We start from the raw sequence: 57,671 nt of genomic DNA on the forward strand, positions 1-57,671 counted from the left end.
CGTGAGGCGTGCAGTTCGCTTCGCTCCCCGCCAGGGAGCCGCTGCGCGGCTCGCAGTGGGTCTATTCCCGTTGCCGTCGATCGAGTCGCTTCGCTCCTCTGAGTTTCCGAGATTAGTTTCTCGCCTGCATTTTTCATCGACAATTTCGATTCGGTTCCCCACGCCCCAACGAGGCTGGGAAAGTAGGCGGATGCACCCGTCTGCCTACCCACTCGCCTTCCCGTGCCTCTCCATGTCACATCCCCCATCCTACCACTCGACCCTTTCACAAACTAACACAGTTCGAAAATCTCCAACACTCCAGCTTTGTTGTTCTACAGTATATTACGATTCTCAGAATCCAATAACTGTGCATAAATCATGAAAATCTTTGTTTATCAGACAATTACTCAATACTACTGTTAAACAACAACTTTCAAAAACGCTCCCCAATGGCGGTGCAGACACCCGTACGCCCGCCGACACGTCGCCGGCACCCCCACATCACAAACCGAGGACATGTCATCACACCAGGTCACAACACCATTACGCCCCCACTCAGCACACGGTCCGCCCTGGAAGTCGGGCGCGGGCCGCCGGGTCCAGCCAGGGTGTTCGTCAGCGGACGATCGGCCCGGGCCCGAAGGTGGTGCTCATCGAGTCGGCAGATAGTATTCGGCATGCCCCGTGCCCTTCGTCCGTCAGACGTCGACCTTCACCTCGAGTTCAACCCTGCTGCTCCCGAACAGCTTCACGAGCTCGGCACTGCCTACTGGGAGCTCGCTGGCCTCGACCCGGATACTGGCTCGCCCGTATGGGTGCAACGAACCGGTGAGCTCGATTTCACACCATGGGCTCAGCCGGCACATATCGCGGCCGCCGCAGCCGTCACGGCAACAGCTCTCGCATACTCCTCCGCGTCGTGCGAGGGAAAGTTGACATTGACCTCACGCAACGCGCTTAAAGAAGCGATCGAGGGTCGAGACATCCAGTGTCGGGCGTGCAACACCACCGTGGAGCAGCGAGTGGCGAGTACCTTGCACCCAAAGGCTCTCGAATACCGAGCCAAACGTATCGCCGAGCAGCAAGTACATGCGGCTGCAATGGAGACCAAGCGGGAACTTGAGCAGTCCCAGCGCGACGCGATCAGCGAAAGGTACCCAGTCGACGACGAAGACCCGATCTCTCGGATCAGCGAGGCGCCGATCGTCGCGAGGGTGGGTGCCCTTGCCGTGCTGCACGCTGTCGGCGATCGGGCGGGCCTGATATATCCAATCGAGTTTCATAACAGCACTATCGCTCCGAGTAACACGTTCAGCGAACAGCTGTTCGTCGACGCCTGGCACTTCAACCTGCTCCACGTCCACCCCACTTCGCCGACCGACGCGTTCGTCTGGGACGACGGAACCACGCTCGGAACCACGCTCGGAACCAGCATCTATCCGGAACAGACTCGGTTTTTCGTTCCTGGTATGGGAACGCTCGAGAACCGCCTCGAAACCTTCGTTCATTGCCTTCGTGATGGGCTCGATCTGTCCGCAATGTGGTCCTACGACCGCCCCGAGCTGTCCGACCTCGTTCATAAGGTCATCGCAGAGGAAGCTGGCCGCTATCTCGCATACCAGTTGCGTCAGCACAACCTCCCCGACCGCACAGACCGACACAACGAAGTACTACGAACGGTGACCACCCGTGGTGCCTCCCTGTTCTCGCTCGGTCACCTGTACCGGATGGCGTGGTCATCAGCACGCGACGCCTCCAGCGCCAAACAACGCCACCCAAGCATGTCCACAGAGAATGCGATCACACACGGCCTCAACCAGTTCGAACAGAGGATCCAAAAGGCATCCTACGATCGAGGATCGCTGAATGAACCGTTCAGCGAAGACAACAACCTTCCACTCACCTCGGTCACCGATATCGTATTCCGCATCATCTTGGGTATGGACCCGATGAGTTCCGAACCCGCGCACATCGCGGACATGTTGTCAGCCGCACCCGACGACGAACTCCGCGCACTGTGCGAAGCCGGCATCCCAAGCCACCGCGAACTCATGGAACGGATACGCACGTCGACCGACGAATGGGATGGCTACGAGTTCCGTAGAATTCTGGCCCGCCTCGAACAGCAACCCCCGGACGCCTGCGCGCCACGGTGCGCACACGACCGTCTCACCGATGTCGCCTCAGAAGGTGGCCAAGTCTACGACCGCATAGTGTCCCGCGTCGGCGAAGCCGACGCCGCCATCGTGACCGCAGAAGCAACATCTCTCGCGAATGCCGGGCACAACGGCTTGCGCGCCGACGACGCTCTGCTCTCCGCCGTTGTCCACCTACTCCTTCCGCTGACAGACCTCGAACCCGCCATACTTGCCGAACAGGAATGACCACCGCGCCCCAACCTCGCGCCCATGCTGCTCTACCTGTCGGCGTCGAAAACGGCTGATTGCTGTGGGCGTACCGAGTAGTGACTCACCTTGCTCGAACCGCGTCGGCCGGGTCCTGGTGCCATCCGGGCCCGGGTGTCGGGAGCGGTCATTTTGCGAGATCTCCTCAATCTGCGCTGCGGGCCGCCGACGCTTCACCTGCGCTATCGGGTGCGCCGTTGGGGGTTCCCCCTTGAGTGTGGACATCGTGAACACTGGGCCGTGAGGGCCCAGAGGAAGAGATGTCACTGATGATGAAGGCGTACTCGGCGGAGTTCAAGGCCGATGCGGTCGCGTTGTACTTGTCAGATCCGAGCAACACATTCGAGGGCATCGGCAACGACCTGGGAGTCAGCCGCGAAACCCTACGCAACTGGGTGCGTGCCGAACGCAAACGTACGGGTGTGGCCGGCGGCGTCGCCGGCCCGTCCCACAGGGCTTCGCCGGTGGGCGATATCGTCCGAGTCCGTGTTGGAGGAAGAAAACAAGCAGCTCAAGGCCCAGATACGGAAGCTTGAGACCGAGCGGGAGATCCTGCGCAGGGCCGCGAAGTATTTCGCGGGCGAGACGAATTGGTGAGCCGCTTCCAGTTCGTCGACGACCACCGTGACACCGTTCCGGTGAAGTGGCTGTGCCAGATCCTCGAAGTCTCCCGGTCGGGGTTCTACCGGTGGCGGGCCGCCGCACCGGCCCGCGCCGAACGCGCCCGCGCCGACGAGGAGCTGGCCGAGTGGATCCGCGGGATTCACGACGACTCCGACGGCACCTACGGGGCTCCGCGGGTGACCGCCGAGCTGCGGGACGCCGGGATAGAGGTGAACCACAAACGGGTCGAACGGGTGATGCGCGAGAACGGGATCGTCGGCGTGCACCTGCGCAAATCGGTGCGCACCACCGTCCCGGACCCGGACGCGGCCGCGGTGCCAGACCTGATCCGGCGGGACTTCACCGCGAGCGCGCCGAACACCAAGTACGTCGGGGACATCACCTACCTCCCCGTCGGGGACGGTCAGTTCCTCTACCTGGCAACGGTATTGGACCTGAACTCGAAACTCCTGGCGGGGTGGTCGATCGCTCCACACATGCGCACCGAGCTGGTCAGCGATGCGCTGCGGGCGGCCGTCGCCGTCCGGGGTGTAGCCGGCCTGGATGGCGCAATCTTCCACTCCGACAACGGGGCCCAATATGCATCGACTGAATTCTCCGACCTGTGCCGGGAGTTGGGTGTCACCAGATCGCGGGGTGCAGTCGGAACGTCGGCGGACAATGCCGCGGCGGAGTCGTTCAATGCGACGCTGAAACGGGAGACACTGCAGGGCAGAAAGCGCTGGAACAGCGCAGGTGAGGCGCGCGCTGAAGTGTTCCGCTGGGTCACCCGATACAACACACGAAGGAGGCACTCCACCCTCGGCCAGATCTGTCCGATCGACTTCGAGCAGCGATCGGTTACGCTGGCCACCGCAGCATAGGAATTGGTGTCCACATCTCAGGGGGAAGCCCCGTTGACCGATCCGAGCGGGTACCCGAAGAAGTCCACTGCCAGACGCGGGCCGACCACGACCGGGCCGAGCTCATCCTGCCGGTAGAGCGTTGGCAGGTCAGGGCAGCCGAAGATAGCCTCAGGCACGTCGAGGTCTTCCAGATGGACCGCGCAGGAACCTCCATCCTCGGAAGACCCCGCCACCTACCCCGAGACCGTCGCGCCAGCCACCATCCAACCAGCGACTACACCCCCGACGTGAAGAGCCACATATGCGGAGGCTCAGAAGAGGTCCAGAGCATTGGCGATCATCCGGTGCCCCTCATTCTCAAACGGTTCATCGCCGACCTGGTACGCCCAGACCGCGGTGCCGATCGCTTCGTGCAACGCAATAAGGCGCCATTGCTCCGGGTCTCTGGGTTCGCTGCCATATCCGGCAAGAAACGCGTGCTCGAGTGCGGCATTGCCCTTCCACTGCCTCGCCGCGAGACGGCAGAAGTCACTCATCGCAGGCCTCCAATCGAAGCGCCCGAAATCGATGACCTTCACCGTCCCCTGATCGACAAGCCAGTTCCGCGGCTGCCAGTCACCATGAGTAGGAACCACCACCACCGGCTGCGGACGGTGCAAGACCAAGATCTCCTGCACGCTGGCGAGCACAGATTCCGATATCCTGTTCGGCTTACCCAGCCATGCAAGCGATTTCGCCACCGCGGCGGCCTCCCACCCGGTATCAACGCGATGGGCTTGATCATGAAGCCTACGCAGAAGCACTCCCGCCTGCCGATAGGTCTCACAGTCGAATTCAGCTTCGCTCCCCATCACCAGGGATCCATCCAGATATCGAGTGACCAGCAGGTTCGCTGACCGGTCGTACTCGACCAACGCAGCGGCATGCCCAGTCCGTACCAGGCATTCGGTGACGGTGTGGTGGGCCGTGATCTCGCGCCCGATGTGATGATTGGCGCGGCCAGCGGCTTTGATCACACACCGTCCGCGTTCGGACTCGACGTCGAGAACCACCGTGTCGACCAAGTTCCAACTCATGTCAGCGCACAGGCGGGCGCCGGGAAGCCAACGAGTGATGTGATCTGCTTACCCGGTACTCAAACGTCCCGAATACCATGACTGCACAGTTCCCGACATCATCCGACGCACTTCGCCGCGGCTCGATCGAGCGAGCCGTCCTTGCCTCAGAGCAACGGGACGACCTTCAGGAGTGGGACTTGCTCGACCACAGGGGTCGCGGAGGTCCGGTTCGGAGCTCGAGTGGTCTCGTATAGGCGCCGCGACGCGGTCAGTTCGTCGTCAGGACCCGTTCGAGGGTGGCGAAGCCTGCTGGTTCCCAGGTCGGTTTGCCCCAAGGCACGCAGCACCGCCCAACCACGGGCCCGGGTGATCATCGCGTTGTCGGCCCGCCCATAGGCGTCGAAGAACCGACGCGCCGCACTTGCCGGCAACAGGATCCAGGCGGCGGAAAGATCCGTCGCGGGATCACCCGCACACATCTCGCCGAAATCGATCACCCCCGTAAGCATCCCCTCCCGGACCACAACGTTCGCCGGATGCAAGTCACCATGCAGCCACAACGGCGCCCCCGCCACACCGGCGCCGCGACCGCCTCCTCCCACACCTCCCAAACAGCCTTCGCGCTCGGATGGCCGGCAATGACCTCGAACGCGGCATCGGCCCCTTCCAGCAATCCGGCCAACGGGATGCCGCGGGTAGGGTTGGCCGGCGCGTCGGCGGGCGCCGGCACACGCAGCGCACCAAGAAACCCGGCGAGGACCTCGGCCGCATCGACCCGTGTGATTGGCGCGTGATCGGCCGGCTCCCCCTCGACGAGATCGCCCGGTCCCTCGCCTGCCCCGTGTTATGGCACGACGGATACACAGTCGGCGTCGAGGACATAGCCCAACACCCCGACTACCGAGGGCCGCACATCGTCGACCTCGCCCGCGACATCGCACACAATGGCGAGCTCACCCCCGCCATCCTCGGCCTGGCACGGAATGCATCCTTCGATCCGCAGGACCTGAAAAAGGTATGGCACTGTGTCGCCCGATACGGCACCCGAGCATAGCTATCGGCACGCCCGAGGAAACGCGGACCCTCGATCCGCTGAACCGAGCCGCCTCACTGGAACAGCTGTCGGTCCGATTTGATACAAGTTACTTGCTGCACCGCAGCAAATCTCCGCCTATTCAAAGGTCGGGGATCGCAACTCACAAGAGAGACGTTGCATGCGCCCATTCCCTATGACAATTGCGTCGCCCACCACAATTCTCACGCGCACGATCACCGCACAACACCTCGTACACCCGGAAAAGGCGAATCAGGTCTTCATCATCGAGATTGACACGATCGACGACTACGGCCAAGAGGTGACGCGGAGCGCACTGGTAACCAAGTGCTCCGCTCTCTACTCTCGGGACTCGGATCCGCAGGACGTGATCGTGGTCGAGTTCGCACATCCTCGAATCGAGAAGCGGACCTACAACCCGGACGATGAGATCGTCCTCCATGAATTCACTTACGAACACCTCGAAGAGATGGACCTCAGCCAGATGTCCGGATGACAGGCCCGAAAGGCCCTCAACTCCAGGGAGTTGAGGGCTCTTTCTTACACCGGTGAAAGCAGCATGGACTGGCACGACGCCGGCAGCGCATCACAACCTAGAGATAGTCAGGACGGAAGGTCACAACCCCCTTATAACTGACCGTGCCGACAGGCACCCATCCCCGAAGAGGAATGCCAGGCCACCGGTAACGGGCGGTTAGCTAGACGGGTAGTCTCATCGAATGCCACTTGATGATCAGCTGGGTCGATGGGTCCAGCGCACCGCCCACGTTCGCGACACTCTCAACCAGATCCTGAGTGCATTACCTGAACATGACCGAGTACTGTTCGACTCCACCCTGGGCACGGTCCAGGGGCTCCTTGAGGACCACCTTCACGCCGGCGACGGAGACGCCCCTTCCGAGGGCAGCGCGCTGGCGGAGGTAACCGACCCGTTCCTCACCGCACTGCGAGAGTTTCAGGCCCTCACGGCCGCACCGGACACGACCGCCGGGCTCAGAGCACTGCTGTCCAGTCTGCGCGATTCCGCACAGACTGCCCATCTCACTCTAACCACGGACGACCGGCTGACCATTCAGTCCGTCGACGAAGTCATCGCGGACTTCGCCCAGGAGTACAGGATCTCGCTGATCCTTGCTCTGACGGCCAACCACGCGCTCTCCCAAACTGTGGTCCGCTGGCAAAGAGCAAAGGACTCCGATGCCGCCACCGGCGATCACCTGGACCTGACCACGATGAACTTCGCATCGGCCGTCAGCGATCGCACCGTCCCCATGTCCACCCTTACTAGTGCCAGTGCCGCCGACCCTGTCGTCATGACCCCCTCCAACTTCTCGCGGGCCATGAACACCCTGATGACCGGCGGAACACCTCCTCCGATTTATCAAATGGCCTACACACAGTGGTTTACAAATATCAACGCGGCCTGGGAGGACACCTACCGCGGCCGGCTCGCCACCGCGCATGGCCCCGACGACGACGGCAAGCCTTGGGCGAAGAACGACATCCGGTCCGAGTTCTTCAACGAAATCCGCTTGATCCGAAACGACATCTCACACAAGAGAGGCGTGTGCGTCGACAGCGGCAACAACACACTGATCGACTGGGTGGAACCTGGAAAGCCGATCGCCCCGACACCGCGCCAAATGCTCGGCTTGCTCGACCTGTTCCCCCACGACGAACTCCGTCGCTTCCCAACCAAAGCTGAGAGCAACACCACAGGTCAGCTGCCTTATCCCTTCGCGAGTGACTGGATCAACGAGGTCAGAGCGCACATCGAGGCGATCGAACCCACCAAAAAGAAGCGAGCCGCCGTGCTCAAGCAGCTGATCGACGAGTGGATGGACCGCACCAGGTAGATGTGGTCTCGGCGGCGGGTGGTGGCTGCGACATCCTTCGAGTTTCTGTGGCCACCACCGCCATTGTTAGGCGATAAGCCACCAGCCTACGGAATGTTGCTACGTTTCCCGACTTTCACAGTTTCAAAACACCTTCCTTAAGGAATTGTTCACTCGCGGAAACGTCGAATGCAGGCGGTACCGGTGTCGCTCTCCTCGCCGGCCTCCCATGTGCACCCCACTCAACTACTCATGCGTCCAGATCCGTATGCGGACGTGCAGCTCGCCACCGTCGTGCGTCCGGTCCTGTGAAGTGCCAGACCATGTTCCCGCCGGACCGATCAGTCGTCCCGTCGATCGCAACCTGCGAGCAACGTGCTCTCGTTTCCACTGATGATCCGTCCAGTCTCGGAGGCGTCGGTGCCCCATACTTCTGACAGTGACTGGCACGCAATCGCAACGTCCCAGGGCTGCAGGGCAGCACGGCGGAGTTGCGCAAACGGCCCATCAGTCTCCAGTAGCACTCGCTCGCGCGGCATCGCAGCTACAAGAGCTCGCCCTTTGGCACCTGCCAGCATCGCCGGGCCGACGCTGAACCAACAATCGCGTTCGACCGCCCGTCGAAGCTCCGTGCGGCTGCCTGAGAACCAGTGGAGGATCGGCATGCGGACGCGTTCGAACCTGTCGAGCAGGTCGAGCACGGGTGTTGCGGCTCGGCGGCTATGAACCGACACGACCTTGTCTCCAGCCTCGCTACAGGCATGAAGAATGTGCTCGAATACCCGGGTCTGTTGCGACCAGAACGATCTGCACTCAGGAGCCCCGTCGAGCCCAACCTCGCCGATAAATCGGGTGTCGGCGACGTATCGATCAAAAGCCTTCAACTCATGTATGCGCTCGCCCGCCAGCTGCGGATGGAGACCCAGCGCCGTCCTAATGACGGTTCGGTCTCGGGCCAGCCGCGAGGTGCCGGCCCACGCCGAGGGCGTTGTGGTAACGGACAGCACGCCGACCTTCCTGCGTTGAACTTCATCGGCCATCTCGCTCGGGTTTGGGTATAGGTCCAGGTGGCAATGGAAATCGATCATGGGAGATCGAACTTCGCGTGAAGGAGACCCAGTTCGTCGAGTCCTCGCTGAAGCAGCTCGCGAAGTGCCGCTTTGTTCGTTATCCGAGCGGAGCTTAGTGCCGGGCCAAGCCACCGGTCGAGTCCGTCTTCGGCCACGACCAGACGCGCCATGGCAACGGAACGGACGTCGTCGAATGCTGCATGATCGTCATCGGGGCGACCGAGATCGTCGTAGACATACTCCGTGGGATCGTGTCCGCCCCACGCTAGGAACGCTGCCCGCCGGATCTGGCAGGGAACGCACCGGCCGCAATGGGTGTAGTTGAATCGCTGGAAGCGGCCACAACTGGTCGAAACGGCGGCTTCGTCAGAGAGAAGATCTTGGTCAAGGCAGTCGCGAAGCATCTCACCTTTCGTTCTCTCTGCGTACGGGTTCGTGATTGCAACCCGCAGTCCTGTCCCGTCGAGGATCTCCTGCATCCGACCAAGAAAGTCCGGATGAGCGGTACGAGTGCTGAGGCTTCCGATTCGAGCAGGAGTCAGCGGAGGGTTGATTGCAATGAACCCGTTCTCACAGACAAAGACAGGAATGCACTCACCGTCGCGGTAGCGCTGGGTCGCCGTCGCCGCCAGTACTGCGAACGCAAGGAAGATGAGGGACCGCGAACGCTGAGAGGTTTCCTTGAGGCCGCGACGAGTACTCGCATTGTGATTCACCTGTAGATGATCTAGTCCGCTGCCAATGAGCCGCGCGAACCGCGCCTGCTTCTCGGCGTCTCCGCGAACGGTATGACTCACCGCAAAAAGTTTGTGCCCTTGCGCAGTGAGGTCGATGGCACCGACTAATGAATCGAGTCCCCCTGATAGAAGGGCGACCGCATCAGCGGACGGGTACCGTGGCGTCTTTGGAGCATCGGGAAGGTCACCGCCGCCGCGGAACGTCAGGCTCCATCGATCCGTGGTGAGGAACGCGAGCGCCGACGAGATCGAGTCGGCGAACGGTGCCCAGCGTGACGGTTCGTGGAGAGCAACGTCGAGCTCAAGTTCTCGGGTCCACCCGTCGGGGCTCGCGTTCCGTTTCGCTACACCATCGGCAACTACGACAGACAGAGCGATCGCGAGCAGATCCCACGCGCCCGGGTCTGGCGAAAGACTTTGGCGCCGTATGGACTGCGCAGCGGACCCGCCCGCACTCACCGTCTCACCGGACGAGTCGTGCCCGAAGAGGACGATGGGGGTGGCCTGCGGATCGGCGGGTTTGAGGGCCGCGGACGAACTGCTTACGAATCTCAACTTGTGTACTCCTCGAATACGGTGAGCGTCTCGCGAAGCGCCAAGCTGGTGAGGCGTGCCACATTCGCGGTTGTAGCGGGCGTGCCTCCTTTGCGGATCATTCTGAATGCGGCAGAGACATGCTCGCTGATGAACTCGCGGACCTGCTTCAGGCGGCGTAGTCCTGTCGCCGGGTCGTGCGCCTTGGCCATGATCGTCTTCTGAAGGTCGAGACAGAAGCGACCGTAGACGTCCAGCGCGGCGTACCGCTCGATGACATACTCTCGCTGTGTCTCGGTGAGTGCGAGCAGGTCGGCCTCCGGGAATCGGCCCAGGAGGTCGGTCAAAGCGTCGCGAACGGCGCGGCGGGACGACTCTCTGTCCTGTGTACCGTCGATTGGGGTTGCGGCATCCACGATGGCATCCAGCACGACATTGACGTCGCTCCCGCTCGCGAGTGCTATGTCCGTAAGTGACTTTCCGTCAGGTCCGCGCCCGGATTGCATTACCCCGTTGAGGCGTCCGGCGGTCACGGCGGTGCCACTGAGGCGGCGGCTCATCGTTCCGCTGCCGCCGTAACCGGTCCTCACGTAATGGCCGAGCCCTCGGCGCAAGTCGCGGCTGTCTCCAGATCGCGCGAACCCGCCGAGGCTCCGTCGGGCGTCGCGGAACCGCCCCGTTGGGGACAGCAGATCGGGCTTCTTGGCCGGCTGCTCCTCGGGAGGCGTCTCTCCGTCCAACGATGGCGGAGGAACGATTTCGTCGGCCCACGGCGGGACCAGCAGAACTCCCGGACCGGGACCGCTACTGCTTTGTGAGGTTCCCACTCTAGCCCTGTCGCTCGATAACTGTCTTCACCGGGCCATCGACATCGGATGAGTTTTTCCAGTGAGCAAAAACATCAGAGACCCATGGCAGCGACGCGATCCTGGGCACGATGCTCGGTTGAATTTGATGACCTGGACGCTCGACCAGGAATCCTGCGATCGTACCCCCCAGCGTCGGGTCCGCGTTGGCAACGGCGATGCATGCGTGCAGGATAGGCGGAACGCCCCAGGATTGTTCTTGACGCGCACGGGCTAGTAAGCGATCCATGACGATGGTGAGTTCAGCCCGCTGGATTGTCTGCAGATCACCCTCCAGCGCCGCTGCTTCCTCGGGATTCTCCAGCAGCGCCGTCAGCAAGGCCGCTGCTTCAGAGGAGAGCCGGTCTGCTGCCGTGATCAGTGGAGCATGCTCACGGCCCACGTAGAGGGCACCCCGAAGATCCTCATCCGCAAGCGCTGGGGGAAGCGCGAGCCACTCGCGGATGAACTGGTCATCCCACACGCCCGTCGCGTCAAATTCCTGTCCCGCAACTGCCGCTTCCTCCCATTCGGCGAGAAGCAAGGGCTTTCCAAATGGATCGGTGTTGACCGCAGATGTCAGTGCCGAATAGGCGGTCGTCGGAGCGAGCCGCTCGAAGAGAAGGAGTTTCGTCAGTACGGCTTCGTCCACACCGACACCTTGTGCGCTCGAGATCGCCATTCGAATCGAAAGCGCGTTGAGGAACCGCTTGATCAGCCGCGGGTTGCCCGCGATGCGGTCCGACGTTGTCATCAGTGGAGCAAGGCGTTCAGCCGTAGTCAGTCGGGCGGTGAGTGCAGCCGGCAACTGCACGCCGCAACCCGCGACAAAGGTGCGATCGACCCGCTTTCCCTTCCAGGACTGACGAAGTTGGGAGGCGATCGCTTCACGCAACGTGTTCTTTTGACCACTGTCGAGTTCACTGTTCTCGATGAACAGCATCATCATGTAAGCCCGCACTTCTTGAGTGCCGAGCGCTGGGACTCGAATCGGAATCTGGATGAGCTTGTCGAAGTAGTTGGTGACCAATGTGTCGTCTTCGAGTCCACCGAAGTGCTTCTTGACCGCGTGTTTGATCATGCTGTCATCCGCTGCGATGACGAAAGCAGTGTTTTCGAGAAACAGGAACAGGCGGATCGCTTCGAGCGTCGAGATGGTCGTGTCCGGCAAGCACCGATCAAGATCGTCAATGAGCACGACCAAGGTGACGCCGATCTCCTCCAGCGCCTTCTCGAAGGAGTCTCTCAGTGCCTGAATTTCCCTCGGAGGTGAGGATTCGTGCCTTGGGTCCAACAATGCGCGACCTGTCGCTGCAAGCGTTGACGCGACCGCACCGGCCTTCTCCAAATCCTGCTCGTCAACCCCCCCGGCCACCCCATCTTTGACAAGTGCAGCGACCTCACCCGGTAGGCCGATGGGCGGGAGACCCAACGCAACCGATGCAGCAGGTAGAGCGAGTAACTTCGCAAGCCGGAACCATTTAACACGTCCTAAGAACTCTCGCGCCTTGTCCACTCCGGTCTGCCTTTTGGCTGCCTCGGCGTCGAGCCGACTTGCGATGACTTCCAAGAGTGCCGCGCGTGCATCGTCGTAGCCTTGGTAGAGCCAAGCGTTGAACTCGACGAAGAGATACTTCGCCGGAGCCTCAACGGGTTGTTGCTTGCTCAACGACGCCCTTGTGAGCTGAATCATCGACGACTTGCCCACACCCCAGGCTCCCGACACTCCGATAGAGATGGGCCGACCATCAGCGCGGACGATCATCTCGGCGATCGTGTCCGCGACACCTTCGAAGTTGAGGAAGTCTCGATCAGTCTCATTGTCGGGCCACACAGTGCGTTCGTCCTCCTGACTCGACGGGAGAGACCTCCTCTCAATATCAGAGTAGGAATGGTGAACCCGCTTCAGCCGGAGGCGCGCCGTGACAGCCCGCACGGTACGTCCGCTCGGATCAGGATCAGCTCCGTGGAACCGCAAAACATCGCCCGAACTCCGATGTCATCTATGTGAATGACACTGCTAGGTCAGCAATACTTCCTGCCGGACAGACGGTCGCCGCCAGCGCCACAAACTCCAGGCACTCCAGCGACTGCCCACGCAGCACCACCTCTGGCAGACGACCGCGCTGCTGAGCGTTGATTCACGGAGACGTAAGTCAATCAGAGGCAGCCATTCCCTGGCCGTCACTACACCATTCGCGTAACACGTGACGACAACGAGCACACGCAGATTGTCTTGTACCGTCCCACGACCGCCTACCAGATGGACAGCGACCCACGCCTCACGCTCAATATAGGCCAATCCAGCTGTCACACCGGAGAGGCCAGCGGTGAGCTATCGGTCCGATGACGTCAGATGGGGTGACTTGACAGGCGCCCCGACGGTGCGGTCTGCGGAAAAACCGAGATAGAGGACGACCTGTGCGTGGACGGGTTGACCACGGTCAAGGTGAGGGACTGGCCCGCCTTGTTCGTGAGCGCGACCAGCAGGTCGGTGAAGGTGCGAACCGGCAAATCGTCGGCAGCGGTCACGATCTGTCCCTCTTGCAACCCCGCCCGTGCAGCAGGTGATCCGGCCGTGACGTCGGCGACCTCGAGGCCCGGCGTGCTCCCCGCCGCCGGTTGGACCTGTATCCCGATATAACCCTCAATCGGTGCGGACGGTTGTGCGGCGTGCGGGTCGGCCAACGAACCCAAGGTCACCGCGACGGTGCTGTCTTGGCCGTGTCGGCTGATGCGGAGCGTGACGGAGTCCCCGGGGTGGTGAGATCCGATTTCGTCGAACGCGTGGACGGGTTTGCCGGCAGGTACGGCGGCGCCGTTCACGCCGAGAATCATATCGCCTGGCTGTAGCACGGCGGACGCGGGTGATCCGGGGATCGTGGCCACCACGACTCCACTGCCGGTGGGCCCGTCTCCATCGGACGGTTGGCCCAACCAGACGCCGAGCCATGGTCGATCGTCGCTGAGATCGGTGATGGGACCTGCGTCGCCTCGTGCTCCGATGGTGCGGGTGTATTTGCGCAGCGGGCAGCATGCCGGAGCCCAGGGCGGAAAGTAGTCGCTGGTGATGGTGAGTGTCTGGGGACCGGTGTCCGGGCCGTCCACCTGCACAGTTGCGTTCATGTCCTGGTTGTTGCGGTAGGCCAGTTGTGCGACGCCGTCTGTGAGAGAGACGATCCCGGTCAGGGTCAGTGGATGATTCGCGGTGGAGTCGACGGCGGTGATCAGCAGGTAGGCCGGTTTGTCGGGATCGGCACGAAACTCCTTCGCGGTTACCGAGGTCAGACGATTGGTTTGAGGAAGCAGCGGCACCGCGTCAAGGGACCCGGCGGCAGTCATCGTGTTCGCGGCATCGAACGTGACGTTCCACCGCTCAGCGATCGCATCATAGGACAGGATCTGAACGTCCTGCGTCCCACCATCGACCGGCTTGCCCGCGTCCAGACCCGGACCGGCAGAGACGACAATCCGGTCATGTGTGGGGCCGCCGCCCAAGTCGAGAGCACTCGTCGTCACGACCCGGTAGTTCGGGTGCAGGACCGACGAATAGTCCGGCTCGGACGCAGGTGACGACAGCACGGACGGTTGTGCCGTCGTGGCCAATCCTTCGGACGCCGAGACCGAGCAGGCTGTCATGGACAGCGCGATGCCCGCGATGGTTGCGAGTACCCACAGTTTCACCACCGCATCATCCACTGTCGCCCCATGTTCGTGCAGCGCAGGGGCGGAAACGGCGCTCCGCGTCGTTGCTCACCACCTTCTCGACGGCGGCGTGGGTCGCGGCGGCGTGCAAGTGGAGGTCGTAGTCGTCGATATACGCGGGTTCGGGATCGATCCGGCAACCGGCGATGTGGCCGTGCGGGACCACCCAGGTGATGTGGTCGCGGACCCCACCGACCGGGACGGCCCGGAGTAGTGCGCGTGATTCTTGCGGAGATAATAGACCAGCCGGCGAGGATGCCCGCGCAGTCCAGCGCCGGTGGAACAGTGGTCGACTAGGCCGGAACCCGTTCAGGCACAACCCATCCCGCAGCGCCCCCGAAAAGAGGACGTTCGCATCCCCCGCACCCCTGCCCTCACCCAACGAGGACCAGGGCCGAGGTCTGTCGCGGCGCGAACGCGGTGGCCGGTAGGTCATCTGGTCGACGTCCTCGAAGACGCGAAAATCATCGAAGGCCGCCCGCTGCCGTGCCCGCAACCCTTTCCCGGTAGCCAATCATGTCGCTGCTCTTCCGCCGGGTGTCGGTGCCGACCTTGTGTGTGCTCGGAGCTCGCCGGCCCGGATTAGTGTCATCAGAGTCGGGCGGGAGATGTCGGGCAAGTCCGCCGCCGACAGGTGGCTGGTTCCGGCCCACCAAACCTTTGCGGCCACCACCGGTGTGGAGGCCGTAGCTTCATCCACTTCGCCGTCGTTCGATCGCGCGCGGGTATGCATCGCATATGCTCCTGCGGGACAAGGACGCCGAGCCGCCGGCTTGACCGCCGTGTCGATGGTCACGGGAAAGGGAACGGTGCGATGGTCGTGCACGCAAGAAGTTCGGTGTTGGGGTCGGTCAACCTTGCGGGATACATCGTTGCGTGGCTCGCGAGCGTGGTGGTCATCGTCGGGAGCGTCGCGCCATGGTTCACCGCAGCAGCCTTCCTCTCTGTGCCAGGGACACAGTCCATCGGGAAATACACGTTGGCCATGGGCGCACTCGCTGCCGTGGTGTTGCTGATCAAGGCCGCCACCCCGAGCCGCTGGCCGCTGGTCACGGCCGCCGTGATAGGCATCATTTGCCTCCTCACCACCGTGTTCGCCCTGGTCAAAGCCTCCAGCCTCATTCCCGCCGAAGATCAACAGAACGGAATCGTCTCGATAGGGTGGGGACTGTGGATGACCCTCGTCGGCACCGTCCTCCTCGTGGTTGGGAGCATCGTCGCCGATCTCGTTGCCTCCCCCGCAGCCATACGCAGAACAGACCTCGAGCCTTCACGATCCACGGTCGACGACGCACCGATCGACTGGGCTGATCGCGCGACGACACCATTCTTCATCGTCGCGATCGCGTTCGGCGGCCTGGTCGCGATCGCCGTGTGGCTCGATCTGCTCTTCGGAGTGACGTTGCTGCCCTGAACGGGGGGATCACATCGAAATCGAAGTCGCTGAATGCGGAGATCCCCTCCGGGAGGCCGTTCCGTGCCTCCAGTCTGTTACCGGGCCTCCTGGCAGCTACCCGGACCGGACTTCCACCGGCAAGAACACAGGTACGAATACCTCGGTTTGCCAGTCGTCGGGGCGCGGACCTGGCGCCCGCATCCCGCGCACATCCTCTGGACTCAGCAGCCTGGGCATTCACATCCCCTCCGCTCTGGCCGGACCAACATATTCTGCCGCCACGAGCGAGGTAAGCGTTTGGCGCACAGAATGATAGCGGCGATGTGCTCACCGGCCGAGAAGTTGTGCGGCTATCGGGACCACATCATCACCATCAGGTTCTGCTCGCGGTCCGCGTGTCACTGGCGCCGCTTCTTTTCCAGCAGTGCCAGCGCCTTGTCGCGGCGAGCGAGCAGTTTGGTGTGGGTTGCACCGACCCAGTGCGTGGGGTCCCCGGCATGTGCCAGCCAGCGGTCGATGATCGCGATCTCCCCCTCGATATCGCCGAGCTTGCGGAGCACGATCGCCGCGTTCTCCGTCCACCCCGGTGGCGTCTCCCGCACCACCACGTTCACCCGGCCCCGGAACAGTGCTGTGCGCACCGGGATGTTCGCCCGCTCCTGCGCCTGGATCCGTTCGGTGGCGTCGAGGATCTCGAGCAACACGGTCAGCGCCTCCTGGAGGTGTCCCTCGCGCTTGAGTCGAGCGACCTCGCTGCTCCACTTCAGGAAGTGGGCGCCGCGGACCAGGCCCTGCTCATACTCCAATGCATGCAGGTCTTCGAAATCGTTCAGCGGCTGACCTGACCGTTTCTTGCGCCACGCCTCCTCACCCGCGCCGATCGGCTCCGCGCCGAACTCGTCGGGAACAACGATCACGGCCGGCTGCGCTGCTTCCGGTTCGGGCACTGAGGAGTCGACGACTATTCCGTAGGACTCGATCAGGTCGGCGATGCCGTTGGCCCAGCCCTGGGACACCGCACGAATTTTCCACCCACTGTCGCGGCGGTAGATTTCTACCAGCACCACACATCTCTCGTCGGTCAGCCCGGTGATCGTGTGAACGGCGAGAATTCCTGCGGTCGAGCGCACGATCACCTCCCCTGGGCCGCGGGATGCGACGGTTCCCGGGGCGGTGCCGTCGAGGGCCGCCGCGATGACGACCATCGCCACATCCGAGGGAACGGCATCCAGCCGCAACTGCACACCACGATCGGCCAGGGTAACTGCGCCGCACTGTGAGCTCGGTTGGTTGAAGTACACCAGGTCACGGTCGGATCCAGCGGATCCGTCCGCACGCACCAACACCGAGAACAGATCCACATCCGCAGTGCCGGCGAGAAACTCCACACCGACCGTGACGTCGCGCTCGGCCAACCAGGTGTTCTCGCCCTTGCTCAACTCGACCATGCGCGCATCATCCCCCACCGACTACTCCGATGAGGCGAAGCACCCATTCACGGCCTGGTTTTCCCTCCTGCCGCGACTCTTCGGGCGATCATCGGACCTCGATCGGATTCCTTTCCCGGTGGTCATCCAGCAACTGACAGCCGTGACACTGACTGATGTCACCGACGCCGGACAGTCACCCACCGCTATCACTCCACGCATGTCATTCATCTGAATGACACACGGCCCGTGCAGTTCTCATCAAACTTCCGACACGCCGCACATGCACGCGCCGGAGGCCGGGTGGTAGTCGAATCGTGAACTACAGTCCGTGAAGTTCAATCCATGCCCAGAAGGGGTACGCGTACATGCCGATCAGCTACTTCAAGCCCATCGCCGTCATCGACGAGGTCGGCGCTATCGGGCGCATCGGCATCTGGCACGTCGACGTCGGGCACACCGCGGCAATGGGCGCTCCTATGCCCCGCATGGCGGGAGCATGGGGTTACGCCCTTGAGGAGCTCGACCCCTGGAAGGTGCGCTCGCTGATCGAGGAACGCTTCATCGTGCTGGCCGGCGACACCGATCTGCTCGAGCGACTCGCGATCGCGCATCGGGGGATCGTCGATGTGTCCGGGACGGTCGAGTGTGCGCGCACCGAGGTCACCAAGTTGCAGGACGCATTCGAAGCCCACGCCGCGGGTTCTCGCACGAAGCTCACCGCCCCGGATTGGCCCGAGGTACCGGACCCGGTGGAGGTGGCTGCCTCTGTCCCGATGTATCCGAGCAGCGATGAACGCACCGGTCAGGCATATCCGCTGGCCCGGGGGTTCGAGAAGCTCGCGATCGCCTGGGAGAAGGTCGAAAAGCAACGCGTCCAACGCCCCTTCCTCAAACCCCTCGGCGGAGACGAACTCCGGCCTCTCCCGCTGGTGACCCGATGATGACGGGGGACGTTGAGAGCTATGCGGTGGTGGACGTCGAGACCGCCAGCTCGACCAAGGGCAGTATCTGTGAAATCGGTCTGACGATCGTCGAGGCCGGCGCGATCACGATCGTGCGGAGTTGGCGGTGCCGACCACCTGCCCAGACGGGCGGGTTTCACTGGTACAACACCAAGGTCCACGGCATCACCGCCGCCGACGTCGCCGGCAGCCCCGAGGTCGGCGAGTGCTTGCGGGAGATGTTCGCGTTGATCGGCGACCTCCCGGTGTACGCCCACAACGCGAACTTCGACTTCGGGCACCTCCACGCCGCCAGCACCTACGCCGGCGTCGACCTGCCGACCCTGGCCACCGGGTGCACCCTCACCTTGTCCCGGCGACTGCTCGACCTGGTCAGCTACCGGCTGCCGTTCCTGGCGGCGCACTTCGGATTCGACGCCACCAACCACCACAATGCTGGGGCGGACTCGGTCATGGCCGCGCAACTCGTCCTCGCGCTGACCACGGTCTCTGGTGCCGTCGACATGGCCGGGTTGTGCAGCCTGGCACACACCCGCCCCGGACAGTTCGGGCCCGACGGGAGCAACGGGATGGTCATCCGTCGCCGCGGCACCTCCACCCGCTTCGACATCCCCGACACCAACATCGAGGCCGACCCCAATCATCCCCTGTACGGCGAATGGGTGAGCTTCACCGGCGGTCTGACCGCGTTCACCCGTGAACCTGTCTGCGCGCTCCTCGCAACCCTGGGGGCGAACCCGCAACCCAAAGGCGTGAACAGGAAGACCACCATGTTGGTCATCGGCGATGGGTTCACTGGCAACTCGCTCGAAGACTTCACTACCACGAAGGCGAAGAGGGCCCTCGAACTGCGCGACAAGGGCCAAAACATCGAGGTCTTCTGCGAGGACGACTTCCTCAGACTCCTCGACGTCGACACCGCCACCCTGTGAAAGGACAGCAGTAGTGGCTGCACCTACGATAACGACATCGGCGTTGTCCTTCGCCGCCCTCGACGTCGAAACCGCGAACCGGGCCCGGGGCAGCATCTGTGCGATCGGTGTCACCATCGTCATCGACGCCCGGGTCGTCGAGACCCGCACCTGGTTGTGCCGCCCACCCGCCGGTGTCGACACTTTCGAGCCGGTGCAGATCAGGACGCACGGCATCACCGCCGAGCACGTCGCCGGCAAACCTCGGTTCGGGCAGATCTGGCCGGCCGTCGCCCAGTTCATCGGCGACCTGCCAGTGATCGCCCAGAACAAGAGCTTCGACGTCAGCGCACTGCGGCAGGCGTGCGCACTCAGCGACCTGCCGGTTCCCCACCTCGAGACCGGGTGCACGATGCTGTGGAGCCGGAACCTGCACCCCGAGCTGCCCAATCACAAGTTGCCCACCCTCAGTACGTTCTTCGGTGTCGACCTGCGCAAGCACCACGACGCCGGCGAAGACGCACAGGCGTGCGCACAAATCCTGATCGCACTGAACCATGCGAATGGCTCCCACCACAGCCTCGCCGAACTCGCCGCTCACGCCGGTCGGCCGCTCGAACCCCTCAACAACGGCGGCCTGCCCGTCACCGGGCTCGCAAACGCCGACCCGGGGCGGCGTATCGGCACCCTCACCCTGACCGAGACGCCCACGGCGGCGGGAATCCTCGCCGGTCGCAGCGCCGTCCTCGTCAGTCGCATGACCACCCTCACCCGCGCCACAGCGACCGCACTCGCCGCCCAGTTCGGTGCCACCGTCACCAACAAGGTCACCGCCGACACCGACCTGCTCATCCTCGGCTCCCGCGCGGCCACCACCGCCGATACCCAGCGGCTACACACCGCTCGGCTCGCCCGGGCCGATGACAGACGAATCGACGTCCTCACCGAACTCGAATTCCTCAAGATCACATCCACACGGTGAACCCGACTGGTATGTCGCGGTTCGTCATTCAATACTGCGCGCCCTGCGCACCCGACCTGAAAGACAGGACTTGAAACTCGAGACGATCCACATCGAGAACTTTCGTGCACTGAAGGATGTCACTCTTCCGCTGTCGACCTTCGGATGCTTGATCGGTGAGAACAACGCCGGAAAGTCCTCGGTTTTGCACGCGCTGCACCTCGTCCTCGCCGGCAACACACCCCGCAACATCGACATCCACGACCACCACGACCCGCTGTTGCCGATCCGCATCGAATTGACGATCAGCGAGATCAGCGAGGAGGACTTGGCGCGGATCTCCGATTCAGGGCATCGCGCGAGTTTCGAGGCAGACATCACCGATCGCATGATCACCCTCGTGCGTATCGTTCCTCCGGGTGAGAGCAAATCGTCGCTGAAGATTCTCAAGCTCGGCCCAGCCGAGGATCGCTTCACGGACAAGGTTCTCACGCCGATCATGAGGGGGAAGAGAAACGAGGTACTTCGGGAAGCAGTGGTCGAGCTGATCCCGGAGCTCGAACCCCTCCTCGGCGATAAACCGGCTCAGTCAGATGTCCGTGAGGCGCGTGACAAGATCGTCGAGGCCCTGGCGCCCGAGCAGAAGGCACTGCGCGACGAACCACTCGGCACCGGCATCGACGCCGCCATCAAGTCCTTCCTCCCCGAACCGCTCTACATCGAAGCGGTCAAAGACGTTGCCAGCGAACTGAAAACGAGCGGAACGGGCACCTTCGGCAAACTGCTGAACATCCTGCTCCACGAGGTGACCGACAAACTCGGCGATATCGAAGAGCAATTCTCGGATATCCAGCGAAAACTCAGCAGGGTGTTCGACGAATCCGGGAACCACACCGACGATCGCCTCGATCAGGTCAAAAAGATCGAGAGCACCATCGAAAGGTTCGTCCGGGAGAGCTTCCCGGACATCGATTTGAAGATGACCGTCCCTGTCCCCGAGATCAAGACCATCGTCGCTGGCGCCGAACTCACCGCCGACGACGGGCACGAAGGCTCCATCGCCAGCAAGGGCGACGGACTCAAGCGGGCCGTGACCTTCGCGATCCTGCGTGCATACAACGTTCTGCGCCACGAAGGGCTCGGCACAACCGAACGCAAGCAGACCGGAGGTCCCAGCTACCTGCTGCTGTTCGAGGAGCCGGAACTGTACCTGTACCCATGGGCCCAGAGACAGCTCTTCCAAGCACTCGAAGCGTTCGCCAAGGACCACAGCGTCCTCGTGACAACCCACTCCCCGGTCTTCTTCAGTCCCAAGTCGACGAAAACCTTCACCAAACTCCGCAAGGTCACCGAGTCCGGGTGCACGCCCTACACGGCAATCACGCCAGTCGTTCTGGGAAATTCCGTGTCGGTCCGTGATGCCTTCCAGATCATCCGCCACGAACACAACGAGATCGCCTTCTTCGCACGAGCGGTCGTGCTCGTCGAGGGCGACAGCGACGCCGTCGTACTTACCCACCTCGCCAGCTTGCTCGACCCGCAGTGGAACCACATCGACCGCAACATCGCGTTCGCCCGGATCGGCGGAAAAGGCAACATCGGCAAGTACCGCACCTTCTTCAACCACTTCGATATTCCCGTGCACGTGGTCTGCGACCTCGACGCCCTCATCGGCGGTTTCGGCAAGCTCACCGCAACAACCGAGATCATCGAGATCCGTCGAACGTTGATGGCGGCCATCGATCGCAGCCTGCCTACACCCGCACCGGAGATCGGGGCGAGAGCAGCGAAGGATCTTACCGCTCGCGGAGACGCACAGAGCAACTGGACCAGGGCAAAGGAGGTCTTCGAAGGCGGGGCACAGGACGATGCTGCGTGGACGGCATTGCGCGAGGCCATGGACGACTTCTTCACATCGCACCGTAAGAACGACAAACTCGCTGCGCTCACCGGAACCGACCCGGACGTCGCAAGACACAAGCATGAACTCCTGGAAGCTCTGCGCGGCGAAAACGTGCACGTCCTCTCCCGCGGAGACCTCGAGGCATACTGCGGCGACACCGGGCGCTCGGAGAAGGTCGAGCACGCCCTCGAGTTCTGCGACGAGGTAACCAGCGAGACCTCCTATCGGGCGGTCCTGGGTGAGCAGGCGGACGAGATCGTCAAAGAACTCATGACACTGTTCGGCAGCATCTTCGGCGAATCCGCTCCACAGCCGATCCCACCGACTGGCAAGGCGAAGGAATCTCCGATCGAACCGGTGATCATCCGCCCACCGTTCGATACGCCTTCATCGGTGGAGGACGTGACCGCATCCTCACAGAATTGACCAACGCAACTACGTTGTTTCAACAGAAAAACTCGGTAGGCGGGGGCGAATGCCGGCGCGACAAGTCGCCCAGGGTGCACCGACACCCACCCCTCCGGTCCCGGGTTATTCAACCGGGACCGGAGACCAACAACCACGGCATGTTGATCACCTCTCTGCGATGCGATCCAGTACGAACGCAGCGCACGACACTGTGACCGCGTGCTCGGGGGCCATGCCCGATCAAAACGCTCTGCTGAACCAATGAATGAGAGGAATTTCCCGTGGCAGCAGTCGGTATCGAGGTGCCCGAGCGCACCAACGTATGCGCGATCGTGGGATTGCTCTGCGCCCTGACGGGATTGTTCGTCCCGGCACTCGTATTCGGCGCAATCGGTTACGTGGAGACCGGCGGACGCGAACACGAAACCGGCTCCGGCCTCGCCGTTGCCGCTCTGATCCTGGGAGCCGTCGAACTGATCGTCGTCGTGCTGACCGCCGTCATAGTTCTCGTTACCATGCATTGAACGAAGCACGTGGTTCGGCGACATCGCCGCCCCACAACTGTGCCCGCATCCGCACCTAACCGAACACCCGGCCCCGGCCGATACCTCGGATCCCTCCGGGCTCGTCACCGCACAGGGAACCGCACATCCCGACATCTCGGGGGCGGTTTCATCCGCAGGCGGCGCGATCTGCCCCCGTCATTCTCCCCGGTGCCGGCCGGGTGTCCGCACGTCCGAATCCGGGCCCAAGTTCGGATTCGGAGTGGGCCGGTGAAAGCCCGGATCGACGGTCAGGTCTTCGGTGTCGGCGAAGACCAGCCGCCCGTCGTCGAGTGCGACCGCCCACCGATGCACCGGCGCCCACTCGTGACCACCACCGCCCGGGTCGGTCACCGCTGCATAATCCTCGACAACCTCACCGGTGAGATCGGCCCCGGAACTCCTCCGGACCAGCACCCGAACTCCGACCGTCAACTCCGGGCCACCGACCGGCCGATTGCCGCTAATTCCGGCCATGCTGATGCACCTCTTCGCTCGGTGAAACTCCCGAGATCGAGCATAAGCACCGCCCGGCCCGATACGCGACCCGACCTGCACGAACACCATCCGCGATCGGACCGCCACCGACGCAGTCAGCTGCCATGGTGCCGTCGGCGCCCGCCCAGGTGCAGCAACCCGAACTCAGTAGCGCGACAGAAGCAGTGCGACCTCGCCTTCCCCCTCCCCCGTGCTTGCCCTTGTCGTGAACGGGCATCTCCTAGATGAATTTTCGTCACTCGCGGCCAACCGGACTATGGCTTCCTTCGAATCCTCTACCTGACGGCTTCTTGCTCTGCGGCTTCTTCTCGGGCGCTGCGCACAATCACGTCACCCCGACGGCTGCCGGGCATCGCGACCGCGGCACCAGCAGTGACCGCCCCTGCGCACCCCGACAACGTTCCGTGGGCCTTAGCACTTGTTGTTCGGTGTTCGGTATTGACCGAACACCGAACACCTGCGAGTATGGGACGGTGAACGGACAGCGGATCCAGCACGGGCACGCGGGTGCGGGCATCGAGGCCTTCGTGGTCGATGCCTTCGCGCAGTTGGACATTGCGGCCCGCCCGCCCGTGACGGCATCCGGGGCCAGCGCCGACCTGGTTGTGGACCCGGACGGCGTGGCGGTGCCGATCCGACTGGAGTTCCGCACGTTGGTCACCGACGACGTCGCCGAGCGGCTTGTCACCGACATTGCGCCCGCGACCGCCGCGGACGCGTCCACACCGTTGCTCGTCGTGGCCGACCGGGTGACCGACGCAGCGCGCACCATGCTCATCGGCCAGCACGGCGGCTACCTCGACCTGCGTGGCCGACTCGCACTGCGCACCGATCGCCTGGTGATCGACGCCGACGTGCCGCCGGTCAAGGAACGCGCCGCACGGTCCGAGGCGCTCGCAGGCAAGGCCGGACTCGAGGTCGCCACCGCCATACTGCTGCATCCCGAACGAGCCGGCACGGTGCGCGGGCTGGCGCGCGAGCTCGGCCGCTCCCCCAGCACGGTCTCGGAGATTCTCGCCGCCCTGCGGCGAGACGGCCTTCTCGACGAGAGCAATGCCCTGGTCGGCACCGACCTGTTCTGGCAGGTCGCCGGCCGCTGGACGAGCCCGCGTGTTCATTTGGCGCAGCCACCGATACCGGGAGATGCCGGCCTGCACCGGACGCTCCGGCTCGGTCTCGACGCGCTCGACGGGCCCGGGTGGGCACTGACCGACTCCGCTGCCGCCGCCGCGTATGGTGCACCCCTCGCATTCCGTACAGGTCACACCCTCGACTTCTTCGTTCCCGACCAGTCCATCGTCCGGCGGGCGGCCACCCTGCTCGGGACCGCGGAATCCGCCCGGCTGGCGCGCGCCACCGTGCGGGTCGCCCCGGTTCCCGCGGTCGTCCAGTCCCGGATCGAGCTGGACGCCAGCCCGCTCGAATGGCCGCTCACGCATCCGGTGTTCGTTGCGCTCGATCTCGCCCAAGACCTCGGGCGGGGCCGGGAAATCCTCGACGCCTGGACACCCGATAGCCGGTGGACCCGTGTCTGGTAGTCGCCATGTCGTGTTCGTCGGCGATGCCATGGCCGCCGTCGCCGCGGGTGTCATCGAGGTTCGGGCACTCATCGGCCAGCCACCCGTCATCGTCGGCGGCCTCGCCGTGCTGTCACGGTTGTCGAGCCCCTACCGCGCCACCGTCGATCTCGACCTCGTCGACCGGCTTCTCGGCCGTCTCCCCCAACTCGAGGTCCTGCGCGCCGCCGACGGCGCGGAGCCGGTCGAGCCGGCGGCCGTCCTGCTGCCCACCCGGTACGGATCCGTCAAGGTCGACGTGCTCGAAGTCCGCCAGGTCGAACTCGACCACCCCAGCGACGACCCCGGCGACCGCCTTCACGCCTCGGCGCACGCCTGGGCCAACGACACCGCAACCGACATGACCATCGAGGTCATCCGCACCAACGGTAACCGCATTACGGTGACCACCCCGGTCGCCGAGCCCGGGCCGCTGATCGCGATGAAACTCCAAGCGGTGATGAACCGCTCGGCAGACAAGCAGGGCACCGACCTACTCGACATCGTGCACCTGATGCTCGACGAGACCACCCGCCCGGCGGCACTGGCCCAGATTCGCTCCGTCGACGCGGCCACCGCGCAGGACATCGCCCTCCACGTCGATCTGTGGTTCACCCGCAAACGCCCACAATCGCTTCAACGGATCCATACAGTCGGTGGCCGCGACATCACCACCGACGACCTCGACCTGGTCGCCGAACTGTTGACCGACGCGACGCAACATTAGTGCCCATGTCATGTGATTGCCGAAGGCAGCGCTTGGTCGCGATGTGGTGTTGTGCAGGCAGGCCACCCCGGAGGGGATCGAATCGTCGACCAGGTTCCGATCCGGGTCCACCACCCGCAGACGACGTTCAACGCCACCGAACTGAGTACCGCCGCACGCCGCCCTGCACTGATCGCTCACTGCGCCACAGCACGCCACTCGTCGTGCGCTCACGCGTTGCCTGCGCCAGTGCCTACAACGTAGATTCCCGATCAAACTCCTTGCCGTAGATCGGGGTTCCCGGCTGCTGACGGCAGGAATCTTCGACGGCGCCCGCGTCGACCGGGTCAAAGCCGAGCTGATTGATCAGATGCGGTTCTCCTCCGCAGCCGCACTCAGGCGGCCGCGACCGCCTTCGCAACGGGCGCGCCATCCGGCTCGGGCCTAGAAAACGGCCGCGGAAGGAACTTGCTCGCGCCGTTCACCGCCAGAGTGCACAACGCGATGGTGAGTAGGGTTGCTGCCCAAACTATTCCGCTAGAGAATTCGGATTCGTCGAGATGAAGGGCAATGATAATTGGTGCACCGAGGCCGAAGTTCGCACCGAACATTGTGACGGGGAAGACCGCTAAGAGGCCGATGAGGCCCCACGCGGTGGACACCCGTCGCCAGAGTTGCACCGCCAGTACAGTGAACAGCACTACCTGGGTTCCCTCGAGCACGCCGATGACCAATGGATAGTTCCAGATCCGCAACTCGTACGGACCGTAATAGGTATAGACATTTGTGCCGGTACCGATGACCTCGAATACGCACGAGGTGATGATCTCGGCACCCCAGATCAGGAACAGATGCGTGCGCCGCAGGCTTCCCTCGTACATGCGACGCCCAGCGTAGAGGCAGGCGCTCGCGTACAGGATGATGTAGCCGCTATGCGACCAGTTCGGCTGAACGACCCCGAACGCAGTGAAGTGAGAGTACATCGCTCCAGGCTCGCCGTTGTGGACATCGTAGAACCAGAGGTCAAAAGCTACATCGTAGAGCGGTTCGGCGAAGGCCGCGATACCGGCCGCCAGGCATGCCAGCAGATAGAAGGGAGTCCGCTGCCGTACGCACATTCGGAAGGCAATGGCCAACATAATGGCGACTATGGCCCAACTCAGCCAGGTGAAGATACTCTGCCACATCATGTCGAGTTCATGCTGCATGACCTCGGATGGCATGCGCCCCATAGCTGCTCCTAGTCCAACATCTTTGTACAAATCGCCACGCCGGGACGGCGTAGGACAACGATCCTTTGAGGCTAGGTCCGCCACCCCATGGCGCGCGTCTCCCCAGGGGGGTACGGGAATCACACTTTGGGGGTAGGCACCGAGGGAAGGACGCACTGCCGGCCATCTCGACCGGGAGCGAAAAATCGACGACAGAGGAATGCATCGCCGACGAACGGCTTTCGAGTCGGACGGTCCCGGAGCTAGAGTCAGCCCCCATGAGTGATAAACGAATTCGTCTCAGCGTGAGCGACAGTGGTGTAGCGACTGTCACGATGGTCCGTGCCGAGAAGCACAATGCGTTGGACAAGGCTATGTTCGAGGGATTGCTCGAAGCCGCAGGTCACCTCGCTACCGATCGCACAGTGAGAGCGGTCGTTCTTCATGGCGAAGGGCGCAGCTTCTGCTCGGGTTTGGATATTTCGAGTTTCCTTGCTGATTCAGCGGGAGGCATCGACGCCCTGTTCGTCCGGGAGCATGGGAAACCTGCCAATTTCGCGCAGCGCGCGGCGCATGACTGGTCGGGAGTTCCGGTGCCGGTGATCGCCGCGATCACCGGAAACTGCTTCGGTGGCGGTATGCAGATCGCGCTCGGCGCCGACATCCGAATCGCTGCGCCCGATGCCCGGTTGTCCCTCATGGAGGTCAAGTGGGGACTGGTCCCGGACATGGCAATCACTCAGTCCTTACCACGTGTTATGCGCATCGACGTGGCGAAGGAACTCACTTTCACAGGACGAATCGTATCGGGCCTGGAGGCAAGTTCGTTGGGATTGGTCACGCGCACGGCAGAGGATCCGCTCACTGCAGCACTCGAATTGGCTGAGGACATCGCCGAGAAATCGCCAGATGCGATCCGGGCGGCAAAGCGCCTCTACGACGAGGGCTGGAACAACGGCGACACAGCGGAGGCGCTTGCCCTCGAATCCCGGCTTCAATTGGGACTTCTGGGTTCACCAAATCAGGTCGCCGCTGTCGCTGCCGGCGTCTCCGGGCGCGCCCCCTCGTTCATCGACCCGGTATGAATCGGGTTCTATTCACGCTTGATCCGCGCTTCAGGCGGTTGTCGGAGCCCCGATCTAGTCCGGTCTGTACCCCACCGCGTTCAATGCGATGGCACCAAATCTCTGGGCAACGGCACGATGTTTGGGCGGACACTCAACGTACCAGCGGGGAATGGCATCACACATGTCGAGCAACGCCCTTGTGGTGAGCACGGAATCCGATACGGTGAAAAGGCCCCGCCTGCGCCCCTCTCGGACGATCCCGAGCAGCAGACGTTCGACCCCTGTTCGCACACGCTCAAAGCGGTCGCGATTCGGTGCGCTGAGGTATCGGATATCGGGCTCCAACGCCACCATCCGCGGGCTGATGAGGGTCCGGAGGAGTATCGATTCGATTACATAGGTCAGTCGGACCTCCGGCTTGTTCCCGCCCGCGTCGCGCGCGGCGTAAGCGCGCGCGAGGACGTCCTTGGTCGCGCTCTCGAGCAGCGCCGTGAAGATGCCTTCCTTGTTCCCGTGATAGTAGTACAGCGTGGGCATCGTCACGCCTGCGCGTTGAGAAATATCTCGCACCGTCGTACCACGAAAGCCCTTTTCGTAGAAGGCATCAAGGGCTCCGCGAAGAATCGGTGACAATTTTGGTTGCGCCACATATCGCCAATCCGGTTCGTCGAGTACCGCCGTTGCCTCGTCGAATGGTGCGGACGGTACTCGCCGCCGTGAAGCCATGGGTCCTGCCTGCGTCGCTCGTCTTTCGGTGTGGGGAGGTCGCGGTTCCTAGAGTGGGGGAAGATGACCTCTGACGAGTAGCCACGCAATCGCGGTCACGAGATTCTGGATCGGGTCTACCAGGTCGATGATCATGTGCTCTCTCTTCGTCGGGGTTGATCGGATTCGCCGCGCGCTAGTCGACGGCGTACATCTCGTCCGCAATAACGGCCGGAAATTCTTCGGTGAGTGCGGTGGATTCGAAGCTCTCCTGGATCGCGAGCCGGGCACTGTAGGGCAGGGTGTCCATGATCTCGCGCACCCGTTCTTGCCTGCGGGCGACGGCTTGGCGGAATGGCATGCCCGGGGTGGCTTTCATCTGTGGGACGATGCCTTCGACGTCGTCGACGCCACCGGCGTGGTGACCGGCGTCGACCATGGCCTGCTCTGCAGCCATCTGCGCGTCATCCTTCTCCTCGGACATGCCGATCGGGCCGATCATGGTGCCATTGAGGAACTGTTTGACCACCGGCTCCTCCGAGGTGAGCAGTACCTCGCGGGGACCGAACATCACCAGTTGTCGGCGGAAGAGCATGCCGATGTTGTCCGGCACCGTGCGGGCGAGGTTGATGTTGTGCGAGACGATCAGGATCGTCGCGTCGATCTCGGCGTTGATGTCGATCAACGTCTGGCTGATGTAGGTGGTGCGGACCGGATCCAGGCCGGAATCCGGCTCGTCGACGAGGATGATCTGCGGGTCCAGCACCAGCGCCCGGGCCAGGCCGGCGCGTTTGCGCATGCCGCCGGAGATTTCGCCGGGCAGTTTCGTTTCGGCGCCGATCAGACCGGTCAGTTCAAGCTTTTCCATCACGATCGTGCGGATCTCGGATTCGCTCTTCTTGGTGTGCTCGCGCAGGGGGAAGGCGACGTTGTCGTAGAGGTTCATCGACCCGAACAGGGCCCCGTCCTGGAACAGCACCCCGAACAGTTTGCGGATCTCGTAGAGTTCCTTGGTCGAGCACTCGAGGATGTCGGTGCCGTCGATCACGATCGAGCCCTGCTCCGGGCGGAGCAAACCGATCAATGACTTCAGGAACACCGATTTACCGGTACCCGACGGGCCCAGCAACGCGCTGACCTCACCGGGCGGAAGCGTCAGCGACACGTCCTGCCAGATCTTCTGCGATCCGAAGGACTTCGTCAGATTGGTGACCGCTACCTCGACACCCATTGTTTCCTCACTCTCACGGCCTGGGGATTGGTGTTGCGCAGCAGCGGTGGCCACTATCCGCTGCGGTGCTGTCAGAACAACGGTTCGAATCGGCTGATCAACCAGGTGCTGTCGATGCGGGTGAGTCCGACCCGAATTGCATTCTGCGACTGCGTCGTTTCGGGGCTACTTGCTGTCGTCGTGCTCTGATTGATGTATACGAGGACCGATGCTTGGTCCTTGGACACCGATTCGACAGCGGAACCTGCTGCCGCCGCTTGCATCGTGACCTGCTTGTCTTTTGCCGTCGGCGCGACCACGTCTTTCGCCAGCTTTGTGTATGTTTCGAGGAAGTCGCCGGTCAGCACGCCGCGTGCGGCGTCCAGATCCTGCTCGACGGTGTCGGGCTTGTACGACAGAAGCGTTACCGCACCGTCGGAAGCAACCTGTGCCACGGACTCGCGCGACGCCACGAGCGCCTGGTCATCGGTGCGCTGAACGAAGAATTGAACCAGGACGAGGGAAAGAACTGCGCAGAGCGGGATCAGCGCTGCGGCAGTCATACCGAGTCGGCGCCGACCGGCGGTGGGGCGCCCCGTATCGGACGTCGTGACCAGTGATCCGGCGACCCTGTCGGCCAATGTGCGCCGCTGTCCGCGATGGAGCGGCCAGAACCGCCCGATGAGGAACAAGATCGCCTCGACCGGAAGGCACCCCACCCGGATGATCGCACGGAGGATCCCGATCGGAGATCCTGTGGTGGCAGAGACCGTGCGGAATCCCTCGAGGTACTTGCCGGCTGTTCGCCCGGTGCGCCCCTGCCAGATGATGCTGTTGGAGACGATGTAGAGGCCGGATACGGCCACGACTCCCCAACACAGGGCGACCCATACCTGTCCCGCCAGAATCTGCGACAGGGCCCCTGCAGTTGCCGCCACGGCGAGAGGTGGGCCCATGTCGACTGCCAGTGCCCGGCCGCGGCGCACGAGTGAGGCTCCCTGCTCCCCCGCGGTGCCACTGTCGGGTTCTGCGCTCTCTTCTTTCACCTGGGTAGTCACGTTCAGTGTCGTCATTGGACGAATCCCACCTTCGACAATTTGAGTTGCCCGTCGACGTCGACAACGTCAACGCGCAGCTGGTACTCCTGCGGTTCGATCGTCGCTGTCACACCGGGATCCTGACCCGAAGGTTGGGTCCGATCTCCACCCGCTTCAGGGTTGGGGCCAGCGGAATCAGGTCCGATGACCGGGACGCTGCCCTCCGCCGATGCGGCCACCAGAACAGTGGTACTGCCGTCGTCATTGCGTCGCTCGATGCCAGATTCCACGGCGTGGCCGACGGTGACGTTGCCCGCCGCGCTCATGGTGTCGAGGACGGACTGTTTGCGGGCGTCGAAGTCGTCGTGCCACTGGCCGGCGGCGTTGTCGAGGACCCGTTGGACGTAGCCACCCGGATCGTCTTTGCTTGTCGAGATGAGCTGCGCGACCCCGTCTTCGGCAAAATGCATCAGGGCGCGGTCCGCCGCGTCTCGTTGTTCGACGGCGCGGTGATCCCACCATGCCTTGCCACCGGAGGCGGACGCGGCGAACGAGGCCAGAATTAGGACCGCAACCGCGGCACGGTTGATCGCTGCCTTTCGGCGCCCGCGAACAGCACCTCGTTTCGCCGGACGCTGCGGCTGCTCGTCGACAGTGCGGTCGGCGACGGCATCCGGCGGATGCTGATCGGCCGCCTCTGCAGCGCGTTCGGCAGCAGCGAGTGCGGCAACCGCGGCCGCGCGGGCTTCGATTGCGTGAGCGCGGAGGGTTGTGGTGTCGACGTCGATCCGCGAGCGTGGCGTGTGGGTGGATGTTTTCGTCATCCCAGCCTCCTTTGACATTTCAGGACGGGTTTCTCACAGAGGCTCGAGTTGGGAGATGAGCCACTGATCGCCGGACGCCTCCATGCGGACTCGTACACTGCTGAAGAGGTACGTCGGGTCCGGTTTCGCGGCGCTGGCCGTGGTACCTCGGAGGAAGACGAGGACCACCGCGGAGTCGGATTCGGCTGAAATCACCGATGCTCCGCTCGCTTCCCAATGCGTCTCGACCTGCCCTTGCTTCGCCTGCGGGATTATCGTGTCGGCCGTGAGAGTCGAGTACGAATCCAAGAAGTCGCCGGTCAGGTGGCTTTTGGCCTGGGCGACGTCGTCCTCGACGGTGGGTGCCTTGTAGGTCAGCACGCCCGCGGTCAGTTCACCGGCCTTCCCGGCGACGGCGGCCCGTGTTTGTCCGGTTCGCTCGTCGGAGACGGTGAGATGGAGGTGTGCCACGGCGGCGAAGGTTGCCGTCGACGCAGCCAGGAGCGCCACCGCAACCAGTGTGCGCGTGCGCCGCCCTCTGACTGTGGCGGAGCGGATCAACGCGACTTCACTGCGGTAGGTCAAAGCGGCGGTGGCGAGGACAACGAGTGTGCTCGCAATGATGAACCAGAGGGGGAACTCGAGAACTGCCCCGGTGGCCACGAGCGCACCGAGTGCGACCGCAGTGAGTCCGCATCTGAGGAAGGCGGCCTGACGGGCGGTAGCCGGGTTCGGTGCGGCCGCGGCGGGCGGTTCCTGCGTCGATTCCGCTGCGACATCCTTGTTCTCGAGTTCACAGGTCATGGCACGACCTCCACTTTTGACAGTTTGTAGGACCCGTCGACATCGACGATGCCGACTCGTAGACGCCAGGTTCGTGGCTCGTCCTTGGCGCCGGCGGCGTTGCTTACCTTCGACACCGCCGATACCAGAACGGTTGTGCTGCCGTCATCGTTTCGGCCCTCGATTCCGGCACCGAGCACTTCGCCGCTCGACTCGGTCTTCGACTCCGCAATGGCGGCGACGAACTGATCCTTTGTGCCTTCGAACTCGGTGAGCCACGATCCGGTCGCGTCGTCGATGATGCGATCCGCCCCGGCGGCGGGATCTTGGGAGCTCGGGGAGATCAGATTGAGGACTGATTGCCGGGCGGCGCCGAGCATCGCCAGATCCTGATCGCTGGCGTCCGTGCTGTCCTGGTGCGCGTTCGCGAGGGCCCCCGCAGCCACCAACAGGCCCGCAAGAACGACCACAAACAGTGCCGCCGCGGCGGTGTTCCATCGGCGTGAGCTCGGTTCTGGATGGCGCGAGTCGTCGCCGACCGCGAAGGTGTCGCCGGGATCGCCTGCTTCCTCTGCCGCGGCCGCGGCTTCCGCCGCCTCGGCCGCCTCGGCCGCCGCCACGGCTACCTCGGCGGCCTGCCGTGCGTCGAGTGCGGCGCGGACGGCTGCGACATCCGACACGGTTGCCGATTTACGTCGGAGCATCAGTGGCCTCCTGTCAGAATCGCCTGGACCGGCGAGGTTTCACCATGACCAGATCCGGTGCGGCTGAGATCTGTTTGCGTGTATGTTCGGCCGTCGCTGCCCTGATACTGGCCGGACAGTGGGTTGTAACTTGCCGTCCCGATCTGGGGGCCGGCCGGCTCCTGTGTGTTGGATGCGGGGGCGGCCGCGTTGCCCGTGGTCGGTGTCGGGTCCCCCACCCAGGGATTGGTTCCCGACGGGGTGTAAGGCTCGTCGCTCTTGCAGATCTCCACGGTGGGTGCGCGTTTGCCGGGTTTGTCCATGCACGGCAGATTCCGTGCACCGCGCACCGCCACCGACGAGTCCTGCGGCACCGCGCAGAAGATCGGGTCGGATGTGCGCGTCGGGGCGTCGGTGGCAGAGCCATCGCGCCGTTCGGAGGCCGGGAGGAACCCGGTCGTGCAGGGCGGCGGGGCGTTCAGATTCAGGTTGAAGTCGAGGAATGCGCCGTTTGACGTTCCCTGATCGGGGACATTGATCGTCTTGAGGGCGCTGACGCTGGCGGGCAGCAGTACCAGCAACTGTTCCAGTGACTGATTGTAGGTGACCGCGACCTGACCGAGGCTGGTCAGATTGGCCGCCAGGAGCGGAGCGGTGGGGTGCAGTTGCTGGAAAAGTGCACTTGCCTCACTGGCCGCTGCGGGACTGGTTTCGAGAATGTGCCGGATGTGCTGGTCATTCGCGTCGGCCTGTTGGACGGTTCCCGCCAGGTTCTGCACCCACTCGCGGATCGCGGGGCTGCTGACCTTCTGGGAGTCCAGAAATGGTGCCGCGTCGTTGATCAACGTGGTGGTGGCGTCGGCGTCGGTGTAGGCCTGGTCCAGTACACGGTCGGAGCCATTGAGGATCCGCTGCAGCGCGGGGCCTGACCCCTCGAAAGCGTTGTGCGTCTCATCGATCAGTGCGCTCAGCTGTTGCTGCGGGATCGATGTGAGGCTCGCATTGAGTGTGTCGATCATCGGTCCGATGTCCTGCGGCACACTCGTTTGGCTCGCTGGTACGACCGCCCCATCTTCGAGGAACGGTCCCTCGAGCGAGCTGGGGACGAAGTCCAGGTACTGTTCGCCGATCGCGGACCTGCTGTGCACCTGAGCCTCGGCAGAGACCGGAATGCTGATCGAACTATCGAGATTCAGCGTTGCACGCGCCCCTCCGGCGGTGGGCGTGACATCGGTGACGGTGCCGATGGTCGACCCGCGATAGCTGACGTTCGCACTGCTGTACAGCCCACCACTTGTCGGAAGGTCCACCGCGACCGAGTAGCGCCCGATACCCACCAGCGCGGGCAACCGCATGTACACGACGCCCATCGTGATCAAGGCAATCACGGTCAGGACTGCGAAGATGATCAGCTGAATCTTGACGAATTTCGACAGAATCATCGGGTACCCCTCATCACAACGTTGTCGAGCCCCGCAGTCAACGGGTTCTTCGTCGAGACCGCCGGAATTCGACCCTCCGTGCGGCCGAGCGCGGTCTCGGCGTTCGTAAGCGACCCCTCAAGGGGTGTCCCCTGCAGCAGCCCGCGGTCGAGGCGGCCCATGGTGAGATCGACGGTCGCGGAGAGATTGCCGGCGTCACCTTTGAAGAACTTCGGAATGTTTTCCAGCGGCCAGGGATACGTGGGAAGCAGACCCAGGGCCTGGGTGAGGTCGGAACCGGAGTTGCCGAGTTCGCGCAAGACCGGGTCGAGCTCACGGACATTGGCCTGTACGTCGTCCGAGCTCGCCGTGACAACCCGGTTCGCCGAATCGGCGAAATTTCCGACGGAGGTCACCGTGTCGGTGAGCTTCCGTTGCTGCTCGTCGAGAATGGCGAGCGCGGGCGGAATTCGTTCCAGCGCGCCGGACAGTACGGCGTTCTGCTGGTCGACGGTCGAGGCAAGGCGATCGAGGCCCTCGGCGGCCGTGATGATGTCATCACGTTGTTCGTTCAGACTGCCGCTGAAGGTATCCGCTTGATTGAGAAGGTCACGGACTTCAACCTCGTGTCCGGACAACCCGGCGTTGAGTTCGCCACTGATTTCCTGGATCTGAGCGAGGCCTCCGCCGTTCAGAACCGTCGACACCGAGGCCAGTGTCTGCTCTGTCGTCGGATAGGTGTTCGCGTTATCGATCGGGATCGTGTCACCGTCGCGTAATTCGCCGGCTGGTGCTTCCGTCAGTGGTGACGCCAGTTCGATGTGCAGCGAACCGAGCAAACTGGTCTGACCGACCTTCGCCGTCGCATTGGCGGGGAGGTGGACGTCGGGCTCAAGTGAGACCGTAACGACCGCGTGCCATCCGACGAGCTGCACGTCGTCGACATTGCCGACCGTGACATCGCCGACGCGTACCCGACTGTTCCGCTGAATCGACGTCACATTCGGCATCTCGATCTTGACCGTGTACGAGCCGTCTTCGGAACCGGCGGTTCCTGGCAGTGGCAGGGAGTTGGCCCCCTGCCAATCGCACCCGGACACTGTGAGGGTGAATCCGCCGACCAATGCCATGATCGCGGTCCGGGTGATCTTCTTGCTGGCCACTATCGCCCACCTCCAGCGTTTGCGGGTGCCGGGATTCCGAGAAGTCCTGCCAGCCCGGCAGGTGCGCCGACGGGCTCGACCGATGCGGGAGCGGGCACCGTACCGCGTAGCCAATCTTCGCTGTAATCGATCTGCTCGGGTCGGACCTGTTTGCCTGCAACCGGGTTGATTCCGACCGGCGGATAATTCATCTGCACGAGCTGCAACACCGGTGCGAGCTGTTGGACGCACAGTTTCGCCGCCTCGGCGGCACCCAGCTGACTTGCCGCCTGGATTGCGCCGCAGATGAACTGCACGGGGTTCTGGAGCTGGGTGACGGCCAGAGCGCCGGTGAAGGAGCCGTGAGCGGGTTCATAGATGTTGTAGAAGTTCTGGATCGCCGTCGGACCGACGTGCAGGAGTTGCTCGATGTCGGGACGTATCTCGTTCAACGCCGTGGTCACGGTGGCGAGGTCGCTCACAGATTTGCTGAGCCCGTCGCGGTTGTCCTTCACGAACTGCCCCAGCCGGCTGGTCATCGCATCGATGTTCTGCAATGCGGTCGCCAGCTCTTGATCGGAGTCGTTGAGCACGGACGATACCGAGGCGACGTTCCGATTCAACTCGACGATTTGATTGTCACTCGCGGCGAGTGCAGTCATGAATGCCTGCAGATTGCGCACGGTGGCGAAGAGATCGTCGCGGCCGTCCGACATCGTCGACATGGCATCGGAGAGCTTCGTCAACGTCGAGTTGATGTCGTCGCCCTTGCCGGCCAATGAGTCGGCTGCGGTGTCGACGAAGTCCCCAAGAGAACCGGCCTTATTGGCCTCGGTGGGGCCGATCGATTCGGCGAGATGCTGCAGTTGCCTCCGAAGGTCGTCCCATTCCACGGGCACAGCGGTGCGCTCGATCGGGATCTGACCACCGTCAACCAGTTCGGGGCCGCCGGTGTAGGCAGGTGTCAGTTGGATCGAACGTGACGAGATCAGGCTCTGCGATAGCACGGCGGCCTTGACCTGCTGGGGGACCTTGTAGTCGGCGTCGTAGTGGAACCCCACTCGCATCCGCTCGCCGTCGGGATCGATGGAATCGATCACCCCGACGTCGACGCCGAGGATCTTGACCTTGTCCCCGACGTACAGACCGTTGGTGTTCTCGAAGTACGCGACCGCGGTCCTCGTGGTGACTCGGTCGTACGCGTGCCACGCGAGGCCGAGTGTTCCGGCCACGAGAAGGACGACGACGGTCAGGATTGTGATGCGCCGGCGGGACGTGCGCGGCATCAACGACTGGAACATGGTCATCCTCCCAATCCGGGTAGCGGCGGAAGTCCCGGCAGCTGCGGGAGTGGCGGCAGCTGAGGCAGCCCGGGCAGTGCGGGTGATCCCGGCTGGGCCGGAGCCGCTGCGGGAGCGGCGGGGTCGCCGGGTTGGACGGGGCAGGTGCTCGGATTGGGCAGCGGTGTGGTGTGGCCGGGCGGGGTCAGACCGGGGGCCGCGTTGTGTCCGCAGGTCACCGGGAACTGGTTTGGCCCGTTGAGTGTGCCGGGGTCGACGCCCTGCTCCCGGAATGCGGCGTCGATGAAGGGCTGGAGGAACTGGCCGGGAAGCAGATTCATGATGTACGCCTTGAAGAACGGGCCGGACGCCACCGATTCACCGAGCGAGGTGATGTACTGGCTTGCCGGTAGGATCGCCTTCTTCACATCGTCCTTACGCTCGTTCAACAGTGCTGTCACACCGTTGAGTTGATCGAGTACCGGCCTGAGTTGGGCTTCGTTGTCATCGACCAGTGACGCCACCTGTGCGGTGACGGCGGACAGATTCACCAGGAGCGTGTCGATTGCCTGTCGGCGCTGATCGAGCGCGCCGAAGAGGGTGTTGCTGTCGAGGAGCAGCTTGTTGATCTGTTCGCTGCGGCCGCCGAGGACCTTGGTCAGCGACTCCGCATTGTGGAACAGGTCCTTGACCATCTGATCGCGGGTGCCCACGGTATCCGAGAGCCGGGAGACCCCGTCGAGCGCGGCACTGAGGTTCGGTGCGGTCTGATCAAGGGTCTGACTCAGCGTGTCCAGCGCGTTGGTGACCTGGTCGGTGTCCAAGTTGCTCACGGTGGTGGACAGGTCGCCGAGCGCATCGGTCAGGAGATAGGGGGTGGAGGTGTGCTCGAGCGGGATCGGCTCGTCGGGTGAGAGCGCCTCGTCCCCCTTCGGCGTCACTTGCAGGAACTTTCGCCCCAGCACGGTCAGTGTCTTTATCGCCACCTCGGAGTCCACGCCCAGACGCGGTCCGTCCACACTGAATGCGATCCGGACCTTGTCGCCGTCGAGTTCGATGTCCTCGACATCCCCGACGTGGACGCCGGAGAGGAACACTTTGTCGCCGGCCTCGAGGCCGCCGGTGTCCCCGACGTACGCGGTGTAGGTCACCGACGAGCTCAGCGTGGAGGCGATTCGGTCGAAGTTGACCGAGATCAGCACCAGGGCCGCGACCACCAGGACGCCGATCAGACCGGTGCGAACCGTGTTCGTTTTCTGTGTTCGGCTCACTGTGCTGTACACCTTCCTGCCCGCTGCCCGATGATCGGAATGAGGGCGGGATTACCGTCAGGGCCATTGACTTTCAACGTGACATCGCAGAGGTAGAACGTGAAGAAGTCGCCGTAGAGTCCGAGCCGGGCGAGTCGACCGTATGCATCGGGGAGTGCGCTGAGCGCCCAGTTGACGTAGTCCTTGTCTGCATTCACGTTTCCGGCGACACGTCCGATCTCCGAGATGTCGCTCTTGATCGACGGGCGGGCGTTCACCAGGAGATCTGCGACGGAGGCGGACGCGTCGTTCACGCGGACGAGGGCATCACCGATCGGGTCGGACTGCTCCGAGAGTCCACTGATGACCTGCTGCAGTTTGTCGATTCCTTCGTCGAACTGCTTGTTGTGGTCGTCGACCGTGCCGAGCACGCGGTTGAGGTTGTCGATCACCGAGCCGATCAACTGATCGCGGTCGGCCAATGCGGAGGTCAGCTCGCCGGATTGCTTCAGGAAGTCCGATACCGTTCCACCCTGTCCTTGCAGAACATTCACCAGCGAGGTCGAGAGCTTGTTGACCTGATCGGGGTCCAGTGCTTTGAACAGAGGACGGAATCCGTTGATCAGGGCGTCGAGGTCCAGCGCGGCCATCGTGCGATCTGCCGGGATCGTCGAGTCCTCGGGCTGTGTGGTGTTGGACCCCGGACTGTCGAGCAGTTCGAGGTAGTGAGCTCCGATGAGGTTCTCGTACCGCACCGCGAGCTTGGTGGATTCGGTGAACGGCACGTCCTTGGTCAGCGAGAACTCGACCAGGGCGGTGGCCTCGTCAACGATCTCGACAGACTTCACCTTCCCGACTTCGACGCCGGCCACCCTCACGAACTCATCCGACTTCAACCCGGATGCGTCCACGAAGGCCGCCTTGTACGTGCGTTCGCTGCCGAACCGCACTTGGGAGAAGACCACCACGACAGCGGCGGTGAAGACCACCATGACAACGGCGAAGAGGGTCAAGCGTGCAATGGTTCCAGTGATTTTCATTAGCGTGCCGGCCCTCCGACGATATTTCCGAACAGATAGTCGACGAAAAATGGGGAACCGAGACGGGGGCTGGTCGAATCGGCGATCGATGCACCGGTGTCGGTGACCAGCACGGGCGCCGGATACATGTCTTTGGTGATCATCGGATAGCAACCCGGTTGTCCGCCCGGGCCGCCGGACGCCTCGACCTTCGGCAGGTTCGCTGGATAGCGATAGGGGTCGTCGCCGGGAAGGAACCCGACATCGAGGTCGGCAGAGTATCCGGTGTTGCCACCGAACGAGTTCAGTTGAGCATTGCGCGCGTCGACGGATTGCTGCAATAGACAGGTGATTTCGGGACTGTACTTGGACAAGAGCCCGGTTGTCGGCAGCAGGAGCCGCATGGAATCGACCAGCCCGCGCTCGAGATCATTGGTCAATGCCGCGCCTTCGTTACCGAAGCCCACCGCCGCGGTCAGCGTCGAATCGAGCTCGGCCTGCCGATCGACAACCGAATCCGATGTTGTGGAGGCGAACTTCAGTAGGTCCATCAAGGTCGGTGCGACATCCGCATAGGTGTTGACGACGGTGGACGTGTCACGAAGATCGCTCTGAAGTTGCGGCAGAACCGGGTTGAGTCGGGCGAGCACGGAATCAGCCTTGACCATGGTGTCGCCGAACTGCTCGCCGCGGCCTCGCAGACCCTCGGCGACCGCGCCGAGTGCTGAGTTCAGCTTCGCCGGGTCGACATGGTGCATCACCGACGTCAGATTTTCGAATACTGTGTTGATCTCCGTCGTGACGTTGCCCGACCGCACCTCACTTCCCGCGGCGAGCGGGCTGTGCCCCTGACCTGAGGCGCTTGTCAGGGCGACGTACTTGGCGCCGAACGCCGTCGTGGCCTTGATCTCGGCGGTGGTATCGGCCGAGAGCAGGCCGAAGCGCCCCGAATCGATATCGAGACTCAGTCGGGAGGTGCCGCCAACCTGCTGGACCTCTTTGACCCTGCCGATCTGGACACCGTTGAGCTGCACCTTGGCACCAGGTTCCATCACGAGGCCGGACCTATCGGCGACGACGGTCAACGCAACGGTTTCCTCGAAGGCGCCTCGGAATGTCTGCATGCACAGCACCAGGGCTGTGACGACGCCGAACAGCATCGCGGCACCGGCGATCCGAAGCGGTGGCCGTTTATAGTGTGATTTCTTGCGTGTTCCCATCAGAGCGTCCCCCGTCTAACCGGCCAGGTTGAAGTTGCCGGATGTTCCGTAAATAGCAAGTGAGGCAAACAGAACCACCATCACCACCGCGATCAGCGATGTGCGTACGGCCCGTCCGACCGCCTCACCTACTCCGGCGGGACCACCGGCGGCGTTGTAGCCGTAGTAGCAGTGGATCAGCATCACCACGGTGGCCATCATCAAGGCCTCGAGGAAGGACCAGAACAGATCGCTGGTCCGAAGGAAGGTGAAGAAGTAGTGGTTGTAGACGCCGGCGGACTGACCGTAGATCCCGGTGGTGGTCACCTGCGCAGCGAGGAACGACATGATAACGGCCATGGAGTAGAGCGGAATGATGGCGACGATTCCGGCAATGGCTCTGGTCGACACCAGGTAGGACATCGACCGGATGCCGGTCACTTCGAGGGCGTCGATCTCCTCACTGATCCGCATCGCACCCAGTTGGGCGGTAGCACCCGCACCGATCGTTGCCGCGAGCGCGATACCGGCGACCACGGGTGCCATGATGCGCACGTTGCAGAACGCCGCGAAAAACCCCGTCAGCGCCTCCACGCCGATGTTGCCCAGCGAGTTGAAACCCTGGATGGCGGCGAGGGTCCCGCCGGCGAACGTCATGAATCCCACGATCGCCACCGTGCCGCCGATCACCGCCAACGCCCCGGATCCCATGCCGATTTCGGCGATCAGTCGAAGTGTCTCACGCGAGTACGTCTTCACGGCATGCGGAGTGAACCGAATGGTTCGCCAGAAGAAGACGGCCTGTTCACCGAGGGATTCCAGGAAACGCAGAGGCGCCGCTGCCACCTTCGACGCTCGCCGTTTTCCGGTCAGACTGTTGGTCACGGTCATCGCCCCGTCCCGTACTTCACGCCGATAGCGGTGACAACGACATTCACCGCGAACAACGCCATGAAGGCGTACACGACCGTCTCGTTGACGGCGTCGCCGACGCTCTTCGGTCCGCCCTTCACCGTGAGACCACGATGACACGCCACCAGACCCGCGATGAGCCCGAACAGGCAGGCCTTCACCTCGGAGATGATGACCTCCGGCAAACCGGTCACGAAGGTCAGAGATGACACGTATGCGCCTGGCGTGACGTTCTGAAAGACGACGGAGAAGAAGAATCCTCCAACAATGCCGATCGTGATCACCAGCCCGTTCAGCAGCAGCGCCACCAGCGTGGAGCCGAGCACTCGCGGTACCACCAGACGCTGAATCGGATCGATTCCCAGCACCTTCATGGCGTCGATCTCCTCGCGGATCGTCCGGGCACCGAGATCGGCGCAGATCGCGGTGGCGCCGGCACCTGCCACGACCAGAACGGTGACGAGTGGACCGATCTGGGTGACCGCGCCGAGTGCCGCACCGGCACCGGAGAGGTCGGCAGCTCCGAACTCGACCAGGAGGATGTTGAGGGTGAAGACCACCAGAACGGTGAACGGTACCGCGACGAGCAGTGTCGGCAGCAATGCAACACGAACGATGAACCACGACTGCAGAACGAATTCTCGCCATTGAAACGGGGGCCGGAAAAGTGCACGGAACGTCGCCGCGCACATCTCGAAGAATGCGCCCAGGGGCCGCAGTGCCGCTTCGGCCCGGCCCCGAGCCTTCCCGGCCGTGCGGACACGCGCGCCGCGGCCCGGTGCACGCGGATCTACTGCGAGCGGTGGGGAACCGGTCACCGGTTTCCTCCTCGTTTCGAATGGAAAATGAAGTGGGACGAGCGACTGATCGGGCTACTCGGGCCCATCCACAACCAGACATGTTGTGTGCCGCATCACATTGAATGCTAGGGCTACGCTAGATCACTACACAAGTAAATTGCGATTCACTTCTTCCGTTTGGGGGAGCAATCTCACCCAAAAGTGGCAGGAATCCGTCCCGCGTTTCCCCCCGAGGGGGGATGAGAGGGTGCAAAAGTGATCCGCTGTTGACTATTCTCCATCACGGCGGGATCGGGCGATCGTCAGATGGCTCGACCGACTGCAGCGGCAAAGGAGACACCTCCAGCGGCGCTCCCCCACCGCACATCGCGTCCGTCTCGGCTGCGACCGCGACCTCGCCCGCCGTCGTAACGGGGTCCGTTCTCGTTGCGGTGGCCACTTCTGCAGCCGCCCTGCCCCCTGCCATCGCCGCGGGTGGGCGGTGGTTCTCGCCGCCCACGCGAAAAACCCTCCGGCGTCCTGTCCTGGGAGGACACCGGAGGGCGTTCGTGGCAGCCGATCAGTCGTTGAGCTGCTCGAGCTGCAGAAGGTACTCGCCGATGTACGTGCGAGACTGATCTCCGTTGAGCGGCTGGAACATCGACGCGGCGGAATCGCGGTACAGACGCTCGAAGATCGCCCCCTTGCGGAACGACGACCCACCGGCCATGCTCATTGCATGCCTGGTCATGTGCATGACGTTGTCAGCGATGAAGGTCTTGGCCAGACCGATGTACGGGAAGCGTAGCTCCAACGGCCATTCGTCATCCTTGCCGTCGAGCAGTTCCTGGCAGGTCTGGTAGAGCACCCTGCGTGAGATCTCCACCCGCGAGGCCATGTCGCCGATACCGTCGATGATGTGTCCGACGCCGGAGACCTTGGTCTCTTCTGCGACGATGGCACCGAAGGTGGCGCCGAGGGTCTTCTTCGACAGGACCGCGCGAGATTCCTCGAGAACGCGGTACTGCATGCCCAGGTAGATGCTCGCGAACATCAGCGATGCCCACTCGAGGACGCCGAACGCTCCGGAGCGCCACTCGCAGATGAAGCCGTCTTCCGGAACGAAGTAGCCATCGAAGTGGATGGTCTGGGTACCGGTGGCATGCATACCGAGAGCGTTCCAGGTCTTTTCGATGCGGATGCCATCGCCCTGGCCGTTCTCGTCGACCTTGAAGTCTCCGATGAAGAAGCTCTCCGCGTTGACCCGTTCCTGGAAATCCTCCGGCAGGTTGCCCTCGGCATCGGTGATCGTCGCGTTGGTGGTGATGATGTCCGCGGCCTCGCAGAGCGTTCCCCAGGTCTTCTTGCCGTAGAGCTTCCAGCCACCGTTGGGCTGGGGAACGGCCTTCATGTCGGCCAGGCCGCTGAATCCGGCGCGCTGCTCGGAGAACGGTCCGAAGATGATCTCGCCGTCCGCAACTCGACCGAGCCAGTACTTGTTCTGCTCTTCACTCATCAGGTTGCCGGCGATGCCGACCATGATGTAGTGCATGTTGTAGGCCAACGTGATCGCGGAGTCGCCTTTGGACAACTCACTGATGACCTTCGATGCCTGCAGCAGGTTGCCGCCGGCCCCGCCGAACGCCTTCGGCACAGGAAGAGATCCGAGCCCGGACTCCTTGAACGCCTTGATGGACGGGTAAGCGAAGGTGTTTTCCGCGTCGTACTTGGGGCCGATCTCGCGGAAGAACTTCGAAACCTCCTCTGCCTTTTCAAAGTAGGGCTGGAATTCTTCGTCGGTCATGTCCTGCTCTAGCATGTGCACTCCAATTGCTGTGTCGTTACGAATCGTTCGAGCGTGGTGGTGTCAATCGATCAAGAGGTCTTCGCGGCCGCTTTCCTCGAGAAGCTGCTTGTAGACGTCGAACAGGCCGCCGGTGAGCGGGAGAAGCTTGAGAGCAACCGAACGCTTGCCGTCGAGTTTGACCTTCCGCTGGGCCATCGCGAGCGTGAAGTTGAGCTTGCCCTGCCAGAACTTGTTGCTGTTGTCCGACGACATCCGCAACTGCACCGTGGACGCCATCCCCTCGGTCGCATCACCCGTGGTGACCTTCTGCCCAGGGAAGTCGATGATCATCACGGCGTCCGGATCCGTCTGGATCAGCTTGATCACCAGACCGGTCCCCGCGGTGGCGTCGATGAAGGTCTTTTCCTTCGTTGCTTTGTCGAAAATTCCACCGATATAGGTGTAGACCTCGTCGGCGTTGGCGAATGTACTCATGTCGACCCTTCGGTTCCGGTGCTGGATGAACCAAGTGTGGCAGCGGTCACTCCGTGTCCACACCCCTCTGAAGAGGGATTTCACCCCCGCGTTGGGGAGATAAGTCGGCGGCGCAGTTCGTGATGCCCGCGCGGGTCCCGAGGATGCCTGTGTGCGCCGGCCACGGGCTCGCGGTCGACGATACGTTCCCGAGATAGGTTATGTCGCAACAGTTTCATGCGGAATTCCGTGAGACCCTCGGCGGCTTCGAACCAGCAGGTCGGGATCGAAGGGTTCGTCGGATCCAGCTCGGCGGTGGCAAGCGGAGGAAGCGCAAGGTTCCGGGCGCTCGTCACCCGCCTCCGGCGTCCACGGGTCGTCGGGTCGGGCGGATGCCGTGCCCGCCTCGCGGAAACGCAGAAGGCCGCGCCGTCATCGGCGCGGCCTTCGTGAGGGAGTTACAAGCACGATTACCGGAGAGGTGTGCGTGCCAGGACTGCCCCTCCCACGGGCGGGTAGACACCTCGGAGCGTTAACCACGGCAGTGACTCATTCACCACGTGGTCCACCACTGCGGGTTCCGACAGCGGGAGAAGGGTGACCCCGTCGACGACACCGACGACGTACAAATCCGCGATCAGGCTGGCGAGTCCGATGGGTGTACCGATGTATTCCAACGACTCGATCGGTCGTGGGCCCGCCAAGGTGCTGTCGAGCGTCAGCAACTCCTTGCGCGCGGACCGGGCCTGCGGGGCGATGAGTACCGCAATGTCGACGAGCACCGCGATATCGTCGGGATGGCCTCCCTTGGCCTGGATCTCCGAACGCAGCGTCGCACGTTCTCGATGGGCTTGGGCCATGTCTGCGGCCTGTATCCGCACGATCGTCGCATGATCGTGCGGGAGACCGCCTTCGTCGTCAGCTCCGCGCAGGTCAACCCAGCGGGACTCCGGACGTCCGGTCCGGGAGTCGGTACTGAGCGCGGGGTGGTGGCCGTAGCCATTGAGTTCCGCGGCAACCCGCAGGGCGGGTCGGGACATTCCGTTCAGGCTTGTCATGGCACATTTTCTCCAGTCGGGGTGGGGAGGCAGTGGCCGTGGCGGTCTACGACCCGAACGGTACGGCGCGGTGGTAGCGGCCCTCGTGATAAAGCAGTGGGGCCGCGTCGGAGGTTCCGTCAGCGTCGTCGATGTGGATTTCCTCGACCGCCCCGATGACCAAGGTGTGGTCCCCGGCCTCGATCAGCTGGTGCACGCCGGTCCGCAACCAGCACCGCGTGCCGCGCAGTAGGGGCTCTCCGGTGGACAATGTCACCCAAGCTGATTCGTCAGCGAACCGCTGCTCCGCACTCGCGGAGAAGCGTTGTGCGAGTGGGAGTTGGTGATCTCCGACCAGGTGGACGATCAACGATCGCGCGTCGTGCAGGGCACTGATGCTCGACGAGGTGTGTGCGATATTGAAGGACACCAGTGGCGGGTTCAGCGACAGAGACGAGAACGAGGTTGCGGTAAACCCGACCGGTCCGTTCGCGGAGTCGAGGGTGATGATCGTGACGCCGGCGGGATGGCGACGAAGGGCCGTCCGGTAGAGATCGGCATCGATGGTGGTGGACGCTCCCGCCCTTTGGGCGGAGTTGTCGAGGGACTGGGACAACGGATTCTCCATTCAAGCGGGAAGGTTTCTCTGCAGCCGACGGCGATCTTCCTCGGCATTTAGTGAAGCCTGATGTACATGATCTGAGATTGCCGCTGCGTTACCTCCTACGATAGCGCCGAGTTCGAGCGATCTCAAGAAGTAAGTGTACGGCGATTCACTTTTGGGTTACTCTGATCACAGCTTCGATGCTCGCCCTCGTCGGTGAGAGTCCCCAGATCTGAAAGAAAGGCGTACGGATGCCCGTACTCGACTCGGTGATCGACACGTCATCGGATACCTATCAGGAGAACCGCAGAGTTCAGCTCGCCGCGGTCGACGCGCTGAACGAGCAACTCGATCTCGTTATCGCGGGTGGTGGCCAGCGGTACACCCAACGCCACCACGATCGCGGACGTCTACTCGTCCGCGAACGGATCGAGCTCCTCATCGACCGCGATGCTCCGTTCATGGAGTTGTCCCCGTTGGCGGCGTGGGGAACGCAGTTCAACGTCGGGGCCGCCATCGTGACGGGCGTGGGCGTCGTCTCCGGCGTCGAATGCATGATCATCGCCCACGACCCCACGGTGCGGGGCGGAACGATGAATCCCTTCACGTTGAAAAAGAATCTGCGCGCGTTGGAAATCGCACGCGTGAATCGCCTGCCCGTGGTCTACCTGGTGGAGTCGGGCGGCGCGGACCTGCCGACGCAATCAGAACTCTTCGTGTTCGCCGGCAAGATCTTCCACGACCTGAGCGAGCTGTCGGCGATGGGAATTCCGACCATCGCGCTGGTCTTCGGCAACGCCACCGCCGGCGGCGCGTACGTTCCCGGAATGTGCGACTACGCAGTGTTGGTCGACAAACAGGCCAAGGTGTTCCTCGGTGGCCCCCCGCTCGTGAAGATGGCCACTGGAGAGGACGCCAACGACGAGGACCTCGGTGGCGCCGACATGCACTCGCGCGTTTCCGGCGTGGCCGACCAGTTCGCCGTCGACGAGAACGACTGCATCAGAATCGGCCGCGACATCGTCAGCCACCTCAACTGGCGCAAGTTCGGACCCGCCCCGTCCACGGCCGCCGACGACCCGCTGCACGACCCCGAGGAACTCCTCGGTATCGCCTCGGGGGACCCCCGGGTCCCCTTCGATCCTCGCGATGTCATCGCCCGTGTCGCTGACGGCTCGAGGTTCTCCGAGTACAAACCGCGCTACGGGTCCAGTCTGGTGACCGGTTGGGCGTCGATCCACGGATTTCCGGTCGGCATCCTCGCCAATCACCGCGGCGTCCTCTTCAGCGAAGAGGCCAAGAAGGCCACCGAGTTCATTCTGTTGGCGAACCAGACCGACACCCCGTTGATCTTCCTGCACAACACAACCGGCTACATGGTGGGAACCGAGTACGAGCAGGGCGGCATCATCAAGGATGGTTCCAAGATGATCAATGCGGTCACCAACAGCAAGGTCCCGCACATCACGATCAACGTGGGCGGTTCCTTCGGTGCCGGAAACTACGGAATGTCCGGCCGGGCATACGACCCCCGATTCATGTTCACGTGGGCAAATGCCAAGCTCGCGGTGATGGGTGCCCAGCAACTCGCCGGTGTGATGTCGATTGTCGGCAAGTCTGCTGCAGAGTCCGCGGGTCGCGAATTCGACGTGGAGGCGGATGCTGCGCGCACCGCCGCGATCGAACAGCAGATCGAAGCCGAGTCGCATCCCTTCTTCATCTCCGGACGCCTCTACGACGACGGCGTCATCGATCCGCGTGACACCCGTGCGATCCTCGCGATCGCATTGTCCGCCGCCCATTCCAACCACATTGCCGGCCAGCGTGGCTACGGCGTCTTCAGAATGTGAGTACCGCAGTGTCAACGATCACCAAACTGCTGATCGCCAACCGAGGCGAAATCGCGTCGCGCATCATCAGGACGGCGCGCGAAATGGACATCTCGACGGTGGCGCTCTATTCCGACGCCGATCGCCACTCCCCGTACGTGCTCGAGGCCGACGAATCCATCCACCTGCCCGGCACCACCCCCACCGACACCTACCTGCGGGTCGATCTGGTAATCGCGGCCGCGCACCGAACCGGCGCGAACGCCATCCACCCGGGATACGGGTTCCTCTCGGAGAACGAAGATTTCGCACGACGATGCAAAGCCGAGGGGATCATCTTCGTCGGTCCCTCGCCCGAGGCGATCGCCGCGATGGGATCGAAGATCGAGGCCAAACGCATCATGGCGGATGCGGGAGTCCCCGTGCTGCCCGGGATGGTGATCGAGAACGAATCCGACGAAGATCCGGAGCGGCTGCGGTCAGCGGCGGACGACATCGGACTACCGGTCCTGGTCAAGGCCGCGTTCGGTGGTGGCGGCCGCGGGATGCGGATCGTCACCGACCGCGACGAGATCGTCGAGGCGGTCCGCAGCGCCCGCCGTGAGGCACAGTCGGCGTTCGGTAACGGCACCGTCTTCCTGGAGAAGTTCGTCCAGTCGCCGCGGCACATCGAAGTGCAGATTTTTGGTGACAGCTTCGGCAACGTCGTCCATCTGGGTGAACGCGAGTGCTCCATTCAGCGTCGATACCAAAAGATCGTCGAGGAGTCTCCCTCGACGGCCGTCGACCGCGAGTTGCGGGAAGAACTCGGCAGCGCCGCGGTCTCGGCTGGTAAGGCGCTCAACTACGAGGGCGCCGGCACCGTCGAATTCGTCATGGCACCGGACGGCGCCTTCTATTTCCTCGAGGTCAACACGAGGCTTCAGGTCGAACATCCGGTCACCGAACTCGTCACCGGGACAGACCTGGTGCGCGGGCAGCTCCTCGTCGCCGCCGGCCAGAAGCTGCCCCCGGAGATCGAGTCACCGGAGTTCAACGGACACGCGATCGAGGTTCGCCTCTACGCCGAGGACGTACCGGCCGGGTTCGTGCCCGTGTCCGGGAAGTTGACCACCTTTGAGATCGCCGACCTCCCCGGAATCCGCGTCGACGCGGGATTCGCCTCCGGGTCCACGGTCAGTACCTTCTACGATCCGATGCTGGCGAAGGTGATCGGATTCGGTAGTACCCGGGAAGAAGCCTGCGACCGGGTGGCCCGAGCCATGGACGAATCGCTGATCCACGGGGTCACGACCAACCGCGATCTGCTGATCGGCATCCTCCGCGAGCCCGAGTTCCGCAATGGGCAGACCGATACCGGATACCTCGACCGGCACTCGCTGACCGCTCTGACCGCCGGCCGCGTCCAGGGCGAGACCACCGCGGCGACGCACGCGATCGTTGCAGCGCTCGCGGCCCAGGCCGATCGCCGCGCCGCGACTGCGACGTTGCCCGGGCTCCCGTCCGGCTTCCGTACCGTCCGCAGTGCATCCCAATCCGTGGTGTTCGGCCACGGCGATACCGAGATCGAGGTTCGGTACGGGTTCCTCCGCGACCGGATCGACGCCACCGTCGACGGTCGCAGGATCGAGCAGATCGAACTTCTCGACGTCGCGCCCACCCTGGTCGACGCGGTCATCGACGGTGTTCGCCGCCGCTATACGATCGTCCGCGACGGGGCCGCGCATTTCGTCAACAGCGCCCTCGGCGCCACCGAACTGCACGAGGTGGAGCGATTCCCCGACCCGAGCGATGTGCAGGAATCCGGTTCCCTCCTGGCTCCGATGCCCGGCGCCGTGGTGAGGATCGAGGTGTCCGAGGGACAAGGAATCACCGCCGGCGCCGCCGTCGTCGTACTCGAGGCCATGAAGATGGAGCACACGATCAAGGCCCCCATCGACGGAGTGGTGACGAAGATCCCCGTCTCGGTTGGGCAGCAGGTCGACTCCGGCACCGTGCTCGCCGTGGTGCACGACGGGCAGGAGGACGCATAGATGACACCCGACACATCCACCACATCCACCGTGGCGGTCACCTACGAGGTGCGAAATTCCATCGCATGGCTCACGATCAACCGGCCCGATGCCCGTAACAGTCTCAACCGCGCAGTCCGGGACGGCCTGTTCGCCGGAGTGCGGCGCTTCAATGACGACGAATCCGCAAAGGTCCTCGTCCTCACCGGCAGCGGCGACAAGGCGTTCTGCGCCGGTGGCGATCTCAAGGAAATGAGCCAGGAACAACTCACGGTCCCCCCCGTCGACTTCGTCCCCCAGTTCGGACGAAACATCGCAGTCGACAAGCCCACGATCGCCGCCGTCAACGGTGCCGCCTTCGCCGGCGGCTTCCTCCTGGCACAGACCTGCGACCTCTGCATCGCCTCGACTACGGCGACCTTCGCCATCTCCGAGGTGAAGATCGGCCGTGGCTCGCCCTGGGCGGCTCCCCTTCCGCTGATGGTGCCCCAGCGGATTGCGATGGAGATCGTCCTGACCGGTGCTCCTTTGACAGCTCAGCGGGCCTATGAGATTGGATTCGTCAACCGGATCGTCGAACCCGACGAGCTTGTTGAGGCGACACAGAAGTTCGCCGAGTTGATCGCCGCGAATGCCCCACTGTCGGTGGATGCCGGGAAGAAGACAGCCAAGCTGACCGCCGAGTATGCACTGTCGGCGGCGTTCGAGATGGCCGAAGAGATCTGGGAACCGGTCTACCTCAGCGAAGACGCACAAGAGGGAATGCTCGCCTTCAGCGAAAAGCGGCGCCCCCACTGGAAGGGGCGATGATGGCGCTGGACTATGAGGCACTTCTCGACGACCTCGACGTCGAAACCGTACGGCTGATCGTCGTTCTTCGTGGCCTCACACCGGATCAATGGGAGATCGACACTCCCGCAGACGGCTGGGCCGTGCGCGATCAGGTCTCACATCTGGCATTCTTCGACGACGCTGCAAGAACCGCGATGGAGGATCCCGAACGGTTCCGCGAAGAATCCGCCGTCCTGATCGCCGGCGGCATGGACTTTCCGGATCGGATTGCTCGTGATCTGCGGACGATGTCCCATCGGGACCTGATCGAGTGGTTCGTCCACTCTCGAAGCGAGCTGATCAAGACGCTGCGACGGACTGCTCCCAAGGCGCGCATGCCCTGGTACGGCCCCGACATGAGTGTCGCCTCGTCGGCAACCGCACGGCTGATGGAGACGTGGGCACACGGCCGGGATATCTACGATGCGCTCGGCGTACGGCACGCAAGCAGTCCGGGTCTGCGCAGCGTCGCGCACCTGGGGGTGAGTACCTTCGCCTTCGCGCATCAGCTCAACGGGCTGCCCGTGCCCGACCACGCTGTCCGAGTGGCGCTTCAAGCTCCGGACCCCGATGCAAGCGCGTGGACGTGGGGACCCGCTGATGCGGAGAACTCCGTTGTGGGTCCGGCGGAGGACTTCGTCCTCGTCGTCACTCAACGGCGCAATGTGGCCGACACTCGCCTCGTCGTCACCGGTCCCGTCGCCCGCGCCTGGATGGGCATAGCCCAAGCCTTTGCCGGTGCTCCCGGCAGCGGCCGACCCAGTCTCACCGCCCCGTCAATCACTGGAGGAAACCGATGAGAGAGTCTGACGCCCCGCGTCGGCCGATCCGTGTCGGCAACGCATCGGGATTTTACGGCGACCGACTCTCGGCCTTCCGTGACATGGTCGACGGTGGCCCGGTCGATGTGATCACCGGCGACTATCTCGCCGAACTGACCATGCTCATCCTGTGGAAGGCCCGCAAGAAGGATCCCACGACCGGCTACGCGAAAACCTTTCTCACCCAGGCCCGTCAGTCCCTCGCCGACTGCGCCGCCAAGGGAATCAAGATCGTTGTGAATGCGGGTGGCCTCAATCCCGCCGGACTCGCCGACGAGGTTCGCAAGCTCATCGCCGATCAGGGGCTCGACTTGTCCGTCGCGCATCTCGAGGGCGATGACATCCGGCCCCGGCTCGAATCGCTCCAGGCCGAGGGGCACGAGTTCCGGCACCTCGACAAGGGCAGCACGCTGGCGGAGGCCGGGGTGAGTCCGGTGTCGGCGAACGCCTATCTCGGGGGCTGGGGTATCGCCGCAGCCCTGCGCAACGGTGCCGACGTGGTGATCTGTCCACGCGTCACCGACGCCGCACTCGTTGTCGGCACGTGCGCATGGTGGCACGGTTGGGCGCGGACCGACTTCGACGCCCTCGCCGGGGCGGTGGCGGCCGGTCACATCATCGAGTGCGGCCCGCAGGCGACCGGGGGCAACTATTCACAGATCCGGGAAGTGCACGATCGCCGGTACCCGGGCTCCCCGATCGCCGAAGTTGCTCACGACGGGAGCTTTGTCATCACCAAGGACCCCGGAACCGGAGGCCTGGTGTCCGTGGGCACCGTCACCGCCCAGTTGTTGTACGAGATCGACGGCCCGCTCTACCTGAACCCCGACGTCGCCGCACACTTCGAGACGATCGAGATCACCCAAGAAGGGACCGACCGCGTCCGGGTGGCCGGGACCACGGGAAGCCCCCCGCCGCCCGACCTGAAGGTGGCGATGAACTACATCGGCGGCTTCCGCAACACAATGACATTGGTCCTCACCGGACTCGACATCGAAGAAAAGGCCGCTTGGGCGGTCGACGAACTGTTCGAGATCCTCGGCGGGCAAGAAAAGTTCGACGACGTCGACATCCAACTGCTCCGCTACGACATTCCCAACCCGCCCACCGCCGCCCAATCGACCGCGCACCTACGGATAACCGTCAAAGACGCCGATCGCGCCAAGGTCGACCGCGCCTTCTCCAACTCGGTCACCGAGATCGCCGTCGCCGGCTACGCAGGCTTCCACACCACCACCCCGCCGTCTTCGGCATCGGAATTCGGGGTCTACTGGCCCTCGCTCATCCCGGCCAACGAAATCGAACATGTGGTCCTCCACGCCGACGGAACCAAGGAACTCATCGACCACTGCCCGCGGACCCAGACACCGGCACCGACACCGACAACGTCGACCCCACACGACGCGGCCGACCCGGCACCGACCACTCGTCTCCCGCTGGGGTCCGTCGTTGCCGCCCGCTCCGGCGACAAGGGCGGCAAGGCAAATGTCGGTGTGTGGACCGATAGCCCGGAGCGGTGGGACTGGCTGCGCCGGCACCTGACCGTCGAAAAGTTCCTCGACCTGGTCCCCGAGGCAGCATCTCTGCCCGTACACCGCTACGAGCTCCCCAATCTCCGGGCACTGAACTTCGTCATCGTCGGATTCCTGGGCGACGGAGTGGCGTCCTCGACCCGCACGGATGCACAGGCCAAGAGTCTCGGTGAGTACCTGCGTGCCCGGCACACCGACATCCCGACAGCATTGCTCCCCGAGACCAACTGACACCACCGGCGGCGACCGCCGCCCTCACCCGAGGAATCACCATGGAGTTCACCGAATCCGACGAGCACGTCGCGATCCGCGAGGCGGTCGCCGCCATCACCACCAAGTTCGGTCCCGACTATTACACCCGCCACGCATTGGCCCACGAACCGACCACAGAATTATGGAAGGCACTCGGAAGCAGCGGATTCATCGGAATCAACCTCCCCGAAGAGTACGGCGGGGGCGGCGCCGGCATGACGGAGCTGGCACTGGTCTGCGAGGAAACCGCCGCCCACGGCTGTCCGCTCCTGCTCCTACTCGTCTCCAGCGCTATCTCCGGGGAATTGATCGCCAAATACGGCAGCGCCGACCAACGGCAACGATGGCTACCAGGAATGGCCTCGGGAGAGACCAAAGTGGTCTTCGCGATCACCGAGCCCGACGCGGGTTCTAACACGCACCAACTGTCCACGCACGCCGTTCGCGACGGCGGCGACTACGTGCTGAACGGCACGAAGTACTACATCTCAGGTGTCGATGAGGCGGAAGCACTCGTGGTCGTCGCCCGTACCGGGCACGACGAGGCGACCGGCCGGGCACAACTGTCCTTGTTCCTGATCCCCACCGATGCCCCGGGATTGGTCAAACACGCGCTCCCAGTCGGGGTCGCGCTCCCCGAAAAGCAATTCACCCTGCACTTCGACAATGTTCGTGTTCCGGCCGACGCCCTGCTGGGGGTCGAGCACGAGGGTTTCTCCCAGGTCTTCGACGGCCTCAACCCCGAGCGAATCACCGGCGCCGCGATCTGTGTCGGGGTCGGTAGGTTCACCTTGACCCGCGCGGCCGAGTACGCCCGAACACGTACGGTCTGGGGCCAGCCGATCGGCATGCATCAGGGACTGTCCCACCCGCTGGCGAAGGCGCAGATCGAGGTGCAACTGGCGGCCTTGGCCACCGCGAAGGCCGCATGGTTGTACGAGCACGGAAAACCCGCGGCCGAGGCATCGAACGTGGCGAAATACGCAGCCGCCGAGGCCGCTGTCGCGGCGGCAGATGCCGCCATCCAGACCCACGGCGGCAACGGACTGAGCAACGAGTACGGACTTCTCCCGCAGTGGGGACTTGCCCGGCTCCTCCGGATCGCCCCTGTGAGCCGCGAGATGATCCTCAACTACGTAGCCCAACACAGCTTGCAACTTCCCCGGTCCTACTGAAAGCGCCTTCCACGAGCTGAGGAACACGATGTCCACCACCGAAATCGGTTGCAACCTGATCCACCGGATCAACGTCGGTGACAGCCTCACCCGGGCGGCCTGGCGCAGACCCGCGGCACTGGCGCTGGTCGACGGGGACCGTCGATTCACCTACCGCGAGTTCAACAGCTGGGTCAACCGTGTCGCACACGGCCTACACCGCCACGGTCTGCGAGGCGGCGACGCGCTCGCACTCGCGTCCGGCAATTGCGCGGAGTTCCTCGTCACCTACTACGCCTGCGCGAAACTGGGGCTCGTGTGCGTCCCTATCAATCTTGGCTGGGGCACCAGCGAAATCTCCTACGTTCTCCGACATTCCGCGGCCAGAGCGATTGTCGTCGAAAACGAGTTCCTACCGCGAGTCCACGATGCTCTCGCCGATGCAGTCAGCGTCATTGACATCTTTCTCATCGACGGCGACGTCAACGCAGGCGATCCCACCGTAACCGCCTTCGCGGAACTGGCTGGCGGTTCGCCGGATTCCGAACCTGAGCATGTGATCGCCGACCGCGCACCGCTGTCATACCTATACACCAGCGGAACCACCTCATCCCCGAAAGGGGTGGTCGGAAACCACGCCGCCATCTACCTCGAGTCGATGACCATGGCGCTCGAGGCTCAGTTCCGCGAGGACGACCGGTTCGTCGCAATGATGCCGATGTTCCACACCGCGCAACTCAATACCCACTGCACCGCCGCGATCCTCGTCGGAGCCACAGTCTTCATCGAACGCCGCTTCGACGCTCGGCGCCTGTTGGCGCTCATCGAACACGAACGAATCACCCAGATCTTCGCCCTCCCCATGATGTACAGCGAGATGCTCGAGCATTCGGACATCGGTTCCCGCGATCTCTCCTCCCTTCGCCGCGCGCTGTACGCCATGGCGCCCATGCCGCGGCATCTCATCGAACGCTGCATCGAAGTCTTTGCATGCGACTTCTACCTATTGTTCGGCCAGACGGAAATGAGTCCGACGACCACGCTCTTCCGTCCCGAACACCAGTTGACCCACACCGGCGCTGTCGGAACGCCGGTGATCGGGGTGCAAGCGGCGATCATGGCACCGGACGGGGAACTCCTGCCTGCGGGGGACCAGGGGGAGATCGTCTACCGCAGCCCACACACCATGACCGAGTACCTGGACAACCCGGAGGCAACGTCCGAGGCCTTCGCCCACGGGTGGTTCCATTCCGGCGATATCGGACGATTCGATAACGACGGCATCCTCTGGTTCAGCGACCGGTTCAAGGACGTCATCAAGACCGGCGGCGAGAACGTCTCCTCCCTCGAGGTGGAGCGCGCCATCTATCAGGCCGATCCCCACATCGCGGAAGCAGCTGTCATCGGGCTCCCCCATCATCGCTGGAGCGAGGCGATCACCGCGGTCGTGGTGCCGGCATCCGGCGCAACGGTCGATTCCGCGGCGCTGATCGACAAGATCAAGCGATTGATCGATCCGTACAAGACCCCCAAGTCGATCATCGTGGTAGATGCGCTCCCCCGAACCTCGACTGGCAAGATCCAGAAGAACGTGGTTCGGGACAGGTTTGCCGAGCACTATGAAAGAAGGTGATACGACGATGGTGGAGAGTAGTGGGATGATCGACGACAGAGTGGAGCCGGTACGCACGCGGGACCCGGCGCGCCGCTACCGGATCTTGGCCGCCGCGGCCGACCTGGTGGCGCGCAATGGCTTCAATTCCGTGTCGATGGCCGAAATCGGTGCCGCGTCCGGAATCACCGGTTCAGCGATCTACCGGCACTTCGACAGCAAGTCCGCAGTCCTCGTCGAACTCTTCGACAGCGCGATAGACCGCCTGCTCGACGACGCGGAGCGCACCCTCGACAGCGGCATCGGACTCGAGCAGGCACTGCGTGAGCTGGTCGAAGGACAGATCGAATTCGTTGTTGGGAAACGAGAGGTCGCGCAGGTCTACCACAACGAAATCCACAACCTCCCCGAAGACGACCGCCGCCGCCTGCGCCGAAAGCAGCGGCTCTATCTCGAGGAGTGGGTGCACCTGGTCGACGAACTGCGCTCGGACCTTGACGACGGAGAAGCCCGGGCTGTGGTGCACGCCGCGATCGGCGCTATTCAGTCCACCCTGTTCCACAGCGTGGGTCTCCCCATCGATCGCTTACGGCAGATTCTCGCAGATTCGGCGCTGGCAATCCTCGGCGTCGCACCGGCACGGGCCTAGCCACAGGGCACGCGTGTGTGGGCCCGGCATCCGCACACACGATGCGCTGTCGAGGCAGCTCGTCAGGCGCCGCCGGACCGTCTCCCGGTGCGCCATCTCGCCTGGCCCCGGGCCGTGGGGAAGAGATTCGCCGCTCCACCGGCGACGCAGGGAAGACCCTCACCCTTCGCGGCCAGCCAGCTGACCGCGACGAGGCCCACCGAGGTGTCCGTCACGTCAGGAGAAAATATCGCGTGCCCACCGGCTCGAAAGGCCAACTCTTGGTCTCTTCGCTCGGCGGTGCGCAGAATCGGATGGCGATTCTGCGTGTGATCCAGCATCGCGTGGACGTGAATTGCGCTTCCACGCATCGTGACAGCATCGAATGTGTTGAGGTTGACCACCCATTGCGCTGGTCGACGCGCTCGCGGTCGCTACGAAGTTGCGCTGGGTTGGGTGCGCAGTACATCTGACGGTGCATTGAGCGGGTGCCGATCTAGCGGGATTACTAGCATCTGGGACGTACACCACAACGCGGTTGCTGCGAAGGCAACGCTGATGAAACCCGTGCCCCACAGCAACCCAGTAGATGGGTGAGATGAATTTATGGCGATAGTCGTGGGAAATCCTG

The 57,671-nt window shown here is 63.4% G+C and carries 49 protein-coding genes and 2 pseudogenes; 22 read left to right on the forward strand and 29 right to left on the reverse strand.

All coding sequences use genetic code 11. The features are described 5' to 3' along the window. Nucleotides 1-659 precede the first annotated feature (659 nt). Nucleotides 660-2,366: a hypothetical protein gene (locus MLGJGCBP_RS17370; protein WP_160097171.1), complete on the forward strand. Its 1,707-nt coding sequence runs from the start codon at nucleotides 660-662 to the stop codon at nucleotides 2,364-2,366. 287 nt (nucleotides 2,367-2,653) lie between these two features. Further along, a pseudogene (locus tag MLGJGCBP_RS17375) lies at nucleotides 2,654-3,874 on the forward strand (IS3 family transposase). 293 nt (nucleotides 3,875-4,167) lie between these two features. Here the strand turns inward: MLGJGCBP_RS17375 and MLGJGCBP_RS17380 are convergent. Then, nucleotides 4,168-4,920 carry a phosphotransferase gene (locus MLGJGCBP_RS17380; protein ID WP_236581163.1) on the reverse strand — a complete coding sequence of 251 codons (753 nt, stop codon included), beginning with the start codon at nucleotides 4,918-4,920 and terminating at the stop codon, nucleotides 4,168-4,170. 158 nt (nucleotides 4,921-5,078) lie between these two features. Continuing rightward, nucleotides 5,079-5,516 carry a phosphotransferase gene (locus MLGJGCBP_RS17385; RefSeq protein ID WP_160097175.1) on the reverse strand — a complete coding sequence of 146 codons (438 nt, stop codon included), beginning with the start codon at nucleotides 5,514-5,516 and terminating at the stop codon, nucleotides 5,079-5,081. A gap of 26 nt (nucleotides 5,517-5,542) precedes the next feature. On the opposite strand from MLGJGCBP_RS17385, the gene MLGJGCBP_RS17390 reads away from it, so the two are divergent. The 3 genes from MLGJGCBP_RS17390 (at nucleotide 5,543) to MLGJGCBP_RS17400 (ending at nucleotide 7,824) form a co-directional block, all read left to right on the forward strand. Continuing rightward, a complete protein-coding gene (locus tag MLGJGCBP_RS17390) occupies nucleotides 5,543-5,968 on the forward strand; it encodes a DUF3626 domain-containing protein (protein WP_160097177.1) in 426 nt (141 codons plus the stop codon). Nucleotides 5,969-6,143: 175 nt separating this feature from the next. Next, nucleotides 6,144-6,464: a hypothetical protein gene (locus tag MLGJGCBP_RS17395; RefSeq protein WP_160097179.1), complete on the forward strand. Its 321-nt coding sequence runs from the start codon at nucleotides 6,144-6,146 to the stop codon at nucleotides 6,462-6,464. A 223-nt stretch (nucleotides 6,465-6,687) separates the two neighbouring features. Beyond that, nucleotides 6,688-7,824: a hypothetical protein gene (locus tag MLGJGCBP_RS17400; RefSeq protein WP_160097181.1), complete on the forward strand. Its 1,137-nt coding sequence runs from the start codon at nucleotides 6,688-6,690 to the stop codon at nucleotides 7,822-7,824. Nucleotides 7,825-8,144: 320 nt separating this feature from the next. Here the strand turns inward: MLGJGCBP_RS17400 and qatD are convergent, their stop codons facing one another. The 5 genes from qatD to MLGJGCBP_RS17425 form a co-directional block, all read right to left on the reverse strand. Further along, a complete protein-coding gene (gene qatD / locus MLGJGCBP_RS17405; protein WP_160097183.1) occupies nucleotides 8,145-8,891 on the reverse strand; it encodes a Qat anti-phage system TatD family nuclease QatD in 747 nt (248 codons plus the stop codon). Further along, complete coding sequence (gene qatC, locus MLGJGCBP_RS17410) at nucleotides 8,888-10,165, reverse strand: Qat anti-phage system QueC-like protein QatC (protein WP_160097185.1); 1,278 nt, start codon at nucleotides 10,163-10,165, stop codon at nucleotides 8,888-8,890. Before qatC ends, qatD begins: the two co-directional genes overlap by 4 nt. Then, a complete protein-coding gene (gene qatB, locus MLGJGCBP_RS53755) occupies nucleotides 10,162-10,971 on the reverse strand; it encodes a Qat anti-phage system associated protein QatB (RefSeq protein ID WP_328799540.1) in 810 nt (269 codons plus the stop codon). Before qatB ends, qatC begins: the two co-directional genes overlap by 4 nt. A gap of 1 nt (nucleotide 10,972) precedes the next feature. Then, complete coding sequence (locus tag MLGJGCBP_RS17420; protein WP_160097189.1) at nucleotides 10,973-12,823, reverse strand: KAP family P-loop NTPase fold protein; 1,851 nt, start codon at nucleotides 12,821-12,823, stop codon at nucleotides 10,973-10,975. A 518-nt stretch (nucleotides 12,824-13,341) separates the two neighbouring features. Then, the gene (locus MLGJGCBP_RS17425; RefSeq protein ID WP_160097191.1) at nucleotides 13,342-14,673 is read right to left on the reverse strand and encodes a PDZ domain-containing protein; all 1,332 of its coding nucleotides are present in this window, start codon (nucleotides 14,671-14,673) and stop codon (nucleotides 13,342-13,344) included. An 835-nt stretch (nucleotides 14,674-15,508) separates the two neighbouring features. On the opposite strand from MLGJGCBP_RS17425, the gene MLGJGCBP_RS17430 reads away from it, so the two are divergent. Further along, nucleotides 15,509-16,108, forward strand: a complete 600-nt coding sequence (locus MLGJGCBP_RS17430; protein WP_160097193.1) for a hypothetical protein — start codon at nucleotides 15,509-15,511, stop codon at nucleotides 16,106-16,108. Between the two features lie 380 nt (nucleotides 16,109-16,488). Here the strand turns inward: MLGJGCBP_RS17430 and MLGJGCBP_RS17435 are convergent, their stop codons facing one another. Continuing rightward, nucleotides 16,489-17,538 (reverse strand): TerD family protein, encoded by a 1,050-nt coding sequence (locus tag MLGJGCBP_RS17435; protein ID WP_160097195.1) that lies wholly within the window; start codon nucleotides 17,536-17,538, stop codon nucleotides 16,489-16,491. A 347-nt stretch (nucleotides 17,539-17,885) separates the two neighbouring features. On the opposite strand from MLGJGCBP_RS17435, the gene MLGJGCBP_RS17440 reads away from it, so the two are divergent. The 5 genes from MLGJGCBP_RS17440 (at nucleotide 17,886) to MLGJGCBP_RS17460 (ending at nucleotide 23,189) form a co-directional block, all read left to right on the forward strand. Next, on the forward strand, nucleotides 17,886-18,461 hold the full coding sequence (locus MLGJGCBP_RS17440) for a hypothetical protein (protein ID WP_160097197.1): 576 nt from the start codon (nucleotides 17,886-17,888) through the stop codon (nucleotides 18,459-18,461). Continuing rightward, nucleotides 18,458-19,414, forward strand: a complete 957-nt coding sequence (locus MLGJGCBP_RS17445) for an exonuclease domain-containing protein (protein ID WP_160097199.1) — start codon at nucleotides 18,458-18,460, stop codon at nucleotides 19,412-19,414. The genes MLGJGCBP_RS17440 and MLGJGCBP_RS17445 overlap by 4 nt, the downstream gene beginning before the upstream one ends. A gap of 13 nt (nucleotides 19,415-19,427) precedes the next feature. Beyond that, complete coding sequence (locus tag MLGJGCBP_RS17450) at nucleotides 19,428-20,375, forward strand: exonuclease domain-containing protein (RefSeq protein WP_160097201.1); 948 nt, start codon at nucleotides 19,428-19,430, stop codon at nucleotides 20,373-20,375. A gap of 70 nt (nucleotides 20,376-20,445) precedes the next feature. Next, a complete protein-coding gene (locus MLGJGCBP_RS17455) occupies nucleotides 20,446-22,683 on the forward strand; it encodes an AAA family ATPase (RefSeq protein WP_160097203.1) in 2,238 nt (745 codons plus the stop codon). Nucleotides 22,684-22,946: 263 nt separating this feature from the next. Then, nucleotides 22,947-23,189: a hypothetical protein gene (locus MLGJGCBP_RS17460; protein ID WP_160097205.1), complete on the forward strand. Its 243-nt coding sequence runs from the start codon at nucleotides 22,947-22,949 to the stop codon at nucleotides 23,187-23,189. Nucleotides 23,190-23,366: 177 nt separating this feature from the next. On the opposite strand, the gene MLGJGCBP_RS17465 is transcribed toward MLGJGCBP_RS17460, so the two are convergent. Beyond that, nucleotides 23,367-23,684, reverse strand: a complete 318-nt coding sequence (locus MLGJGCBP_RS17465) for a hypothetical protein (protein ID WP_160097207.1) — start codon at nucleotides 23,682-23,684, stop codon at nucleotides 23,367-23,369. Nucleotides 23,685-24,178: 494 nt separating this feature from the next. On the opposite strand from MLGJGCBP_RS17465, the gene MLGJGCBP_RS17470 reads away from it, so the two are divergent. Together MLGJGCBP_RS17470 and MLGJGCBP_RS17475 are read left to right on the forward strand one after the other, a co-directional pair. Then, nucleotides 24,179-25,243 (forward strand): helix-turn-helix domain-containing protein, encoded by a 1,065-nt coding sequence (locus MLGJGCBP_RS17470; protein WP_160097209.1) that lies wholly within the window; start codon nucleotides 24,179-24,181, stop codon nucleotides 25,241-25,243. Further along, the gene (locus tag MLGJGCBP_RS17475) at nucleotides 25,233-25,988 is read left to right on the forward strand and encodes a nucleotidyl transferase AbiEii/AbiGii toxin family protein (RefSeq protein ID WP_236581165.1); all 756 of its coding nucleotides are present in this window, start codon (nucleotides 25,233-25,235) and stop codon (nucleotides 25,986-25,988) included. Before MLGJGCBP_RS17470 ends, MLGJGCBP_RS17475 begins: the two co-directional genes overlap by 11 nt. Nucleotides 25,989-26,220: 232 nt before the next feature. On the opposite strand, the pseudogene MLGJGCBP_RS51825 reads toward MLGJGCBP_RS17475, so the two are convergent. Next, nucleotides 26,221-26,337: pseudogene (locus MLGJGCBP_RS51825) on the reverse strand (NADP oxidoreductase); the annotation flags it as partial. Between the two features lie 25 nt (nucleotides 26,338-26,362). Further along, nucleotides 26,363-27,199, reverse strand: a complete 837-nt coding sequence (locus MLGJGCBP_RS17485; RefSeq protein ID WP_160097211.1) for a hypothetical protein — start codon at nucleotides 27,197-27,199, stop codon at nucleotides 26,363-26,365. Between the two features lie 257 nt (nucleotides 27,200-27,456). Between MLGJGCBP_RS17485 and MLGJGCBP_RS17490 the strand changes: the two genes are divergently transcribed. Further along, entirely contained in the window at nucleotides 27,457-28,263 is an 807-nt protein-coding gene (locus MLGJGCBP_RS17490) for a crotonase/enoyl-CoA hydratase family protein (RefSeq protein WP_160097213.1), read from the forward strand. 54 nt (nucleotides 28,264-28,317) lie between these two features. On the opposite strand, the gene MLGJGCBP_RS17495 is transcribed toward MLGJGCBP_RS17490, so the two are convergent. The 18 genes from MLGJGCBP_RS17495 to MLGJGCBP_RS17585 all read right to left on the reverse strand — a co-directional run bounded on the left by MLGJGCBP_RS17495 (nucleotide 28,318) and on the right by MLGJGCBP_RS17585 (nucleotide 46,393). After that, nucleotides 28,318-28,971: a TetR/AcrR family transcriptional regulator gene (locus tag MLGJGCBP_RS17495; RefSeq protein ID WP_236581166.1), complete on the reverse strand. Its 654-nt coding sequence runs from the start codon at nucleotides 28,969-28,971 to the stop codon at nucleotides 28,318-28,320. A gap of 175 nt (nucleotides 28,972-29,146) precedes the next feature. After that, nucleotides 29,147-30,181: an ABC transporter ATP-binding protein gene (locus tag MLGJGCBP_RS17500; protein ID WP_160097215.1), complete on the reverse strand. Its 1,035-nt coding sequence runs from the start codon at nucleotides 30,179-30,181 to the stop codon at nucleotides 29,147-29,149. A 71-nt stretch (nucleotides 30,182-30,252) separates the two neighbouring features. Beyond that, nucleotides 30,253-31,233 (reverse strand): RDD family protein, encoded by a 981-nt coding sequence (locus tag MLGJGCBP_RS17505; protein WP_160097217.1) that lies wholly within the window; start codon nucleotides 31,231-31,233, stop codon nucleotides 30,253-30,255. After that, nucleotides 31,230-32,021: a hypothetical protein gene (locus MLGJGCBP_RS17510; RefSeq protein WP_160097219.1), complete on the reverse strand. Its 792-nt coding sequence runs from the start codon at nucleotides 32,019-32,021 to the stop codon at nucleotides 31,230-31,232. The genes MLGJGCBP_RS17505 and MLGJGCBP_RS17510 overlap by 4 nt, the downstream gene beginning before the upstream one ends. A gap of 33 nt (nucleotides 32,022-32,054) precedes the next feature. Then, entirely contained in the window at nucleotides 32,055-32,804 is a 750-nt protein-coding gene (locus MLGJGCBP_RS17515) for a hypothetical protein (RefSeq protein WP_160097221.1), read from the reverse strand. After that, nucleotides 32,801-33,487 carry a hypothetical protein gene (locus MLGJGCBP_RS17520; RefSeq protein WP_160097223.1) on the reverse strand — a complete coding sequence of 229 codons (687 nt, stop codon included), beginning with the start codon at nucleotides 33,485-33,487 and terminating at the stop codon, nucleotides 32,801-32,803. The genes MLGJGCBP_RS17515 and MLGJGCBP_RS17520 overlap by 4 nt, the downstream gene beginning before the upstream one ends. Further along, nucleotides 33,487-34,908, reverse strand: a complete 1,422-nt coding sequence (locus MLGJGCBP_RS17525) for an MCE family protein (RefSeq protein WP_160097225.1) — start codon at nucleotides 34,906-34,908, stop codon at nucleotides 33,487-33,489. The genes MLGJGCBP_RS17520 and MLGJGCBP_RS17525 overlap by 1 nt, the downstream gene beginning before the upstream one ends. Then, a complete protein-coding gene (locus MLGJGCBP_RS17530) occupies nucleotides 34,905-36,050 on the reverse strand; it encodes an MCE family protein (RefSeq protein ID WP_160097227.1) in 1,146 nt (381 codons plus the stop codon). Before MLGJGCBP_RS17530 ends, MLGJGCBP_RS17525 begins: the two co-directional genes overlap by 4 nt. After that, nucleotides 36,050-37,336 (reverse strand): MCE family protein, encoded by a 1,287-nt coding sequence (locus tag MLGJGCBP_RS17535; protein WP_160097229.1) that lies wholly within the window; start codon nucleotides 37,334-37,336, stop codon nucleotides 36,050-36,052. The genes MLGJGCBP_RS17530 and MLGJGCBP_RS17535 overlap by 1 nt, the downstream gene beginning before the upstream one ends. Then, the gene (locus MLGJGCBP_RS17540; protein WP_160097231.1) at nucleotides 37,333-38,580 is read right to left on the reverse strand and encodes an MCE family protein; all 1,248 of its coding nucleotides are present in this window, start codon (nucleotides 38,578-38,580) and stop codon (nucleotides 37,333-37,335) included. Before MLGJGCBP_RS17540 ends, MLGJGCBP_RS17535 begins: the two co-directional genes overlap by 4 nt. Beyond that, nucleotides 38,577-39,599, reverse strand: a complete 1,023-nt coding sequence (locus MLGJGCBP_RS17545; protein ID WP_160097232.1) for an MCE family protein — start codon at nucleotides 39,597-39,599, stop codon at nucleotides 38,577-38,579. The genes MLGJGCBP_RS17540 and MLGJGCBP_RS17545 overlap by 4 nt, the downstream gene beginning before the upstream one ends. Continuing rightward, nucleotides 39,599-40,798, reverse strand: coding sequence for an MCE family protein (locus MLGJGCBP_RS17550; protein WP_160097233.1), 1,200 nt, complete (start codon nucleotides 40,796-40,798; stop codon nucleotides 39,599-39,601). The genes MLGJGCBP_RS17545 and MLGJGCBP_RS17550 overlap by 1 nt, the downstream gene beginning before the upstream one ends. Nucleotides 40,799-40,813: 15 nt before the next feature. After that, nucleotides 40,814-41,668, reverse strand: a complete 855-nt coding sequence (locus MLGJGCBP_RS17555; protein WP_160097235.1) for an MlaE family ABC transporter permease — start codon at nucleotides 41,666-41,668, stop codon at nucleotides 40,814-40,816. Then, a complete protein-coding gene (locus MLGJGCBP_RS17560) occupies nucleotides 41,665-42,381 on the reverse strand; it encodes an MlaE family ABC transporter permease (protein WP_236581175.1) in 717 nt (238 codons plus the stop codon). Before MLGJGCBP_RS17560 ends, MLGJGCBP_RS17555 begins: the two co-directional genes overlap by 4 nt. Nucleotides 42,382-43,048: 667 nt before the next feature. Next, nucleotides 43,049-44,287, reverse strand: coding sequence for an acyl-CoA dehydrogenase family protein (locus tag MLGJGCBP_RS17570; protein ID WP_160097241.1), 1,239 nt, complete (start codon nucleotides 44,285-44,287; stop codon nucleotides 43,049-43,051). A 48-nt stretch (nucleotides 44,288-44,335) separates the two neighbouring features. Beyond that, nucleotides 44,336-44,749, reverse strand: coding sequence for an SCP2 sterol-binding domain-containing protein (locus MLGJGCBP_RS17575; protein WP_160097243.1), 414 nt, complete (start codon nucleotides 44,747-44,749; stop codon nucleotides 44,336-44,338). A gap of 449 nt (nucleotides 44,750-45,198) precedes the next feature. Further along, on the reverse strand, nucleotides 45,199-45,786 hold the full coding sequence (locus tag MLGJGCBP_RS17580; RefSeq protein WP_160097245.1) for a hypothetical protein: 588 nt from the start codon (nucleotides 45,784-45,786) through the stop codon (nucleotides 45,199-45,201). Between the two features lie 46 nt (nucleotides 45,787-45,832). Then, entirely contained in the window at nucleotides 45,833-46,393 is a 561-nt protein-coding gene (locus tag MLGJGCBP_RS17585) for a flavin reductase family protein (RefSeq protein ID WP_160097247.1), read from the reverse strand. 227 nt (nucleotides 46,394-46,620) lie between these two features. On the opposite strand from MLGJGCBP_RS17585, the gene MLGJGCBP_RS17590 reads away from it, so the two are divergent. From MLGJGCBP_RS17590 to MLGJGCBP_RS17625, 8 genes are read left to right on the forward strand one after another with little or no spacing between them, the layout of a single operon-like run. Further along, entirely contained in the window at nucleotides 46,621-48,219 is a 1,599-nt protein-coding gene (locus MLGJGCBP_RS17590; RefSeq protein ID WP_160097249.1) for an acyl-CoA carboxylase subunit beta, read from the forward strand. 8 nt (nucleotides 48,220-48,227) lie between these two features. Then, the gene (locus MLGJGCBP_RS17595) at nucleotides 48,228-50,231 is read left to right on the forward strand and encodes an acetyl/propionyl/methylcrotonyl-CoA carboxylase subunit alpha (RefSeq protein WP_160097251.1); all 2,004 of its coding nucleotides are present in this window, start codon (nucleotides 48,228-48,230) and stop codon (nucleotides 50,229-50,231) included. After that, complete coding sequence (locus tag MLGJGCBP_RS17600) at nucleotides 50,232-51,020, forward strand: enoyl-CoA hydratase/isomerase family protein (RefSeq protein WP_201453099.1); 789 nt, start codon at nucleotides 50,232-50,234, stop codon at nucleotides 51,018-51,020. Next, on the forward strand, nucleotides 51,020-51,841 hold the full coding sequence (locus tag MLGJGCBP_RS17605) for a TIGR03084 family metal-binding protein (RefSeq protein WP_160097253.1): 822 nt from the start codon (nucleotides 51,020-51,022) through the stop codon (nucleotides 51,839-51,841). The genes MLGJGCBP_RS17600 and MLGJGCBP_RS17605 overlap by 1 nt, the downstream gene beginning before the upstream one ends. After that, nucleotides 51,838-53,625: an acyclic terpene utilization AtuA family protein gene (locus MLGJGCBP_RS17610; RefSeq protein WP_160097255.1), complete on the forward strand. Its 1,788-nt coding sequence runs from the start codon at nucleotides 51,838-51,840 to the stop codon at nucleotides 53,623-53,625. Before MLGJGCBP_RS17605 ends, MLGJGCBP_RS17610 begins: the two co-directional genes overlap by 4 nt. Nucleotides 53,626-53,666: 41 nt before the next feature. Then, a complete protein-coding gene (locus MLGJGCBP_RS17615; RefSeq protein ID WP_160097256.1) occupies nucleotides 53,667-54,821 on the forward strand; it encodes an acyl-CoA dehydrogenase family protein in 1,155 nt (384 codons plus the stop codon). A gap of 28 nt (nucleotides 54,822-54,849) precedes the next feature. Next, entirely contained in the window at nucleotides 54,850-56,433 is a 1,584-nt protein-coding gene (locus tag MLGJGCBP_RS17620) for a long-chain-fatty-acid--CoA ligase (RefSeq protein WP_160097258.1), read from the forward strand. 25 nt (nucleotides 56,434-56,458) lie between these two features. Next, entirely contained in the window at nucleotides 56,459-57,061 is a 603-nt protein-coding gene (locus tag MLGJGCBP_RS17625) for a TetR/AcrR family transcriptional regulator (protein ID WP_160097308.1), read from the forward strand. Nucleotides 57,062-57,671: the final 610 nt, after the last annotated feature.

It is taken from the genome of Rhodococcus sp. T7, from assembly GCF_009872365.1.
In the GTDB taxonomy this organism is placed as follows: domain Bacteria; phylum Actinomycetota; class Actinomycetes; order Mycobacteriales; family Mycobacteriaceae; genus Rhodococcus_F.

Bases quoted from the DNA above. Each gene is read 5' to 3' on its own strand.
- MLGJGCBP_RS17525 (WP_160097225.1), bottom strand. From the start codon at position 34,908: ATGATTCTGTCGAAATTCGTCAAGATTCAGCTGATCATCTTCGCAGTC.
- MLGJGCBP_RS17490 (WP_160097213.1), top strand. From the start codon at position 27,457: ATGAGTGATAAACGAATTCGTCTCAGCGTGAGCGACAGTGGTGTAGCG.
- MLGJGCBP_RS17445 (WP_160097199.1), top strand. From the start codon at position 18,458: ATGATGACGGGGGACGTTGAGAGCTATGCGGTGGTGGACGTCGAGACC.
- MLGJGCBP_RS17590 (WP_160097249.1), top strand. From the start codon at position 46,621: ATGCCCGTACTCGACTCGGTGATCGACACGTCATCGGATACCTATCAG.
- MLGJGCBP_RS17395 (WP_160097179.1), top strand. From the start codon at position 6,144: ATGACAATTGCGTCGCCCACCACAATTCTCACGCGCACGATCACCGCA.
- MLGJGCBP_RS17560 (WP_236581175.1), bottom strand. From the start codon at position 42,381: ATGTGCGCGGCGACGTTCCGTGCACTTTTCCGGCCCCCGTTTCAATGG.
- MLGJGCBP_RS17605 (WP_160097253.1), top strand. From the start codon at position 51,020: ATGGCGCTGGACTATGAGGCACTTCTCGACGACCTCGACGTCGAAACC.
- MLGJGCBP_RS17615 (WP_160097256.1), top strand. From the start codon at position 53,667: ATGGAGTTCACCGAATCCGACGAGCACGTCGCGATCCGCGAGGCGGTC.
- qatD (WP_160097183.1), bottom strand. From the start codon at position 8,891: ATGATCGATTTCCATTGCCACCTGGACCTATACCCAAACCCGAGCGAG.
- MLGJGCBP_RS17575 (WP_160097243.1), bottom strand. From the start codon at position 44,749: ATGAGTACATTCGCCAACGCCGACGAGGTCTACACCTATATCGGTGGA.
- MLGJGCBP_RS17485 (WP_160097211.1), bottom strand. From the start codon at position 27,199: ATGGGGCGCATGCCATCCGAGGTCATGCAGCATGAACTCGACATGATG.
- MLGJGCBP_RS17435 (WP_160097195.1), bottom strand. From the start codon at position 17,538: ATGGTCGAGTTGAGCAAGGGCGAGAACACCTGGTTGGCCGAGCGCGAC.
- MLGJGCBP_RS17390 (WP_160097177.1), top strand. From the start codon at position 5,543: ATGGCCGGCAATGACCTCGAACGCGGCATCGGCCCCTTCCAGCAATCC.
- MLGJGCBP_RS17400 (WP_160097181.1), top strand. From the start codon at position 6,688: ATGCCACTTGATGATCAGCTGGGTCGATGGGTCCAGCGCACCGCCCAC.
- MLGJGCBP_RS17570 (WP_160097241.1), bottom strand. From the start codon at position 44,287: ATGCTAGAGCAGGACATGACCGACGAAGAATTCCAGCCCTACTTTGAA.
- MLGJGCBP_RS17625 (WP_160097308.1), top strand. From the start codon at position 56,459: ATGATCGACGACAGAGTGGAGCCGGTACGCACGCGGGACCCGGCGCGC.
- MLGJGCBP_RS17620 (WP_160097258.1), top strand. From the start codon at position 54,850: ATGTCCACCACCGAAATCGGTTGCAACCTGATCCACCGGATCAACGTC.
- MLGJGCBP_RS17550 (WP_160097233.1), bottom strand. From the start codon at position 40,798: ATGGGAACACGCAAGAAATCACACTATAAACGGCCACCGCTTCGGATC.
- MLGJGCBP_RS17580 (WP_160097245.1), bottom strand. From the start codon at position 45,786: ATGACAAGCCTGAACGGAATGTCCCGACCCGCCCTGCGGGTTGCCGCG.
- MLGJGCBP_RS17600 (WP_201453099.1), top strand. From the start codon at position 50,232: ATGACACCCGACACATCCACCACATCCACCGTGGCGGTCACCTACGAG.
- MLGJGCBP_RS17500 (WP_160097215.1), bottom strand. From the start codon at position 30,181: ATGGGTGTCGAGGTAGCGGTCACCAATCTGACGAAGTCCTTCGGATCG.
- MLGJGCBP_RS17555 (WP_160097235.1), bottom strand. From the start codon at position 41,668: ATGACCGTGACCAACAGTCTGACCGGAAAACGGCGAGCGTCGAAGGTG.
- MLGJGCBP_RS17430 (WP_160097193.1), top strand. From the start codon at position 15,509: ATGGTCGTGCACGCAAGAAGTTCGGTGTTGGGGTCGGTCAACCTTGCG.
- MLGJGCBP_RS17610 (WP_160097255.1), top strand. From the start codon at position 51,838: ATGAGAGAGTCTGACGCCCCGCGTCGGCCGATCCGTGTCGGCAACGCA.
- MLGJGCBP_RS17510 (WP_160097219.1), bottom strand. From the start codon at position 32,021: ATGACGAAAACATCCACCCACACGCCACGCTCGCGGATCGACGTCGAC.
- MLGJGCBP_RS17505 (WP_160097217.1), bottom strand. From the start codon at position 31,233: ATGACGACACTGAACGTGACTACCCAGGTGAAAGAAGAGAGCGCAGAA.
- MLGJGCBP_RS17520 (WP_160097223.1), bottom strand. From the start codon at position 33,487: ATGCTCCGACGTAAATCGGCAACCGTGTCGGATGTCGCAGCCGTCCGC.
- MLGJGCBP_RS17495 (WP_236581166.1), bottom strand. From the start codon at position 28,971: ATGGCTTCACGGCGGCGAGTACCGTCCGCACCATTCGACGAGGCAACG.
- MLGJGCBP_RS17440 (WP_160097197.1), top strand. From the start codon at position 17,886: ATGCCGATCAGCTACTTCAAGCCCATCGCCGTCATCGACGAGGTCGGC.
- MLGJGCBP_RS17535 (WP_160097229.1), bottom strand. From the start codon at position 37,336: ATGACCATGTTCCAGTCGTTGATGCCGCGCACGTCCCGCCGGCGCATC.
- MLGJGCBP_RS17585 (WP_160097247.1), bottom strand. From the start codon at position 46,393: ATGGAGAATCCGTTGTCCCAGTCCCTCGACAACTCCGCCCAAAGGGCG.
- MLGJGCBP_RS17465 (WP_160097207.1), bottom strand. From the start codon at position 23,684: ATGGCCGGAATTAGCGGCAATCGGCCGGTCGGTGGCCCGGAGTTGACG.
- MLGJGCBP_RS17545 (WP_160097232.1), bottom strand. From the start codon at position 39,599: ATGAAAATCACTGGAACCATTGCACGCTTGACCCTCTTCGCCGTTGTC.
- MLGJGCBP_RS17515 (WP_160097221.1), bottom strand. From the start codon at position 32,804: ATGACCTGTGAACTCGAGAACAAGGATGTCGCAGCGGAATCGACGCAG.
- MLGJGCBP_RS17370 (WP_160097171.1), top strand. From the start codon at position 660: ATGCCCCGTGCCCTTCGTCCGTCAGACGTCGACCTTCACCTCGAGTTC.